Here is a 57,671-nt window from a genome sequence, read left to right as displayed (position 1 = left end):
AACGACAGCGTCCGGTGCGCACGACGGACCATGCGGGCGGGCGCGTCACCGTCGCGGGCATGTGCCTCGACGGTGCTGCGTTCCAGGGCGGTGAGGGAGAATTCGGCGGCGACGAACAATGCGGTGCCCGCGGTCAGCGCGACGAACCCGATGAGACTGAGCACGGTGAGCACGACGGACACTGTCAACACCACCTGCCGAGCGCGGTCGGGGACGACACGCGAGAACGGGCAGGGCCGGACGGGACTACTTGGACTGCTGCGGGATGGAGAGCGCCGGGTTTGTCACCCGGCTCGGTAGAGGAGCCCTCCTGTGCGGCGCCCTCGGACGCGGGTGACAACTTGTTCCTTTCGGCATGCGGAAGTTCCGGTGCCGGTCGATACCGGCAACCCCCATGCTACCGGCCGAGGCGAGGGCGCGCCTCGGCCGGTACGGGGTTCGACGGGTGTGTCGCGCGGGCCGATCCGCGTCGCCGGTCGGTGCGCAGGGGCGTCGACCGCCCGGCGCGGGGTCGTCCACCGTCGTGAGGCGGGGTCACCGATCGGCGGGCGGCCTGTTCCGACCCTCGGGGATGACGCCGACGGCCGAGTGAGTCCTGCTTCCGCCGCGCGGTGCCATCGGCGGCCCGGCGGCACGTGGTGGAGTTCGCGATCGTCGGTGTGTGGTGTCACCAACCGCCGGGCAGTGGCCGTCCTTCGGCGAAGCCTGCCGCCGACTGCACACCGAGCACCGCCTTGTCGTGGAATTCGGCCAGTGTGCGCGCGCCCGCGTAGGTGCATGCGCTGCGGACCCCCGAGCAGATGTGGTCGATGAGATCTTCGACACCGGGACGTTCCGGATCCAAGCGCATCCGGGAACTGGAGATGCCTTCCTCGAACAACGCTTTGCGCGCACGGTCGAAACCGCTGTCGGCGCTGGTGCGCGCGGCCACCGCGCGCTTGGAGGCCATGCCGAAGCTCTCCTTGTACGCGTTGCCGTCGCGGTCGACGCGCAGGTCGCCGGGTGATTCGTAAGTGCCCGCGAACCAGGAGCCGATCATCACGTTGGACGCGCCCGCCGCCAGCGCGAGCGCCACGTCGCGCGGATGCCGCACGCCGCCGTCGGCCCAGATGCCGACGCCGAGTTCCGCTGCCGCGGAAGCGCACTCGGCGACCGCCGAGAACTGGGGGCGGCCGACGCCGGTCATCATGCGGGTCGTGCACATGGCGCCGGGGCCGACGCCGACCTTGACGATGGTCGCGCCCGCCTCGGCCAGATCGCGCGTGCCCTGCGCCGAGACCACGTTGCCCGCCGCCAGCGGCACACCGAGACCGAGGTCGGCGACCGCGCGCAGCGCCTCGAGCATCTTGGCCTGGTGGCCGTGCGCGGTGTCGATGACGAGCAGGTCAGCGCCCGCGTCGACCAGCGCCTTGGATTTGGCCGCCACATCGCCGTTGATGCCGACCGCGGCCGCGATCCGCAACTGCCGCCGGTCGTCGACATTGGGCTGGTAGATGCCCGCACGGATGGCACCGGTGCGGGTCATCACACCGGCGAGGGCGCCGTCGTCGGCGGTCAGCACCGCGAGGTGGGCGTGCGCGGATTCCAGGAGGTCGAAGAGGTCGCGGGGGGATGTGGTGACCGGGGCCTGCACGAAACCGGTGACCGCGACATCGCTGAGCCGGGCGAAACGATCCACGTCGGCGCACGCCGATTCGGTGACGACGCCGACGGCCCGCCCCGCCTCGGTGACGATCACCGCGCCGTGCGCGCGCTTGTGCATCAGCGCGACGGCCTCCGACACCGAATGCTCCGGCTCGAGGGTGACCGGTGTGTCCGCGGTGAGCGAGCGGCTCTTCACGAAACCGATGGTCTCGGCCGCCGCGCTGATCGGAAGATCTTGCGGCAGAACGACTATGCCGCCGCGTCGCGCCACCGTCTCGGCCATGCGCCTGCCCGCGACCGCAGTCATGTTCGCGACGACGATCGGGATGGTCGTGCCCGAGCCGTCGGCGGTGGAAAGGTCGACGTCGAACCGGGACGCGACATCCGTGCGATTGGGCACGAGGAAGAGGTCGTCGTAGGTCAGGTCGTACGGCGGCTGATGTCCCGGAAGAAAGTGCACTCGACCGATAGTAGCCGGCCGTGCGCGCCGTCGCGCGCTACTTCGGCGATCCGAACGGCGGTCGACGCGCACCCGTGACCGAACGGCTCAGCTCCGTGCCTGCCCGCGGGAGAGCCGTATGGTGGTGGCGCACATCACGATCACCGACACCGCGACCACCGCGAGGCCGAGCGGGCCGGTGCGCAGCCGCTCGTCGAGCACCGTCGTGCCGATCAATGCCGCCGCCAGCGGTTCCGCGATGGTCACCGCGGGCAGCGACGCGGTCAACGGGCCGACCTGATACGCGCGCTGTTGCAGATAGAGGCCCGCCACCCCGGACGCGACCAGCGCCCACAGCTGCCAACTGCCCAGCGCCGCGCCGACCCCGCGTCCGAACAGGTCGGTGACACCGGTGGTGAGCGCGGCCGCGAGCCCGAACAGCGACCCGCCCGCCACCCCGAACAGCAACGCGCGCCGCGTCGGATCGGCCGAGCGCGCCCCCACCGCGACCACCGCCGCCAGCCCGGCGAGCAACGCGCCCAGCGGCACGGCCCATTCGGCGAACGGCGCCGTCGCGACCCCCTCGGACGGATCGCCGACGATCAGGAACACCGCGAGCGCGACCGTCAACGCCCCCGCCGTCGCCCACGTGCCCGCATCGATCCGCCGCCCGTTGAGCCGCGCCGAGAGCGGCAGCGCGAAGATCAGCGCACTCACCAGCAACGGCTGCACCAGCAACACCGACCCCAACGCCAACGCCGCGACCTGCATGGCGTAACCGCCCACATCCCCGGCGATCCCCGCCAACCACCGCGGATCCCGCACCAGCGCCCCGACGAATCCGACCCCCTCCGGCACCGTCGCCGCCGCCCGGTGCTGCGCCACCGCGGCCACCGCGAACAATGCCGCGGCCAGCAGCGCGCACACCACGGCGGCGATCGGATGCGAGGACACGCGCCCCAGTCTGCCCCGACGCCGCGACCGCGCCCGCGACCGCACCCGCCGTGTCGGCTCGCCTTCTCGGAGGACCAGCCCGCTTCGGTTCGCGCACCATCCCAGCGAGGATTGGTATGTCGGCGCGCTCGTGGTCACCCGACGAGCGCGGATGGCGATTGTGTCGGTACCCGTCGCAACCGCAGCCGCGTCTCGTCCTGCGTGGGATCATCACACCCGCGCGCCCGTAGACCGACCCGATCCGGCAACAGCCTGCGGGGCGCGGCAGCCGCTGCCTCCCAGCGGTATTCGTGCGATGCCGCGATGTTGCCGGGCGGTGTCGATCCGCCGACCCGTTCGATGGCTCGCGCTAGTTCGCTCGGCGGTTGCCGGTATTCGGAGAGCCTTGGGGGCGTCCGGCGCGGCGGCGGGATTGCCCCGGCGTGTCGGCGCGTGTCGGACGGCCTGACACGGGGGATCCCTTGCCGCGCGCGCCCGTTTGGGGAGCGCGTCCCGTGGGTGCGGCGGAACCGTCGGTGCGCACGGACGGTGTGGCGGCGGCCGAGCGGGGACGTGTGGTGCGGGACTGGGCGCGGTCCGAGGCGTGGTCGCGGGTTCCCGCCCGCGAAGCAGTACCCGACGACTGGGCCGACGACCGCGTGGGTGCGGTCGACGACTGCGCGGACGCGGGCGAGGATCGTGCGGACGCGGCGGGCCTGCGCGACGATGTCGTGGACGAGCGCGTCGAGGTTCCCGACGACCGTGCGGAACCGTCCGCACCGCGCCGGGACGGCCTGTCGTGACGTCCGCTCGCTTCGCCCGCGCCGGACGCCGGGCGACGCCGCCGTCCACCACGCGACGGACCTTCGCCCGCGTCGCCGGTCGCCCGTCGAGCCCCGCTTCGCGGCTCGCCCGCCGCGCGCGCGTCCGCCGCACCACCGGTTTCGACCTTCGCCGACGGTCCGGGTGGCCGCCGCGCACCGGTGATCTCGTTCAGCCTGCGATCCCCGGGACCCACCTCGATCCCGACCACGTCGACCCCGGCCTTGCGGGTCATCTTCTCGACGTCGGCGCGTTCCTCACCGGTGACCAGGGTCACCACAACCCCGTCCTCCCCGGCGCGCGCGGTCCGACCCGCACGATGCAGGTACGCCTTGGATTCGGCGGGCGGGTCGACGTGCACGACCAGCGAGATGCCGTCGACGTGAATGCCGCGCGCGGCGACGTCGGTGGTGACCAGCACCGGGGTGGCGCGTTCGGCGAAGGCCGCGAGGGTGCGGGTGCGGTTGTTCTGCGCTTTGCCGCCGTGCAGCGCGCCCGCCGCGATGCCGACTCCGCGCAGCTGCTTGGCGAGGCGGTCGGCGCCGTGTTTGGTGCGCACGAACATGATGGTCAGCCCGTCGCGCGCGGCGATCTCGGCGACCACGGCGCGTTTGACGAGCTTGTCGGAGACGAAGAGCAGGTGGTGCGACATGGTCGCGACCGAAGCGGAGGGCGGCGCGGTGGAATGGGTGACGGGAGAGCGCAGGTACCGCTTGACCAGTTTGTCGACCTCACCGTCGAGAGTGGCCGAGAACAGTAGTCGCTGACCGTCCTTGGGGGTGCGGTCGAGCAGTTTGACGACCTGGGGCAGGAAGCCCATGTCGGCCATGTGGTCGGCCTCGTCCAGCGCGGTGATCCGTACCTCGGACAGGTTCGCCGAACCCTGCGCGATGAGGTCTTCGAGCCTGCCCGGGGTGGCGATGAGCAGGTCGACGCCGCGCGCGAGGCGGTCGGCTTGGCGTTTGATCGGCGCGCCGCCGACCACCGAGGCGATGCGAAGGCCGAGGGCGAGCGCGGGCTCGTCGAGCGCGCGTTCGATCTGGGCGGCGAGTTCGCGGGTCGGAACGAGCACGAGGCCGCGCGGGCGTCCAGGGCGCGCGGCGGCGCCGACGAGTCCGGCCAGCATCGGAAGTCCGAAGGCCAGGGTCTTGCCCGATCCGGTGGGACCGCGGCCGAGCACGTCCTTGCCCGCCAGCGCGTCCGGGACGGTCGCGGCCTGGATCGGGAACGGAGCCTCGATGCCGTCGCGGCGCAACGCCTGCGTGAGCGCGACGGGTAGGCCCAGATCCGCGAAGGTCACGGCGGCAGGGGGCGAGGAGGTCAACGGGTGCCTTTCTGGTGCGGCGCGCGGGTCGGCGCCGAGCGTTTTCGTGGGGACCCGCCGCACGGTACGCGGGCGTGATCGGGACGGTCGGCCAGGAGAGCCGGTGTCGTCGGACCGCGGGTCGCCGAGATCAGCCGTTGAACAGCCGGCTGAGTTCGACCAGCCAGGGTACCGCGAACGCCAGCGTCGGGACCACCAGGATGGCCACGGACCCCAGATAGGCCGCCGAGGCGACCCGCATATCCCCGATACGCTCGTTGAGGCGCTGGATCCGGATCAGGGTGGTCGGCCCGCCCGCGGCGAGCGCGCCCTGCGGCGCGGTGGACTTCGCGCACGCCACCAACGCGCGGGCCAGCGGCGCGGGCCCGGTGACCTTCACCGCCGAATCGTCGGCGAGCAGTTCGATGAGCAGTTTCACCGATCCGAGCGCGGCCCTGCTGCGCACCACCCGCGGGAATGCCTCGTGCACGGCGGTGAACGCCTCGAGCACCAGGTCGTGCCTGGCTCGCAGGTGTGAGCGTTCGTGGCTGACGATCGCGGTGACCTCGGCGTCGTCGAGGCTGGTGAGCGTGCCTTCGCTGATCACCACGCGCTGGCGCAGGCCGGGCAGGCAGTAGGCGATGGGTTCGGTGGCGGCCAGCACCCTGATGTCGGCGGCGCGGCGCCGCGGCCCGCTCTGGTCGAGCAGGTCGACCAGCATGCGGTGGCGGGCGCGGCGGCGTCGGGTGTGCACGCCGACGCGCACGATCGAGAACATCAGTCGCGCGCCGACCAGCAGGGTGAGCGCGAAGACGAAGATGTAGGCGAGCCACAGCGGTAGACCGAGCGCGTCGATCTCACGGGTGGGTGAGGTGGTCGGGCGGCCGTCGGGGCCGGGGACCAACAGTTCCGCCGCGATCGCCAGGCCGGAGCCGAAGGCGCTGAGCACGGCGGCGAGCGCGATGGCCTGCCACAGGACCAACGCCGCGCGTGGTGTCCGGTGTGGCCACTTCGCTCGGCTCAACAGCGCTGGAGCAGGCCCCGCGAGAAGCAAAGCGAGACCGGCGAATACCGGCGCGGTTGCGTTCATCGACTCAGCTCACTGCGTTGTGGGGCCAGAACGCTCACGGCGTTGTGAGCGTCGCGCCGAAGGTATCAGGAACCTTCGGATGATTCGAGCTTAGCGAGTGCCTCACGCAGTGCGTCGGCCTCGTCGGGGCCGACCTGTTCGACGAAGTGCACGAGCGCGGCGGCGCGACTGCCCGCCTCCTCGGCCTGCTGCAACGCGTCCACCATGAGACTCGCGACCAATTCGTCGCGGGTGTGCACGGGCGCGTACCTATGGGCGCGATCGTCGCGCCGCTGTACCACCAGATTCTTCTTCGCGAGTCGTTGTAGCACCGTCATCACCGTGGTGTACGCGAGCTCACGACGTGCGGCCAATGCCTCGTGCACCTGCCGGACCGTCTGCGGTTCAGCACTGGACCACAGCTGGTCCATGACCGCCTTCTCGAGTTCACCAAGTCCTGCCATCCCACAAGTTTAGAGAACCAACGACGCGAACGCGTACTACACCTTGTCGTAACTGTTCGGTAGCTGTGTGGTATTGGTCATAGTCGGCGCGTCTTAGGGCCGAACGGACTCCAGCACTTGCCGCGCGCCGATCGGCACGATCATCGGTCGCCCCGACACCGGATCCTCGAGCACCTTCGCCCGCAGCCCGAAGACCTCGAGCAACAACTCCGCATCGATGATGTCGCCCGGTGCGCCCTGCGCGACGATGCGACCGGCGTGCATCACGATCAGCCGGTCGCTGTAGCGGATCGCCATGTTCAGGTCGTGCAGCACCATCACCACCGTGCGGCCCATCTCGGCGCGCAATTGGTCGACCAGGTCGAGGACCTCGAGCGAATGGGCCAGATCGAGATAGGTGGTGGGCTCGTCGAGCAGCAGGATGTCGGTGCCCTGGGCCAGCGCCATCGAGATCCAGGCCCGCTGGCGCTGACCGCCGGACAACTCGTCGAGGGAACGATCGGCCAGATCGGCGATGCCGGTCTGCGCCAGCGCCGCCATCACCTCGGCCTCGTCGGTGGCCGACCACTGCCGAATCCAGGACTGGTGCGGATGGCGTCCGCGCGCGACCAGATCGGCCACCGTCAGCCCCTCCGGCGCGACCGGGGTCTGCGGCAGCATGCCGACCACGCGGGCCACGTCCTTGGTCTTCATCGACGAGATCGCCTTGCCGTCCAGCACCACCCGGCCCTTGCTCGGGCGGAGCAGCCGCCCCAGCGAGCGCAGCAGAGTCGACTTGCCGCAGCCGTTCGGGCCGATCACGGTGGTCACGATGCCGGAGGCGATCTCGAGGGTGAGGCCGTCGATGATGACGCGCTCGCCGTAGCCGAGGGTGATGTCCTGCGCGACGAGCCGATGGGCGTCGGCCCCGGATGCGGTGGTCATGACAGGGTCGCCTTCCGATTCATACGAACGAGCAGATACAGCAGGAACGGTCCGCCGAAGGCCGCGGTCACGATGCCGACCGGCAGGTCGACCGGGAAGATCGTGCGCGAGGCCACATCCGCGCCGACCACGAGCACACCACCGCACAGCGCCGATCCGACGAGCGGTTCACCGGGCGTGCGGAACAGCATGCGCGCGATCTGCGGCGCGGCCAGCGCCACGAATCCCACCGGGCCGACCGCCGCGGTCGCCACCGAGGCCACCGTCACCGCCGTGCCGAGCAGTATCGCCTGCTGGGTCTGCACCCGCACGCCGAGCACCCGGACGCTCTCCGGACCGAGGCGCAGCGCCGCGAGCGTGCGCGCGGAGGCGACCGCGACCAGCAGCGCCGCGCCGAGGGTGAGCGCGGCGGGCACGAGGGTGGAGTTGTCGGCGGCGTTGAGCGAGCCGTTGATCCACAGTTGCGCGCGGGCCGCGGTCTCGAGCGAGCTGCGGGTCAGCGTCCAGCTGATGCCCGCGACCAGCACCGCGTTGACGCCGATGCCGATCAGTACGAGGCGCATGCCGGTGGCGCCGACCTCGCCGGTGGCGCTGCGGCCCCAGGCGAGCGAATAGATGGCGAGCGCGGTGAGCAGTCCGCCGAGCGTCGCGGCCAGCGGCGCGCCGACCGACGCCGCGGCGCCGGTGTTGCCGATGCCGGTCAGCACGAGGATCGCGCCGAGGCCCGCGCCGGAGGTGATGCCGAGCATGTCGGGGCTGGCCAGCGGATTGTGCAGGATCGACTGGGTGATCGCGCCCGCGAGGCCGAGGGCGGCGCCGACCACGACGGCGGTGAGCGCGCGCGGCATCCTCGACTCCCAGATGATGAATCGCTGGGCGCGCGTGCCGCCCCCGGACAGCACGTCGAGGACCCGGTCCAGCGGGATGTGCGTCTCGCCGGTCGCGATGTCGAGACAGAACAGGGCGAACAGCGCGGCCGCCAGCAGCAGCGCGAGCACCGCCATGCGCGGGCGCAGCACCAGCGACACCGGTCCGACGCGCAGGGCGGGCCGTAGTTCGCGCAGGGTCGCTGGGGCTTTCACGGTGGCGCTCACGCGGTCCCTACCTTGCGTTTGGTCGGACGGGGCGGCCGGATCACAGGCTGACCAACTTCCTGCGGCGGACGAACGCGATGAAGAACGGCGCGCCGATGACGGCGAGCATGACCCCGACCTGGAGTTCGTCGGGACGCGCCACCACCCGGCCCGCCACGTCGGCCGCGGTCAACAGCAGCGCGCCGAACAGGCCGGAATACGGGATGAGCCACCGGTAGTCGGGGCCGGTGAAGAAGCGCGCGATATGCGGCGCGACGAGTCCGAGGAAGGCGACGGGGCCGATGGCGGCCGTTGCGGCGCCGCACAGCAGCACCACGGCGGCCAGTCCGACCGCGCGGCTGCGTCCGACGTTCACGCCGAGTCCGCGCGCCACGTCGTCGCCGAGGCTGAGCAGGTTGAGTCCGGGCGCGGCGGCGACGGCCATCACGAGTCCGAGGCCGAGGAAGGGCAGCACCTGCCAGAACACCTCGGCGTCGCGTCCGGCGACGGTGCCGACCACCCAGAAGCGGTAGGTGTCCAGCGCGGACACGTCGAGGGTGACCACCGCGTTGGTCATGGCCTGCAGGAAGACGGTGACCGCCGCGCCCGCGAGCACCAGGCTCAGCGGACTCGCCTTGCCGCCGCCGATGGCGGCCGCGCCGAAGACCACGAGGCCCGCGAGCAGCGCGCCGAGGAAGGCGAACCAGATGTACTGCTCCGGTGCGGTGAGCCCGAACAGGTACATGCCGAGTGCGGCGAGGAAGGCCGCGCCCGCGTTCAGCCCGAGCAGTCCGGCGTCGGAGAGCGGGTTGCGGGTGTAGCCCTGGATGAGCGCGCCGGTCATGCCGAGTGCGATTCCGCACACCAGCGCCAATGCGGTGCGCGGCAGGCGGAGTCCGCGCACGATCTCGTCGGCGACCGATTCCGCCGGGCACTCGAACGGTCCGCCGGGGCAGGTGAGCGCGGTGTGCAGGGAATCGAGAACGGTGGCGGGAGAAAGGGACCGGGTGCCGATCGCGATACTCGCGACCACCGCGACGGCCAGCAGGGCGGCCAGGGTGAGAAGTCCGGTCAGGCGGCGTCGCCGTACGGAACCGAGGGGTGTCACGGCGAAGAACTTACTCCTGCCTAAAGGTGGTGCTGAGGTTGCTAGGTCTGGTAAGCCTAACCTATCTTCCGCATTCGACTCTACGACGGAGCCGACCCCGAGGAGGTTCGATGCTCGAGCCCGTGACAACCTGCACCGCCCGTCTCACCCCGGCGGTGTTCGGCCATTCCTGTAACCGGTTGCGCGCGCTGCAACCGGAGCATCCGCGCGTCTATGCCGTCGCCGCGATGTCCGATCAGGGAAAACGTCGGTGGTGGAAGCTCTCCGAAGGGTTGCGCGATGGCCGTATCGAACTCATGTACCGGCGCCACGCCGCGGAGATGATCAGCGCCGACACCGCCGCCGAAGTGGTCGCCACCGCGCTCATTCACGCCGTCATCGGGCGCGTCGCGGCGCTGCTGGTCGCCGAGGGCGCGGCCTGGGATCCGGGCCTGGAGAACCTGTGGGTGCACAACGACAACGACGGCGGCATCGACTGGGCAGGCCTGTCCGACACCACGATCCGGGTGCTCGCGGGCGACCGGCGCGCGGGCGATCCCGGCGTCGTCGTGTTGCCGTGCGCGCGGGCGATGTACGTGTGGCTCGCGCATCGGTGCTGCGCCTCGCTGTCGCTGATCCAGCACGGACTCGGGCGCTGCGCCGGACTCGGTCCGCGTCGATTCTGGTCGCTGGTGGGCGAATCCATCGTCGGCGCGGCCACCTACGTTCCCGATCTCGCGCGCACCGACGCGCTGGTCGGGGCGCGGCACGGTCAGGGCCTGTTGCTCGCGCTCGAGGAGCGCGGCCTGCCGGTGCGTCGAAGTGCTTGCTTAGTTAGGTAAGGCTGACCTATACTGAGCGCGGCGTTCGGATCGAGCGTGAGTCCCGAGGGCTGCGGCGACCCCCGATCCACTGCCGCGGCGGGCCTTCATTCCGGTGGAGGCCCGCCGCTTCGTCCTCCGGTGCGGCACCCTGCGCGGGCGTCGGGTCGCCGGGATGTCAAGGTGAACCCATGACACAACAGGAGCCATCGACACGGTCCTTGGCGGGCGTCACCCCCGAACAGTTGACGACCGCGAGCCAGGGCAGCTTCGCCGACCTGGTCGGGCTGCGCTACACCGAGATCACGCCGGATCGCGTGCGCGGCGAACTGATCGTGAAACCGCATCTGTTCCAGCCCATGGGCATCGTGAACGGCGGCGTCTACTGCACGGTCATCGAGACGATGGCCAGCATCGCGGCGGCGGTCTGGCTCGGCGACGGCGGCACCGTCGTCGGCGTCAACAACAACACCGACTTCCTGCGTGCGGTGCGCGAGGGCACCCTGTCGGCCGAGGCAACGCCGGTGCACCGCGGTCGCACCCAGCAACTGTGGCTGGTCGTGCTGACCGACGAACAGCAGCGTGTGGTGGCACGCGGTCAGGTGCGGTTGCAGAATCTGGTGAAGTCCGACTGAGGCTCGCCCCGCATCCGCGAAACGCGCGTGCCAGAATAGCCGTCACCCCTGTGACCGAACCGGTGAGGAGCCCGCATGCGACTGTCGCCGCACGAGCAGGAACGGTTGCTGCTGAGTTACGCGGCCGAACTGGCCCGCCGCAGGCAGGCGCGCGGACTCGCGCTCAACCATCCCGAGGCGGTTGCGATCATCACCGATCACGTGCTCGAGGGCGCCCGCGACGGCCGCTCGGTCGCCGAGTTGATGTCATCGGGGCGCACCGTGCTCACCCGCGCCGACGTGCTGGACGGCGTGCCGGAGATGATTCACGACGTGCAGGTCGAGGCCACCTTTCCGGACGGTACCAAACTCGTCACCGTGCACCACCCGATCGGCTAGGGGCGGGCCGTGATTCCGGGTGAATACCTCTGTGCCGAAGGCGTCATCGAGCTGAACGTGGGCGCGCCGCGCGTGGAACTCGACGTCGTCAACACCGGCGACCGGCCGGTGCAGATCGGCAGCCACGTGCACTTCCCGCAGGCCAACGCCGCACTCGACTTCGACCGCGCCGCCGCGCACGGGCACCGGCTCGACATCCCCGCGGGCACCGCCGTGCGCTTCGAACCCGGTCTGGCCCAGCGGGTCTCGCTGGTGCCGCTGGGCGGTTCGCGCGAGGTCCACGGCATCAGCCGCACCCCACCCGGCAGGCTCGATGCCTAGCTTCGTACGCGACAGCGTCCACCGTCGCGCACGCGACACTGACCAACTTCGCGCGCCCGCCGGTGCGCCGCACGGTATTTCGGGAGGTAGCCGATGAGCGAGTTGAGCCGGGCCCGTTACGCGGAACTGTTCGGGCCGACCACCGGTGATCGAATCCGGTTGGCCGACACCGATCTGCTGATCGAGATCACCGAGGACCGCTGCGGCGGACCGGGTCTCGCGGGTGAGGAGGCCGTCTTCGGTGGCGGCAAGGTGCTGCGCGAATCCATGGGCCAGTCCCGCGCCACCCGCGCCGAGGGCACACCCGACACCGTGATCACCGGCGTCGTGATCCTCGACCACTGGGGAATCATCAAGGCCGACCTCGGCATTCGCGACGGCCGCATCTGCGGCATCGGCAAAGCGGGCAATCCCGAGACCATGTCCGGCGTGCACCCGGATCTGGTGGTCGGGCCGTCCACCGAGATCATCGCGGGCAACGGGCGCATCGTCACCGCGGGCGCCATCGACTGCCACGTGCACTTCATCTGCCCGCAGCTCATGGACGAGGCGCTCGGCGGCGGCATCACCACCCTCATCGGCGGCGGCACCGGACCCGCCGAAGGCTCCAAGGCCACCACGGTGACCCCGGGCGCGTGGCATCTGGCCCGCATGCTCGAGGCCACCGACCACTGGCCGCTGAACATCGTGCTGCTCGGCAAGGGCAACACGGTCGGCGAAGAGGCCATGTGGGAGCAGTTGCGCGCGGGCGCTTCGGGTTTCAAACTCCACGAGGACTGGGGTTCGACGCCCGCCGCGATCGACGCCTGCCTGCGGGTGGCCGATGCCGCGGGCGTGCAGGTGGCCTTGCATTCCGACACCCTCAACGAGGCCGGATTCGTCGAGGACACCCTGGCCGCGATCGCGGGCCGCGGCATCCACGCCTATCACACCGAGGGCGCGGGCGGCGGGCACGCACCCGACATCATCACCGTCGCGGCATACCCCCACGTGCTGCCGAGTTCCACCAATCCGACGCGCCCGCACACCGTCAACACCCTCGACGAGCATCTGGACATGCTCATGGTGTGCCACCACCTGAGCGCGTCCATCCCGGAGGATCTGGCCTTCGCCGAGAGCCGCATCCGACCGTCGACCATCGCGGCCGAGGATCTGCTGCACGATCTGGGCGCGATCTCCATGATCGGCAGCGACTCCCAGGCCATGGGCCGCATCGGCGAGGTCGTGATGCGCACCTGGCAGACCGCGCACGTGATGAAGCGCCGCCGCGGCGCGCTGCCTGGCGACGGCGCGGCCGACAACCTCAGGGCGCGTCGCTACGTCGCGAAATACACCATCTGCCCGGCCGTCGCGCACGGACTCGACCACGAGATCGGCTCGGTCGAGGTCGGCAAACTCGCCGACCTCGTCCTGTGGGAGCCCGCGTTCTTCGGGGTGCGCCCGCACGCGGTGCTCAAGGGCGGCATGATCGCCTGGGCCGCCATGGGCGACGCCAACGCCTCGATCCCCACACCGCAGCCGGTGCTGCCGCGCCCGATGTTCGGCGCCGCCGCACCCGCGGCCGCCGCCACCGCACTGCACTTCGTCTCCGAGCAGGCGATCGAGGACGGACTCGCGAACCGACTGAACGTGCGCCGAAAACTGGTGCCCGTCAAGAACGTTCGCAAGGTCACCAAGTCCGACATGCCGGGCAACGACGCGATGCCGCGCATCGAGGTGGACCCGGACACCTTCACGGTACGAGTCGACGGCGAGGTATGGACCGAACAGCCCGCCACCGAACTGCCCATGGCCCAGCGCTATTTCCTGTTCTGACCTGTACCTCAGGGTCGCGTGGTGCCAGACAACCTCACCCTTATCGCCTATCCGAGCCGAGGCGCGATGTCGGCGGTGATCGGCGGCAGGTCGGCGTAGGTGACGATGCCGGGCCGAGCGGCGACCACCGCCGGAATGGCGTTGACGGCGGGCGCCGCGGTCAAGGTGGTGCCCATGGCGATCAGGTCATCGAAGGTGGCCGTCTCCATGTTGTCAGGCAGGAAGTCGACCCGCACGATCACCTTCGGGTCGGCGTTCACCTCGATCAGGTAACCCATGTTCGTCGTCCACGGCGGATCGATGGCGGTGCCGAGCGTCCACACCGCGTTCAGTTCGATGACGTCGGCGCCGTCCGCCACGCCGAACCAGCTGATGTCGATACCGGCAACGGTGCCCTCGTTCACCGTCCGACCCGCCACCTTCAGATCCTTGGTGGCGTGCGCGAAGCGGACTTCGTAGCGGATGTCGTCCAGGGTCAGGCCGAGCACGGTGGCCATCATCTCCGCGGCGTCGCGGAATTCGCCGACGCCCTCGGCGACGTCGTCGGCGTGCCCGGGATCGCCCGCGGGGCGTCCCCAGCCGAAATCGTCCTGGTTGCCGTCGGCCGACAGGATCGTCAGGTCGAACGATTCGGCGATCTTGACCGACTTCAGGTTCCTGGCCACACCCGAGGCGACCGCGCCGAGGTATTCGATCCAGCCGGGATTGACCCCGCTGCCGAAGATACTCGAATCGCCCTTCACCGCAGCCTCTTCCAGACGTCGGCGGGCATCGGCGCCGACGGCCGCGCCGGTGATGAACTCCGAGGTGGTGACGACGTTGATGCCCGCGGCCAGCAGCCGGGTCAGGTCGTCGACATCGGGGAACAGCGGCATGTAGGAGACGCAGTCGGGCCGAAGCGCGAGGATCGCGTCGATGTCGTCGGTGGCGGTGACGCCGACCTGCCTGTCGAGCCCGGCCAGTTCACCCGCGTCGCGGCCGACCTTGTCCGGACCGTGCGCGTAGACGCCGACCAGTTCCAGGTCTGCGCGTTCGATGATCGATTTCAGTGCCGCCCGCCCGACATTGCCGGTGGTCCATTGCACGATCCGCAGTGTCACGAGTACTCCCTTTCCGAATTCACCCGTTCATAGATACTGTAACGTCTACAGTAGTAAATATGGCAGACAATGTTGAACAATCTCGATATCGTGTGGTCCAGTGGACCACCGGTAATGTCGGCAAACAATCGGTATCGGCTGTCGTGGCCCATCCGGAACTGGAACTGGTGGGTTGCTACGCCTGGTCTCCGGACAAGGTCGGCCGCGATGCCGGTGAATTGAGCGATATCGAACCGGTCGGCGTGCTCGCCACCGACGATGTGGCCGCGCTGCTGGCTCTGAAGCCGGATTGCGTGGTCTACAACCCGATGTGGATCGACGTCGACGAATTGGTGCGCATTCTGGAATCCGGCGTGAACGTGGTGACCACGGCGGCCTTCGTCACCGGGCATTCCCTCGGCGCGGACAAGCGGGCGCGCATCGTCGACGCGTGCGAGCGCGGCGGCTCGACGATCTTCGGCTCCGGCATCAATCCCGGATTCGTGGATCTGCTCGCCATCGTCGCGGCAGGCGCCGTCGACCGGATCGACAAGATCACGGTCGTCGAAGAGGCCGACATCAGCGGCTACGACTCACCTGCCACCGAGCTACCGGTCGGCTTCGCCCGCCCGATCGACGATCCCGAACTCCCCGCGATGACCGCATCGGCCACCGAGGTGTTCATCGACGCGGTGCACCTGATCGGCGCCGCGATCGGCGTCGAATTCGACGAGGTCGTCTGCGAACCCGAGTACGCGCGAACCACCCACGACGTGGATCTGGGTTCGTGGCGCATCGACGCGGGCTGCGTGGCAGGCATCAGGACGAGCTGGCACGGAAAAGTCGACGGGCGCAGTGTCGTGGAATTGCGCACGGTGTGGAGAAAAGGCCAGACATTGGAGCCGGATTGGCCGATCGACACCGGCCACCGCGTCATTGTCGATGGTTGCCCGAATATCACTCTGCGCATGGACGTCACCCCGCCGCCGGATTTTGTCGGCACCACGCTCAGTGATTTCATGCGGCTCCCGATGATTCTCACCGCGATGCCCGCGATCACCGCGATTCCCAATGTGGTCGCCGCCGCGCCGGGAATTCTCACCTACGCGGATACGCTACCGCTGCCCAAGGCGCGAATTACCCGCTGACCGGTCGAGCCGGTGCGCATTCTCGTGCGCACCGGCTCCGCTTCACCGGTCCGCGTCGGTGAAACAGATCACGCCGCGGATATTGCGTCCTTCCAGCATGTCGCGATAGCCGTCGTTGACCTGGTCGAGTCGGTAGCGGCGCGTCACCATGGCGTCGAGGTCGAGTCTGCCCGCCCGATACAGCGCCAGCAGCCGCGGAATGTCGGCCTGCGGATTGCCCGCCCCGAAGATCGTGCCCTGAAGGTTCTTCTGGAACAGGGTGAGCATCGAAAGGTTCAGTGTCACTTCGGTGTCCAGCACTCCGCCCATGGCGGTGACCACACAGGTGCCCGCCTTGGCCGTCAACGCCAGATACTGGTCGATGTCGCGCCCGTCCATCCGGCCGACGGTGACGATCACCTTCGTCGCCATCGCGCCGAATGTCACCTCGGGCACCTCGGCGAATGCGGCCGCGAGATCGGGATAGACGTGCGTCGCGCCGAAACGCAACGCCTGCTCCCGTTTCCACGGCACCGGATCGATGGCGAACACGTGCCGCGCGCCCGCGAGCACCGCGCCCTGCAACGCCGCAACGCCGACGCCGCCGATCCCGACGACCGCGACGTCGTCACCCGGTTCGACCCGCGCCGACCTAGTCGCCGAGCCGAATCCGGTGGTGACGCCGCAACTCAGCAGGCACGCCACCTCGAACGGAATGTCCTGGTCGATCTTGACCACCGAACTGCGGTGCACCACCAGATACGGCGCGAAGGTGCCGAGCAACGACATCGGATACACCTCGCGCCCGCGCGCCGTGACCCGGAACGACCCGTCCGACACCGACGCGCCCGCCAGCAGCCCGGCGCCGAGGTCGCAGAGGTTCGTGCGACCGGCCCGACACGACGGGCACCGTCCGCACGCGGGGATGAACGAGACCGCGACGTGGTCGCCCACCGCGATGTCGTCCACCCCATCGCCGACCTCGATCACCACGCCCGCGCCCTCGTGTCCGCCGAGGATCGGGAACGACGCCATGGGGATGTCGCCGGTGACCAGGTGGTGGTCGGAATGGCACAGCCCCGCGGCCTCCATCCTGACCTTGACCTCGCCCCGGCGCGGGTCGCCGATCTCGATCTCCTCGACGACCCACGGCTGGTGGAAGTCCCAGATCAGCGCGCCTTTGGTCCGCATCGACCACCTCCTGTCACGCGGGCCGTCCGCTGTTCGTACGCGGCGCGGCCGATGCTCGTGGCCGGGTGGCCACCGGGTACGGCACAGCTGCCGTCGCCGGACCGATGGTATTACGGTTGGGGTTTCAGTAAAGTATTTTCGAGAAGATTTCTCGAAACTGCGCCCACCGGCTGTCGGGCACGGGCCGGAACGCCGGAAACCGCCGAGGCGATCTCGGCGGTTTCCGGACGGCGGGACCCGGCGCTAGTTGCGCTTGCCCCCGTTCTCGTCGGCGTCGGTCGCGTAGGCGCCGTTCGAGTACGGGTTGAACTCGTTGGTGAACAGTCGCTTCACGTCGATGCCGGGTTCGAGGAGTCCGAGCCGGACACCCTCGTCGGTCCACAGCACGAACTCCTGCTCGGCGATGACGCCGCCGGGGATCGGGATCCCGGTGCTCTTGAAGTGCCGCACGAAATCGGTGTTGCCCGCGCGACCGCGCCGCTCGATGATCTCGGTGAACTTCGCCACCACCTCCTCGCGGCTGTGCAGTTGCGCCCAGCGCAGCGCTCGCGCCGTGCCCTGTACGAAGTCGGCGACCGCCTCGCGGTTCTTCGCGATGAAATCGTCGCGCAGCACTGTGGTGCCGATGGCGAGGTCGCCGATCAGGCCGGTGTCGCGGAAGATCTCGTGCAGGCCGCCGTTGAGCAGCGCCGCGTCCTTGATGATGGTGCCGAGATTGCCGACATCGATCTGCTTCTCCCGCAGCGCCCGCTCGGTGTTGATGGGCGGCACCACCACGAATTCGATGCTGCCGATCTCCTGGTCGGTGAGCCCCTTGCGGTGCAGCCACTCCTTGATCGTGTACTCGTGGTATGCCCCGAGGGTGTTGATCCCGACCTTCTTGCCGATCAGATGGCGCGGCTCGGTGATGCCGCTGCCCTCCAGCGAGTAGTAGCCGTGGAAGGTCTGCTCGTCCGAGCCGTACACCGAGATCACCGAGGTGATCGGCGCTCCCGCGGCCCGCAGTTTGGCCACCGAGCCGTTGAACGCCGAACCGAAATCGGCCTGGTTCGTGGCGACGGACTGGATGTCCTGCGGGCCGGAGGTGGTGTCGCCGATCCACTGCAGGCGTACCTTCTCGAAATAGCCGAGCCCCTCGGCGAGTTCGGGCCACAGCACCTGACTCGGCGAGCCCTGATAGCGCAGTACGACGCGCCCGTCGGCATCGGTGGTCGCCGATTCACCGCAGCCCGCCAGCACGGGCAGCGCCAGTATCGAGAGCAGCAGCGCCAGCAGGCGCGCCGTCCCACGTCCGATCGTCATGTCCTTCGTTCCCCTGGTGTCGTGGTCGAGGTTGCGCCGTGCCCCGGTGAGCGCGGCGAACCGCCCACCCGCCGAGTACGGCGGGTGGGCGGTCGAAGCGGCCCGTGCAGTCGCCTGCGCCGGGCCGAGGACACCAGGTCGAGACGCCGCCCACCGGCCGGACAGGTGCCGGTGGCGCGTCGGTCTCGAAACGGGGGAGTGCGCTCACCTCAGGGTCGGTTCGCGAGCGTCTCGTCGGAATAGAACGGCTCGCCGGAGACCGGGCGCGACGGCTTCCCGTCGACGCCGACCGGGATCTCGCCCTCGACGGTGGTGCGGTGCAGCACCCGCACCACGTCGAGATGGTCGAGGTCGGTCGGGGCGAGATGGGCGACCGCGCGGTTGTCCCAGATACCGAGAGAGTCAGGCGTCCAACGGATTCGGACGGTGTAGGCCGGGTTGGTGATCTCCTCGAAAAGCAGATCGAGCACCCGGTCGCTCTGGCGCGGCGACAGGCCGACTATGCGGCTGGTGAAGCCCGGATTCACGTGCAGGATGCGCTCGCCCGTGATCGGATGTAGCCGCACCACAGGGTGTTCGGAGATGATCGGCGTCTGCTTGACGAGTCCGTCGGACTCCGACCCCTCCGCCCACTTCGGCGCCCGTCCGCCGAAACGGTTCTCCGCGTACAGCCCGTCGAGGAACGCCTTCAGCGATTCCGGCAGGTTGGCGTAGGCGGCGACCAGATCGGTCCAGGTGGTGTCGCCCCCGACCGCCGGGACGATTTCCGCGCGCAGCGCCGTCACCGCGGGCGGATTGATCAGCGCCGTCACATCCTGATGCCAGAACGAGGCATAACTGTACTGCGGCGTACCGAAACGCTTCGCATAGATCCGGCTGTCGACCTCGAGGATTTCCGGGAACCCTTCCGGGGATTTATCGGTGTACCGGTGCGGATGTGCCGGAGTCACCGGGCCGAATATCCGGGTGAAAGCGATCTGCTGGGCGTGGTCGATCGGCTGGTCGCGGAAGAACAGCACCCGGAACCGGTAGAGGGCGGACCGAAGCCGCTCGGCCGTCTCCGCCGAAATACCCTCGCGCAGATCGATTCCCGACACCTCCGCACCCAGGTACCCCGCGATCGGCGCGATGGACAGTTCGTGCGTCTTCGCTACTTCGACAGTGGTCATCGCAATTCTCTTCATCCGTGGAACAAGGATAGTCGGACCGTAAGGCAGACGACTCGGGAATGATTCCCCGTCGGCCAGAGTATGGGACCGGTTTACGTTGAGCAACGGCGGTTTTCACAATGTGGAAAAACATTGTGCGGCCAGCGCTTAAATATAATCGCGCCGATTCGATCGACGTGCGCGCAATTATTGTGCCGATGCGTCGAACGAGTACTGCTCGGAGGACGCGGCGACGACCGAGGTGAGGATTCGGCATGTCGAACGTGCCGTGCCGGTGGACCGTACCGCAACCGCGGGGCGGTGTCCGCGACCACTCCGGCATCGAGCAGCTACCATGCGGGTGAAAGACGCTGCCCGGCCTGGCATTTGCCCTCCGGAAGGGTGAACGCCGCGTGTCCGTGTCCGAAACATTACTTCTCGCAACATATTCGGCGATAGCAGGTTAGTATTGTCCTCCGGTGCTCGGGATCCGATGAATACAGCTCTGTGATTGAGGACGACGAATGGGCGATTTCGCTCAGCTTCTGCAACTACTCCGCGCTCTGATCGTTCCCGGGTGGCAACCTCGGTTCCTGCGAATATTGTTCCGCAGAGTGCGGCAACCATCCCTGCCCATGCTGTGCTTGGTCGGACCCGCGGGGGCGAGCGAGGTCCGCGACGGAATCTTCGTGTGGTTGGATCATCCGGTCGGTCGCCTCAAGATACCCCGTGCGCACGTGGTGATTCCGCCCGCGAATCCGGCGCCGGACGCGGACTCGCCGATCGGCGCGATTCTGGAGCAGATGCGCGCCGGGTTGACGATGAACAAGAGTGTGCTCGGCACTATCGGCTTCCCCCGCTTCCGCGCCGCCTACTTGCTGTCCGAAGCGCGGGTGAGCGACGAGAACGATCTGCGTGATCGGCTGCCGGAACTACTCAGGACGCGCCACCGGTTCGATCGCGCCGCCGGACAACAGTTCTTGAGTCCGCTCAACTGGTTGGTGCAATGGATCGGGATATTGGTCATGCAGCTGGGGCCGATCCTGCGGGTCTGGGTATGGCTCGGAGGTCTTCCCGGCGTGGGACGCGAGGCGAAGTGGTTCATGGATCAGCCCTTCTTGTCCGAGGGCTCGGAGAACTTCGCCAAGTTCGCCTTCAGGTTGACTCGAACCGCGAACGGACACCGCAGGGCGCCCGAGGGCGAAGTAGAACACCTGTTGGTCAACGCCTTCCTGTCCGATCTGCGGGAAGCCTACCGATACCGGCTGTGGCTCCCGAAGACTCTGCGGCACACCGCCTTTCCTACGGTGATTCTCGACGGCGAACCGGATTCGAGCGTGGTCGCGAAACTGCTCGAGCGGATCAATACCGTGCGCAATACGGTTCGTGACGCCGATCCCCTGCTCGTGGTCGCGGTCGTCCACACGGACCCGCGACCCGGATCGCCGACCCTTCCCGTATTGGGGGGCGCCGACCTGGTGCAGAATTGGCGCGACACTCTCGGGCGCACGAGGCGTCTCGCTGATCCATTCGCGTGGTACCTGTTCGTGCCCACCGTCCCGCCGCCGGGCAATCAGGCGGCGGCCTCGACGGCGGCGCGCGCTCCTGCCCCGTTCTTCTTCTTCGCTCGTCGCTGGGTGATTCCGGTGTCCGCGACCATCATGAGCGGCGTGCTGCTCGCGGGTCTGCTCGTCTGGTACGTGCTGCCGCACATGGAGGCGGACTGTGAGCTGTCGCCACTGGCATCGGGTATCGGCGTATCCGTGCGGGACGGGCAGTGCGTCGGCTACTCCGACAATGCCGGGCAAATGTTCTCCAGCGATCCCGCATTGCGGGATGCGCAGCGAGAAATTTTCGCGCAGAACGAGATCGCCCAGACCGCGCACGATAAGAACCCGAATCGGGCGATGGTCACTCTCGTCTACTTCTCCGGTTTGACTTGGCGCACCGACAATCTGGCGTATCCGAGGGCACATGTGGATGAACTCGTCGGCCTACTCCTCCACCAGCGGCGTGCCAACAAACAGAAGCCGGATGCGGAACCACTGCTGCGTGTCGTCGTCGCCAATGGGGGCGAGAACATGGAGTACGCGGAGTGGGTGGTGAACAATCCGCTCGCGGACCTGGTGCGTAAGGACGCGAGCGTGCTCGGCGTCATCGGACTCGACCGTAGCAACGAGTTCACCGAGAAGGCGATCACCGCTCTCGGCAACCGAGGTGTGCCGACCTTCGCGACCTCCTTGTCGGCGAACGACCTGGAGAAGCGCTCGCCGCTGTACTTCCAAGCGATACCGAGCAACGCCACGCAGGCCACCCTCATCGCGGATTACGCGCGCGGGGCCGTGTCGCACGCGAACCCTGATGTGACGCTGTACGACAGCGTCGAGATCTTTCACCCGAAAGCGCAGGACATCTATGTGAAGTCCTTGGTCGACTCGCTGGAGAAGGAATTCACGGGCGGGTCGATGCACGCGTCGACCGTCTCGTGGAGCACCCAGCAGGAACTCGACAACATCAAGGCTCCTTGTGCCGGTTCGGACTCCTACGAGCGGAAATTGTTGGTCTACGCCGGTCGCGGTCAAGACTTCAGCACCTTCCTCCGCGTCGCGTTCAAGAACTGCGACGACGACCGGCAACCGCCCGTGCTCGCCAACGATGCCTCGATGCGATTCGTGACCGACCTGTCCAACCAGCCCTTGGTGCCAAGGAACAGGCGGATCCACTTCATCGCATCGGGTGTTCCGGTGATCCTGGCGGGAGAGCAGTGCGTCTCGGGCGGAGGACGCTACGAGCCCTGGGTGAGCAGCCGCCTCGGTGAGATGTGCGACGACCTCACCGGATTGATCAAGGACTCGCTGAAGTCGTACCAGCCCGGTGTGCCCGGTGATCGAACCGGCCTCGCGTACGACGTGGCGGCGATGTTTCTCGATGCCGCACGCGGAATAGGGACGCCGAGTCGTGCGGCGGTGGCGGTGCGACTTCGGGCTTATGGAGGCGATGGGGTCACCGGCCGGTTCGACTTCATCGAGCAGAGCCGGATCGGCGAGGACAAGGTCGCCAAGGGTCGGATCGCCGAAGGGGCCACCGCAGGCATCGTGGTCACCGAAGGCGACGGCGACACCGCCGGACGTGGCGGCGCAGGCGCGGAACCCCCTCGACTGCGTTGCGTGCTGATGTACAGCGGGCTCGGCGTCAACCGTCAGAAGTCCTGCCCCGCCGGGACGACAAGTCGAATCGAGCAGTGGCGAGAACCGCGCTGAGGTCCCCGCGCGGACACCCGACCGGTCAGGATCACCTTCCGATCGCGGTGTTCGCGCGGGTCCGGTCACCGTCGTAGTGCGCGAGCACGCGGTGGTCCATCACCCGACGCCACAGCGGCGGGAGCGCGGCCAGCACGATCATGGTCGCGTATCCGGCCGGTAGTTGCGGGGATTCGGGTGTGGTGCGCAGGGTCTGGTAGCGGCGGCCGGGGTTGGCATGGTGGTCGCTGTGGCGTTGCAGGTGGAACAGCAGGATGTTGGTGACGAGTCGGTCGCTGTTCCAGCTGTCGCGGGGGGAGCACCGGGCCCAGCGGCCGTCGGGTCGGCGTTCGCGCAACAGTCCGTAGTGTTCGATGTAGTTGACCGTTTCCAGCAGCAGTACGCCGATCACGGCTTGCAGCAGCAGCCACGGCACGATGGCGAGTCCGAAGACGGCGGTGAGTGTTCCGAACAGGGCGGCGGTCATCGCCCATGCCTGGAGCAAGTGGTTGTGCGGGCTCGACCACGGCAGCCGCCTTCTGGCCAGACGGTCGCGTTCGAGTCGGACGGCGGAGGCGAATCCGCCTGCGACACTGCGGGGTAGGAATGCGTAGAGGGTTTCGCCGAGTCGCGCGCTCGCGGGGTCGAGCGGTGTGGCGACGCGGACGTGGTGGCCGCGGTTGTGTTCGACGAAGAAGTGTCCGTAGCCGGATTGGGCGAGGGCGATCTTGGCCAACCACCGCTCCATGTGTTCGACGCGGTGCCCGAGTTCGTGCGCGGCGTTGATGCCGATGCCGCTGACGACGCCGAGGGTGCTCGCGAGCCCGAATTTGTCCAGCGCGCTCAACTCGTCACCGGCCCAGAGGTAGCAGGCGATGATCAGGCCGATCAGCTGGATCGGCAGGAAAAGGTATGTGCACCAACGGTAATAGCGGTCCGCGGACAGTCGGTCGTAGTCCTGTTCTCGCGGATTTCGGCCGTCCTCGCCGACCATCCAGTCCAGTGCGGGCACCACGATCAGCACGATGATCGGCGCGATCCACCAGAACACCTCGGCTCCGGTCCACAGCACCAGCTGCGACGGCAGCAGCGCGCAGCTCGGCGCGATGAGGCCGAGAACCCACAGATACCGCTTCGGATCGCGTTCGGAACTCGCCTCGCGTGCCGCTCGCACGGAATCCCCTCCTCAGCAACAGGCGCGCACCATCCCTGTGCGCGCAATCGGTCTCGATCGACTGTGATGCGCACAGCCGCAGTGGAATTCGGCGTGCTGCCGTTGTTGGTCACTCCGGCAGCGGCGGGGGTTGGGCCGGGTCGGTGGCGCCAACGCCGCTCGATTGCGGTGCGGGGACTCGCGCCCAGGCCGCGATCGCGCTCGCCGCCCTGACCATCGCGTCCACCGGGAGTGCGCCGATGCCCGCGGCCGAGGGGATGTCGTCGGAGGATCTGCGCCGGGGCAATGTCGGGCGGGCGACGGCGTCGCCGGGTTCGATGCCAAGAGCATGGTTGTAGTGCATGGCGCGACCTCGGTGCTGGATGGATGGTGTCGACGGTCGAATGTCGACCGGGGTGGGGGAGTGGTCCGGAAGGTGCGCGCACCGCCGTTGGTATCGACCGACCGGACCGCCGCCGACGATAGACCAACCGCGTCCTGCCTGGGCGGTTGACCAGTTAACCAATTCGCCGGGAGCGTTCGCTGAACCTCAAGCGTGTCAAGAGATTTGGAGATGACCCTCACATTGTGGAGTGCGGGTTGTGGAATAACATGTGCATGCGGCAGGGTGGTCATGTCCGGATGGAATCAATTCCTCGGCATCTGGAGTGGCGAAGATCACTGCTGTGCGCGGTGAAATTCCGTAACGGATGGTGGTTCGAAGCCGATAGATAGCGCTTGTTTTCACTCCGCGATCCGGACGGGAGCGTCCGCCGGAATCGACCGATCGGTCGGTCGGATCGTTCACTCCGAGTGGCACGAATTCGAAGCGAAGTCGTGCCAGAATGTCGGGCAATGTGACGGACGTGGGATCGATGGGATTGGACGTGGTGAGCCGAGCGAGAACCGTGCCGCCGGTGATCGGCGTATGAGCGCGCGGGAGTGGGAGTTCTCCCCACTGGCGTTCAAGGTGTTGTGGCGCGCCGCCGAGCGGGACACGCTGCCGTACCCGCTCCAGTACCGATCGACCTTCGCGACGGTGAGCGAATACGAAGCGGCGTGGAAGGCCGAGGCCGACGATCTGCACCGGATCTTCGACGAAGAGCTGTACGGAGCCATGCGGGTGCTGGCCGAGCCGGAGGCGCGGATCGAGGTCGCGGGCGAGGTGGGCGGCGACCGCCTGCGCGCGCACGCCGCGGTGCACAACCGGCACGCGGTCCTGCTGGTGCAGGAACCGACGGGGTCGCCGTATCGCGGCGGCGCCGTGCGCATGACGATGTTCGACGCCGAATACCTGCCGCGCAGACTCGTCACCGTGTTTCCGGACGCGCCGCGGGGGAGCGGGGCCGGGCTGCGGGTCTCGCGGCGCGAGGTGGAGATCGCGGAGGCGAACGGCGCGAGCGCGACCAACCAACTCGGCGCGGTCTCCGGCAACGGCAACGGCGACGGCGGACGATCTGCGCACGCGCTCGCGGCGCAGTTCTTCGACCGTCCGCGTGACCTGGTCGTGCACGTCGCCGTCTATCCGGGGCCGTCCTGGGATCAGCGGCCCGCGCCCGCGCGCGGGTTCCACGTCATGGACTACCCCGACGGGCGCTATCTGGTGCGCTCCGACGGTGACCTGCTGGAAGCGGAGCCGGTGGACCGTTCGGGACTCGGTTTCGACTTGGAGCGCGTGATCCGGTTCGCGGTCGCGGGCCATCGCGAGGAACACGACCCCAGCTATCACTGACCTTCCGGGGTGGCATGGTCGCCCTGCACGCGACTTCGCTTGTCGATATGTAGATATATGCAGTAACGCATGTAATGGAGCATGGATCGACCACCTTGAATCGGTGGCCGACGGATTACTACGGCTTTCAGGCCAAGGCGATCCCTTCGAGGATCGCATTCCTCGAAGGGCGACGACCGCGAGAACCCATCGGCGCAGCGTGACGCGAATCGCTGGGCGCCCGGAAAATCCGACGGAGACCGCCGTATCGGGGGTTTGGGCAGTCACCGGGCGACGAACGCGCGGCCGGATGGGTCGGAGGCGGTGGCAGACTGCGACTATGACAACACCTGACTGGGCGGATGTGGACGAGTACATCGTGAACAGCGTCGCGCGCGACCCGGAGGCGGAGTCGGCGCTGCGGGCGAACGCGGCGGCCGGGCTGCCCGCCATCGACGTATCGGCGGCGCAGGGCAAGTTCCTGCATCTGCTGGCGCGGTCGATCGGCGCGAAGCGGGTGCTCGAGATCGGGACGCTCGGCGGGTTCAGCACGATCTGGCTGGCGAAGGCGGTCGGCCCGGACGGCCGGGTGCTCACCTTGGAGTTCGAGCGTAAGCACGCCACGGTGGCGCGGTCGAACCTGGACGCGGCCGGGGTGGGCGAGCGGGTGGAGATCCGGGTCGGCGCGGCGCTGGAGAGTCTGGACGCGGTGGCGCAAGAGCGCCCGGAGCCCTTCGACCTGGTCTTCATCGACGCCGACAAGGTGAACAACACCGAATACGTGCGCTGGGCGCTGCGACTGACCCGGCCGGGTTCGGTGATCATCGTCGACAATGTGGTGCGCCACGGCAAGGTGCTCGAGCGGGATTCCGACGACGCCGCGGTGCGCGCGAGTCGCGAACTCCTCGAATTCCTGTCCACCGAGAAGCGATTGGACGCCACGGTCTTGCAGACGGTCGGAGCGAAGGGCTGGGATGGATTCGTCTACGCGGTGGTGGCGCAGGAGTAGCGCGGGTCAGGTCGGCAGGTCCGATTCCAGTAGTGGTGTGCGGGAGCGGATTCGGGCTTCGATGCCATCGCAGAGGGTGGCCAGGCCCGCGTAGAGGAGTTCCTCGGAGGTGAGCTCGCTCACGCCCGCGCCGACCAGGTCGGTGAGTGCGGGGGGTGGGGTCCACATCGGTTCGCCGACCAGTAGGGCGCGCAGGCCGTTGGTGGCGTCGGCCTCGATGCTCTTACGGGTGACGAGCGCCGAACTGATCTGCGGCAGCGTCGCGCCGGAGATGTAGTTCCACACCGAGAACGACATCTGCATGGCCTCGCGCGGGGTGAGGTCGAGTTCGCGGAACCCTTCGACCAGCCAGGCCAGGCACGCGAGTCCGGCGGGGCCGAAGCTGTAGCGGGGGGTGGCGAAGGCCAGGATGACCCAGGGATGTCGCTGGTAGAGGGCCCAGTCGATTTCGGCGGCGATGCGCACCCGGTCGCGCCAGGTCCACGAGGTTCCCGCGGCGTCGGGGTAGGGGTTGCGTCGGGAGACCTCGTCGGTCATGGCGGCGAGCAGTTCGTCCTTGTTGCCCACGTGCCGGTACAGCGACATCGCCCCGACGCCGAGGCGTTCGGCGATGCGGCGCATGGACAGCGCGTCGAGGCCCGCCTCGTCGGCGAGGTCGATGGCGGTGTCGATGATCGTCGCGCGGGTCAGCTTGTGTTCAGGCATCGCGCGACCGCCCGCGTGCGGTCCTGCGACAACCCGCTTCCGTTATGTCGTCCAGCATGCGTACACTGTACCCGAGAGCTGCGTACGGTGTACGCGAGATCGAGAGGATCCGGTGATGACACAGGTCGAGGCGGTACGGTCGGAGGCGGTCGGGCCCATCGGCGCGGGCCGCGCCCGGCTCGGTCTCGCGGTACTGCTGCTGCCGGTGCTGCTGGTCTCGATGGACATCTCGGTGCTGTTCCTCGCGATGCCGACGCTCACCGCCGACCTCGACCCGTCCGCCGCCCAGCAACTGTGGATCCTCGACATCTACGGCTTCCTCATCGCCGGCCTGCTCATCACCATGGGCAACCTCGGCGACCGCATCGGCAGGCGCAACATCCTGCTCGCGGGCGCGAGCGTCTTCGGCATCGCCTCGGTGATCGCGGCCTTCGCACCCAGCGCCGGTGTGCTCATCGCGGCGCGCGCCCTCATGGGCATCGGCGGCGCCACCCTGCTGCCGTCGAGCCTGTCGCTGATCTCCGGCCTGTTCCCCGACGCCCGCGCGCGGGCCACGGCCATCGGCGTGTGGACGGCCTTCTTCGCGGGCGGTTCGGCGGTCGGGCCCATCATCGGCGGGCTGCTGCTGCACCACTTCTGGTGGGGTGCGGTGTTCCTGATCAACATCCCGGTACTGCTGATCCTGCTCGCGGTCGGCCCGTTCGTGCTGCCAGAGCACCGCTCGGACCTGCTCGGCCCGCTCGACCTACCCAGCGTCGCACTCTCGATCGGTGGCATCCTGCCGGTGGTCTACGCCGTCAAACACGCCGCCGCCGAGGGTGTCGACGCGCCGAGCGCGGTGATCCTGATCGTCGGCGTCACCGTGCTCACCCTGTTCGTCCGCCGCCAGCGGCACCTCGAAGAACCGCTGCTCGACCTGCGGCTGTTCGGTCGCGCGCAGTTCTCGGTCGCCATCGGGTCGAGTCTGGTCGGCATGATGTCACTGGCCGCGCTGAGCTATCTGACCAGCGTGTATCTCCAGTCGGTCACCGGCCGCGATCCGTTGGACGCGGCGCTGCTCGGCATTCCGATGGCCGCGGCGGTGTTCGTGTTCTCGATGGGCGGCGCGCGCGTGGGGCAGCGCATCGGCGTGCGCGCGAGCTTCGTGCTCGCCCTGTTCGCCTCCGGCGTCGGGAATCTGCTGCTGCTCGGCATCGGCGTCGACGGCGGGTTGGCCTGGTACATAGCGGGTTCCACCATCGCGGGCGTCGGCTACGGTCTCGCCTTCCCCCTGGTCTCGGATGTCGCGGTGTCCTCGGTGCCGCCCGAACGCGCGGGCTCGGCGGTCGGCATCTCCGAGACCAGCTTCGAACTCGGCAACGCGCTCGGCCTGGCCCTACTCGGATCCGTCGCCGCGCTGGTCTTCCGTTCGGGTGGCGACTACGCCTCGACCCTCGGCGAGACCATCGAGCGTCACGCCGACGATCCGGCGTTGCTGGAGCGGGCGAGCGAATCGTTCGTGACGGGTCTGCACGTCGCGACTTCGGTGGGGGCGGTCTTACTGCTTGGCATGGCGGTAATCGCGCTGGTCGCCACCCGGCGGCCCAACGCCACCACATCGGACTGACCGGCTCATCGTCCGAACACGCCGGTGACGATCTCGGAAGCCCATCGGTTCATCGGCGTCACGACGTGCACGTAGGTCCAGCGAACCGGGCGCGCGACGAGGACGTTCCACACGACGGCCAGCGCCGCGAACACGGGTGCGAGCACTCGGCGGTAGACGAACACGCACGGCGTCACGATCAGCACGCCGACCAGAACCGTCGCGACCCGCCACCCGAACCGCAACGTGACGCGCAGCGCCCGCCACAGCGGCCGCAACACCCACCGCCACAGCGCCCGCACCGGCCGAACCAGCAACCAATCGACCGCGAGCACGCACACCCCGAGCACGATCTTGCCGAGCGGCCGCAGCACCCACCGCCACAGCCACGCCGCCATCGGCCGCACCACGCGCCGCCACAGCCACGCGCCCGCGGGAACCAGAATCCGCCGCCACAGCCAGTCCTCGACGGCGCGGCGCAACGGCCGCAAGACGAAGTCGAGGAGGAAAGCGAGCACGGGGGTGAGCACCAGCCCCCACAACACCTGCTGGAGCAGCCAACCCCAGAGCCCGTCCTTCAACAGATGCCAGGCAGGTTTGATCACCCAGTTCCACACGATCACGCACAGCGGAACCAGCAGATGTTCCAGGAAGTACGTCACGACCGCGATGCTCACGCGGACGGACAGTTTGACGCCCTCCCAGAGCAGACGCACCGGCACGAGGATCAGCACGGCGACGGCCCGCGCGATCCACTGCCCGACAGTAGCGGGGCCCGAGGATTCCCCCTGATTCGACATCGGACCATCCTCACCCGAACCGCGTCGCGCCGCGAGTGCCTTTCTACGTGCGTGGCCGCGTAGAAGTACTCGGTCGGCGGCCTCGGCTTAGGATCGTCGGATGCGGGAAAGCGACGCCGGTCCTCGGGCGATACTCATGGCCCTGGCCGACTCGCGCCTGCCGATCGGCGGGCACGTGCATTCCGGCGGCGTCGAGGAGGCGGTCGCCTCGGGTCTGGTGCGCGACATCGCGACGGTCGAGCAGTACCTGCGCAGGCGAATCGGCACCTCCGGGCTGGTGGCGGCGTCGCTGGCCGCTGCCGTGTGCGCGGGGGAGCTCGGGATCGCCCGCGCCGAGGCGGAGGCCGATGCCCGCACACCGTCGCCCGCGGCGCGCGCGGCCTCGCGGGCGCAGGGACGCGGGCTGTTGCGACTGGCCAAACAGCTATGGCCGCAACGGGATTGGCGCGATATGGGGACGCGGCCGCACCTGTCGACGGTATTCGGCGCGGTGGGCGCGGCCGCGCGGGTCACGCCGGTCGAGATCGCGGGCGTGGTCGTCTACACCACCCTGACCGGCGCGGCGACGGCCGCGCAGCGCCTGCTCGCCCTCGACCCCGCCGCCATCGCCGCGTGCACACTGCGGATGTCGGAGCTGTGCGACCGGATCGCGGTCGAGGCCGCCGCCGAGCTCGCCGCGCTGTCCGATCCGCTGCAGGACGAACTCGCCGAACGGCATCGCCATCGCGAGATGCCGCTGTTCGCCAGCTGACGCCCCACCGAAACGACCGAGGGAGAACACCATGCCGCCGCATTTCATCGATGGTGCACCGCACGATCATTCGCACGACCGCCCCCGCCGCGAGCGCACACCGGGGGAGGCGCTGCGCATCGGGATCGGCGGCCCGGTCGGCTCGGGCAAGACCGCGCTGGTGGCGGCGCTGTGCAGGCAGTTGCGCGCGGAACTGTCGCTGGCGGTGCTGACCAACGACATCTACACCACCGAGGACGCCGACTTCCTGCGCAGGCACGCGGTGCTGCCGGACGAGCGGATCACCGCCGTGCAGACCGGCGGCTGCCCGCACACCGCCATCCGCGACGACATCACCGCCAACCTCGACGCCATCGACGACCTGATCGCGGCGAATCCACCGCTGGATCTGATCCTGGTGGAATCCGGCGGCGACAATCTGACCGCGACCTTCTCTTCGGGCCTGATCGACGTGCAGATCTTCGTCATCGACGTGGCGGGCGGCGACAAGGTGCCGCGCAAGGGCGGTCCAGGCGTGACGTTCTCGGATCTGTTGGTGGTGAACAAGACCGACCTCGCCCCGCTGGTCGGCGCCGACCTCGCGGTCATGGAACGAGATGCCGCCAAGGTGCGCGACGGCAGGCCGACCGCGCTGATCTCGCTGACCGACGACCCGGCCGCGACCCCGGTGCTCGCCTGGGTGCGCGAGCAGTTGCGCCGGGTCGATGACACCGCGGATTCCGCTGTTGCGCACTGAGTTACGGATTTCCGTGCGGGCGGGCGAGTCGGCCCGCGTGCACGCGAGCGGCGGGCTGGCGGCTCGGCGGACCGGTCCCGACGCCGTGCACCTGATCGGCACCGCGGCGACCCCGCTCGGCGGCGACGAACTCGACATCACGGTCGAGGTCGGGCCGGGTGCTCGGCTGGTGTTGCGGTCGGTGGCCGCGTCGATCGCGCTGCCCGGCGCCGCGACGGTGTCGTCCTCGGCGCGTTGGCATTTCGAGGTCGGCGCGGGCGGTTTCCTCGATGTCGACCTCGAGCCGATGGTTGTGGCGGGCGGTGCGCGGCACCGGGTCCGCAGCACGGTGGCGTTCGCGGGCGACGCCGCGATCCGGCTGCGCGAGCGGGTGCAGATCGGGCGCGCCGGGGAGCGTGACGGCGGCTGGCGCGGTGACCTGATCGCCGATGTCGACGGCGTGCCGCTGCTGCGGCACCGGCTGGAACTCGGGGCGGGCGGCGTCACCGACGACGCGCTCGCGAGCGCGCGGGCATTGGACAGCGAACTGGTGTATCCGGACGATCGCCCCGCCGCGGTCCTCGGGGCGGGTGCGGTCCGGGTTCCGTTGGCGGCCGGTGGTTCGCTGTTCACCGGCGTCGCGGGCGCGCTCCCGGTACCGGGTCGGGCGGGGACGTGGTCGGGCGCCGGGCGTTCGACGGCGGTGTCGGTGGGTTGAGGCGCGAACTCGCTGTTACCGCGCTTGTCCGTTCCCTTGAATTCCCGGCGGTCTCGGGCGGGTGTGGCGCGGGGGCGCAGCATCGGGCGTGGCTTCTCGAACAAGAGGTCGCACTATTGCGAATGCACTTTTACATAGATGTCTCTATGGTCGGTGATTGATCGTTCGATAAATTTGCGGAATATGAATCAAGACCTGGTCGTGAAACTTATTCCAGCGATGCGGCATATTTCGTTCAGATAAAGCCGATTCGATAATGGGGGTTGTTTCACGCGGTTGTTCCCATGGCTGATATGCGCTGGACAGGGGCTCGCGGATGTGGTGTGCGCCACTGCGGCATGAATGTTCGCGCCGGTGTCCGTCGAGTTTCGGTCGATGCGATCGGACGTCGATTCGAAGGGGCGGGACGGCGGAAGCCCGCTGTTCGCGCTCGGGTGCCGCCGTGGCGTCTTTCGGGTCGGCGTCGCGGTGCGCGGAGGCCGGGCGCCGTGGTCGCTCGGGCGCTTTCCTCGAATTATGTTGTGCTGTACTGAATGCCTTTGTCGCGGTCGGGTGCGTGATGTCTGGATCGTTGCTCGTCGCGGCGCTCGCGCGTCGCCCCCGGTGGACGCCGGAGGGTGGCGGTGGGCCGGTTGTCGGGGGTCGGGTCGGTCTTCGGGTCGCGGAGCGGGCGGTGTGCCGGTCGGGTCGGGGCGGGGTGGGTGTGCCTGACGATCGTTTGGTGCGCACTTCATAGACCGAAAGGTTTTGTTACCGGCTGGTATTCGAACCTGTGGTCGCCTCGGGTGGCGAAAACAATTGATACCGAGAGGTATTCTTCGGCCATTTGCTGGGAAAATGCTTCGGGGGCCGACAATTCTCTGTGGATTCCTTTACACGGCTCGCGGGCACTGTGTAGCGTCTCGAACCCTGAAACCCTTACAGAACAAGGGCGGGGCGTGGTGATCGGTATAGACGGCTGCCTGCAACGCATCATGGAGATTCCCGGTGCGCGCAGTGTCACGTTGGTCGACGGCGCGAGCGGTCTTGCGATCGCCGCGGCGGGTAGGCACGAGCTGGTGGACGAACACGAGGACGCGGCGGCCACCACCGACGTGATCCGCGCGGTGGTCGGCTGTCCGGCATTGACCACCGCGCGCGAAGGCGACGACATCACCGAGCTGATCGTCTGCGGAACCCTCGGCTACCACCTGCTCAATCCGGTGCCGGGCGATTTCGACGGCAGGCTGTTCGTGCACGTGGTCTTCGACGGCGACACCGGCAATCTCGCTATGGCGCGATTCCGCTTGCGCGGCATACTCGCCGAGTTCGCCGAGGTCGGACATGGGCGCTGAACTGGCCGTCGAACTGAGACGGCTGGAACAGGAAGGACGGACCGGAATGTTGTGCGCGGGCGACGGCGCGTTCCACCTCGCGGGCGGCGCCATCGCCTCCGTGGAATGCCGCCGCACCGCTGGACTCGACCGGCTCGCGGTGGAGGCGGGCGTCGTCTCGGCGCGCGAATGGGACCTCGCAGGCGGCGGCGACGCGGGCAGCCTGCTCGGCCGTCCTCGACTGGAGGCGCTGGCCATGCTGTCGGTCTACGACGCGGGCTACTTCCTGCTCGCCTCCGCGGCGGTCGCCGAATTCCTTCCCGCACCGGCACATTGGCTCGCCCCGGTCTGTCGGGTGCCACCGCGGGCGCTGGTGCGCGAATGCGAGCGGCGCGGCGGCGGCGAAACCGGGCCGTGGACCGCGGATCTGGTCGATCGCGCGGCGGTCGTCCCGATCCGCGGCAGACATCGGCGGCGCCCGCCGCTACCCGGCGGTCAGGCCGAAGTGCTCGCCGCCGCCGACTCCGAACGCACGGTCGCCGCGATCGCGCGCGATCTCGGTCGCACCACCTACGGCTGCCTGGTCGCGGTGCGCGACCTGACCGAGGCGGGTCTGATCGAGCACCCGCGCATCGTGCGGCGGGTACGTCGGTCGTCGTCACCGTCGTTGCCGCCGTCATCGCCTTCGCTGCCGTCGTCGGACGCGCCGATGTCGGCGACGACGCCTTCGCTGCCGTTGCCGCGGCGCAATCGTGATGCGGTGGAGCGGATCCCGGACCGATGGGAGCCCGTCGACCGGGGAATGCTCGTGCGCGTTCTCGCGGCCTTGGAGGAACTGCGGTGACCGCGCGGAGAAAACTGCTCGGCGAATGGATGGGAAGGTTGACCAAGGTGGCGGTGGTGTCGGACCCCGACCCGAACGCGGTCGTGCTGGCCGAACTGAAGGCACTACGCGACCGGGTGCCCCAAATGACCGGTGCGCTGGTGGCTTCGAGCGACGGGCTGCTCATCGCCCACGACCTGCCCGCTCACATCGAACCCAACGGCATGGCCGCGCTGTCGGCCTCGCAGCTCTCGTTGTCCTACCGACTGGCGACCACCGCGCACGGCGGTGGATTCCACGAGGTCGTGGTGCGCGGCACCGAAGGGCACGTCGTCGTCTACGCGGCGGGCTGGACCTCGCTGACGGTGCTCGCCGGACCCGAGGCGAATGTGGGCAGGCTGCACCTGGAGTCACGTCCGGTGGCGCGCACCATCGCCGAACACCTGTCGGCGGTGGCCGACGGCAAAGACCAGATATCCGACACCGATGGATAGAAAGGAACCGGCATGTCCAATATGGATCTGTCTCTGAAGAACATGATGGTGATCGACGGGGCGCTCGGCGCGGCGGTCGTCGACTACAACAGCGGTATGGCGCTGGGGACCCTCGGCAGCTCGAAGGCCCTCGATCTCCAGGTGGCCAGCGCGGGCAATACCGAGGTGGTGCGCGCGAAGATGCGCACCATCGAACAACTCGGCCTCAACGAGGACATCGAGGACATGCTCATCACGCTGTCCGCCCAGTACCACATCATCCGGCCGATGACCGGCCGCAAGTCCAAGGGCCTTTTCCTGTATCTGGCGCTGGACCGCAGCCGGGCCAACCTCGCCCTGGCCCGCCACCGCCTCAAGGGCATCGAGGAGGAGCTCGAGGTCTGATCCGCGCGCTCCACGGACACGCGGGGCGACGGTGGTGCGCGAAGAGCACAGGGTGGGGACCGCTGCGGACCCCACCCTGTCACGCGGGTGACCTGGCACTACCTCATCCGGCGCGACGATCGGCCGCGGCGGCCTTCTCGGCGGCGGTGCGTCCGTTGTCGGCGGGCGGCGCGCCGAGGGCGGCGGCGAGCTCGTCGGCCTCTTCCTGGTCCGCCTGAACCGCTTCGACCGCGAGCCGGGCGAAGATCCACTGCTCGGTGGCGGCCATCTGCCCGCGGCTGCGGCCGAGGAAGGTGACGAACCATTGGATGACCGTCACGATACGGCTGCGATAGCCGACCAGGTAGTACAGGTGCAGGGCCAGCCAGGCCAGCCAGGCGATGAATCCGCCGAACTCCAGCTTGCCGACCTGGCAGACCGCGCTGAACCGCGACACCGTGGCCATACTGCCCTTGTTGAAGTAGGCGAACGGCTTACGATCCTGTGGCGCTTGGCCTTTCAGGCCGGCTTTGATCTGCTTCGCGGCGTAGGTCGCGCCCTGGATGGCGCCTTGGGCCTGCCCGGGCACATTCGGCACCGACATCAGGTCGCCGACCACGAAGACGTTCGGGTGCCCCTTGATCGTCAGATCCGGTTCGACGACGACCCGGCCCGCGCGATCGGTCTCGGTGCCATCGGACCGCTCGGCCAGCATCTTGCCCAGCGGGCTGCCCTGCACGCCCGCCGACCACACCTTGCACGAGGACTCGATGCGCCGGACGGTGCCGTCGGCGTCCTTCACCGTGACGCCTTGCGCGTCGATATCGGTGACCATGGCGTTGAGCTGGATCTCCACGCCCATCTTCTCCAGCCTGCGCTGCGCCTTGCCACCGAGTTTGGGTCCCATCGGCCCGAGCACCGCGCCCGCGCCCTCGAGCAGGATCACTCGCGCGTCGCGCGGATCGATGTTGTGGAAGGTGCCGTCGAGGGTGCGGTCGGACAACTCGGCGATCTGGCCCGCCAACTCGACGCCGGTCGGGCCTGCGCCGATCACGATGAAGGTCAGCAACCGGTCGCGGGCCTCCTGGGTGGTGGCCAGTTCGGCGCCCTCGAACGCGCCGAGGATGCGCGCCCGCAACTCCAGCGCGTCATCGATGGTCTTCATGCCGGGGGCGTAGGTGGCGAAGCGGTCGTTGCCGAAATACGACTGCTGGGCGCCGGTGGCCACGATGAGACTGTCGAATTCGGTGACGGTGTTCTGGTTGAGCAGCCGTGAGGTGACGGTCTTGGACTCCAGGTCGATATCGATGACCTCGCCGAGCAGGACCTTCGCGTTCTTCTGTTTGCGCAGCACCAGCCTGGTCGCGGGCGCGATCTCGCCGACCGAGAGGATACCGGTCGCGACCTGGTAGAGCAGCGGCTGGAACAGGTGGGTCGAAGTCTTGGAGATGAGGGTGACGTCGACATCGGCGCGCTTGAGGTGCTTGGTGCCGAACAAGCCACCGAAGCCCGAGCCGATCACCACCACCCGGTGGCGATTGGTCTCGACATCCTGAGTGCTCATCGTCGTGCTCCTCGACAGGCAGGGTTGCTTGTGACCCGACCAACGGTAGTCGGCGCACGACCCAGCGTCGCGGCGAGACCCCGGTTCGTGATCTTCGCCCGCCGCGGCGACTCACCGCGGCGGGGCGAATACGGTGAACCGGGTCAGCGACCCGCCAGCAGCATCTCGGCGACCTTGGTGTCGGTGTCGGCGCCCTCGGTGTAGCCGCCTTCGGCGCCGAGCGTGGTCATGATCGCCAGGGTGTAGCGCTCGCCGGGGCCCGCGAAGCCGACCGAGTTCACGACCCAGCCGCCCTGCTCGGCCGACCAGCCGTTCTTGAGGCCGGGACGCATCCGCGAACCGGCGCCCCACACGCCCCAGTGCTGGTTGAAATCGACGGCCCGCATCCGGTCGACCAGGTAGTTGCGGTCGTCGGGGTGCATCCGGTTCAAGGCGAAGTCCATCAGCCGGTCCAGGTCGGCGGCGGTGCACTTCTGGAACGACCAGTCCGGGAACAGGGCGGTGTTGGTCGGCTGCGGGACCAGGCCCGACATGCCGTTGGCGCGGAAGGCGTTGTTGTAGGCCATCCGGTCGAGGCCCGCGTACTTGTTCCACAGCAGGTCGGCGGCCTGGTCGTTCGAGGTGGCCAGCATCGATTCCATGAGCCCGCGATCCTCGGGACCGAGGGTGATCGCGCCGACCCTGGCGCGGTTGAGCAGGTCGACCGCGATGGCGAGTTTGATCGTGGAGGCGGTCCAGATGGGCAGTTCGGCGTTCTCGTTGGCGTACACGCCGCCGCCGACCCGGTCGCGCAGCACGTAGCCGGTGACGCCGGGGCGGCCGCGCAGGTAGCTGTCGACGGCTTCGACGCGCTGGCTCATGTCGCAGTCCAAGCCGGGCAGGCAGCCGCGCACCGGCGCGGCGGAGGCGGCGGGTAAGCCGCCCGGCACCAGCGTGGGCGCGCTCGACAGCAGGATCGCCGCGGTAGCGAGGACACAGGCGGATGTGGCCACGCGGGAAGAAGTCCGGGTGGCAGCCGAGGGGTAACGCACGAGGGTTGACAATGGCACACCGGAGCGCGCGACGCACGTCTTGAGGTCACGGCCGCACTGTGTTATCGGCGCCGTCGCACGGCGAAATCCGTTGCGTACCTGTAATGAATGGTAGGTCAGCGGAAGGCGGCGCGCAGTTCCTCGACGGTGCGTCCGTTGAGGCGATAGCAATGCGCGAAGGCTTCGGAGTGCCGTTCGCGCGGCCAGGCGTGTAGGACCACGCCGCGGCCGTAGAAGGTCGAGTTGACCAACTCCCAGCGCTCGCCGATCCGTCGAACCGTGAATCCGCCCTTCGGTACCAGGGGAATCACCGAAGCGTTCATGAACGCGAAACCAGCCTTTCGATCCAGCTCACCGTTCCTCCCCCGGAGGCAGCACTGTCGCACACACCCCGCGCCCGGCTCGCGTGACACACCCACAGCCGCGCCGGTGCTGTGGTCCAATTCACTCCCGGTGCGCGCCGGCGGGGGTGGGGGCGGATCGTTTGCGCCGCGGTCGCCGGCGTATAAACGTCCAATGCCGCTGCACATCCACCGGGCCGAGCGCGCCGACGCCCTGGCGGACGGACTGGCGGCGCTGCTGGCGACTCCGCTCGCCGATCCGTTCGCCGCCGAGGTGGTCGCGGTGCCCGCCAGGGGCGTGGAACGCTGGCTGACGCAACGTCTTTCGGGTGCCTTGGGCGCGAGTAGAACCGACCGGTCGGTGCGAAATGATGGCATTGCCGCGAATATCGCCTTCCCGTCGCCGTCCGCGCTGGTCGCGACGACGCTGTCGGCGGCATGCGGACTCACGCCCGGTGAGGACCCGTGGGCGCGCGAACGCATGGTCTGGTCCATGCTCCGGGTGATCGACACCGCCCTCGACCAACCGTGGGCCGCGATGCTGGCCCGCCACCTCGGGTCCGGCCGCGACGACCACCGCCTTGGTCGCCGCTACGCGACCGCGGCGCACCTGTGCGAACTGTTCGACAGCTACGCGACCCAGCGGCCCGCGCTGATCACCGCGTGGGCCGCCCGCGCGGACGGCGGCCACCGGGCCCGCGACATCTCGGGCGGTGATCACGCGCATGGTGCCGACTCGGATCGTCGGGGTCGCCGTGGCGCGGATCGCGATGCGCCGAATCGCGGTGGCGCGGAGCGCGATGCCCCGAATCGCGGTGGTGCGGAGCGCGATGTCGCGCATCGTGGTGGCGCGGAATACGGTGCCGCGCATCGTGATGGCACGGATTACGGTGCCGCGCATCGTGATGGCGCGAACGGTGACGCGCCGGACCTCGACGGTGCCCGCGTCGGCGGACCCGGCCGCGACGGCACGAGCGATGGCGGCCAGGACGGTGACGGTGTCGGCGGCGCGATTCCGGAGGATCTGGCCTGGCAGCCGCGACTGTGGCGACTCCTGCGCGCCGAGATCGGAACGCCGAGCCCGGCGGAACGCCTCGAAATCGGTTGCGCCGCACTGCGCGACCGCCCCGACCTGGTCGACCTGCCCGCACGGCTCTCGTTGTTCGGCGTGCACCGGCTGCCCGCCGACCAACTCGCCGTCCTCACCGCCCTCGGCGCGTCCCGCGAGATACACCTCTGGTTGACGCACCCGAGTCCGGCGATGTGGTCGGCGCTCTCGGACATACCGGCCTCCACCCGCCGCGCCACTGATCGCACCGCCCACACCGTCGCCCACCCGCTCCTGACCGGCCTCGCCCGCGACGCACGCGAACTGCAACAACGACTCACGAGCGCAGCCGCGTCCGACGAACGCCTCGGTCCTGTCGCATCGGGGCGAGCAGCCGAATTCACCTCGGGGGTAACGACGAGATCCGCGCCGGGAGCAGCGTCCGAGCAGGCGCTGTCGGTAGGGGCCGAGTTCGCGCCCGCGGCGGCCGAGCGTGCGTCGGGCGTGACTACGCCCGCGTCGGGGGATACGACCGGGCTCGGTTCAGCGGCGGGAGCTGACCTCGCACCGAGGCGGACGACTGTGCCGGGGCCGACGACCGAGCCCGTGCGTGGTCTACCCACGACGACGTCCGAGTCGGAGCGTACGACCGGGCTCGTGTCGGAGACGGAGCGGACGACGCTGCTCGGTGCGATGGTCGCCGGTATCCGGGACGATCGGTGGCCGCCTCGGGAGCGGGTGCGGGCCGACGGCAGTGTGCGGGTGCACGCCTGTCATGGTGCGGCGCGGCAGGTCGAGGTGTTGCGCGATGCGCTCTTGGGGTTGTTCGCGCGGGATCCGACGCTCGAACCGCGCGATGTGGTGATCATGTGCCCCGAGGTCGAGGCGTACGCGCCGCTGATCCTGGCCGCTTTCGGGGTGCGGACGGTCGGTGAGCCGGTCGAGGCGGGGGCGCATCCGGCTCGGCAGTTGCGGGTGCGGCTCGCCGATCGCGGGCGCGCGACGACCAATCCGTTGCTCGCGGTCGTGGCGACGCTGCTCGAGCTGGCCGACGGGCGCGTCACCGTTACCCAGGTGCTGGATCTGGCTGCCGCCGAAACCGTGCGCAGGCGTTGCGGATTCGATGACGACGCGATCGAGCGGCTGCGCGAGTGGGCCGCGGAATCGGGCGCGCGGTGGGGGATCGGGCAGCGGCAGCGGCAGGCGTTCGGGCTCGCCGACTTCGGGCAGAACACGCTGAACGGAGCGGTGGACCGCATCCTGCTCGGCGTGGCTGCCGACGACACCGCCCGCGACTGGCTCGACCTCGCGCTGCCGCTCGACGATGTGGACAGCAACGACGTCGACCTGGCTGGTCGGTTCGCGGAATTCATCGACCGGCTCGCGGTGTGCCTGCGCGATCTGCGCGGTCCCGCGCCCGCTCGCGAGTGGGCCGCGGTGCTGGCCCGCGCGCTCGACCTGCTCACCGATGTGCCCGAAGCGCAGGCGTGGGTGCGCGCGGAAGCCAAGCGCGAGCTGGCGGCGGCGTTGGATCACGCGGGTGATACCGCGCTGCGCCTCGCCGATGTCGACGTGCTGCTGGCCGGTCGGCTCGCGGCCGCGCCGCCGCGCGCCAACTTCCGCACCGGGGAGCTGACCGTGTGCGCCCTGGCGCCGATGCGTTCGGTGCCGCACCGCGTGGTCGTGCTGCTCGGTCTCGACGACGAGGTCTTCCCACGCCCGGGCGGCGCGGACGGCGACGATGTGCTCGCCCGCGACCCGCTGCCGGGCGAACGCGATCCGCGCGCCGAGGACCGGCAGATCCTGCTGGACTGCGTGCTCGCCGCGCGCGAGCGGCTGCTGGTGTTCTACTCCGGCGCCGACCCGGTGAGCGGCGCCGAGCGTCCGCCCGCGATCCCGGTGGCCGAATTGCTCGACGTGGTGCGCGGTTACGTCGGCGACGACCTGACCGGAGTGTTGGTGCGGCACCCGCTGCAGAGTTTCGACGGCAGGAACTTCCGCGCCGACGACCCGTTCAGCTTCGACACCGTCGCGCTCGCGGGCGCGGTGGCCGCCGCCGCACCCGCCTGTCCGCGACCGGCGTTCCTGCGCGGTCCGCTGCCGACCCCCGACCTGGGCGATGTGGCGCTCGCGGATCTGCTGTCGTTCGTGGAACATCCGGTGCGCGCGTTCCTGTGGCAGCGACTCGGCCTGCGAGTGCCCGAATACGACGACGATATCGCCGACCGGATTCCCATCGAACTCGACGGGCTCGCCAAATGGGAACTGGGCGAACGCATGTTGACCGCGCGGCTCACCGGCGCCGACGGCGCGGAGTTGCGCGCCGCGGAATGGCGGCGCGGCACGCTGCCGCCGTTCGGGCTCGGCGCCGCGGTGCTCGACGAGATCGAGTACACCGTCGATACTCTCGTGCGCGCCTGCGAAGGCCACTACCGCGTGCAGGCTCGCGCGGTGGACATCGCGATCGATCTCGGCAACGGCCGCAGGCTCACCGGCACCGTGCCCGAGGTGCGCGGCGAGCAGTTGGTGCGTACCACCTATTCGAAGCTCGCGCCCAAACACCGTCTCGCCGCGTGGGTTTCGGTGCTCGCGCTGTCCGCCACCGAGGACCGCGGCTGGCAGGCGGTCACCACAGGCCGCGGCCAGTTCCGGCGGCCCGCTTGGCGTTCGGAGCTCACCGCCCCCGCCGCGCCCGAGGCCGTGACGATCCTGCGCGAACTGGTCAAGCTGCGCGACGCCGGACTGGCCGAACCCCTGCCGATCGCCCCGACCGCGACCGCCGCCTACGCCGAGCGCCGATTCCGCGGCGGCAGCGCCGACGAGGCGTTCGCCGCCGCCGAGCGCGAATTCGACGGCGGGCCGAACGGACCCGGCAAGTACGGCGACCACACCGACCGGCACCTGCGCTACATCTGGGGCGCGGCCCCGCGCCTGGACGACCTCACCGCCGTCGCCGCGCAGGCGGGCGAGCGCGGGGAGAACACCCGTTTCGGCGCCATCGCCCGCAGGCTCTGGGCGCCGCTGCTGGCCGCCGAGACACAGGGGCAGCCGTGACCGGTCCCGGCGACGCGCGCACGAGGTCCCCGATTCGGCGCACCGGCCGCAGTAGGCTGTTCGCCACCGCGAGGCGGGGACCGGTATACGGAAGTCGAGGTCCGGCATGATGATTCAGGACGCGGACCTGTCGGTTCCGGCACTCCGGTCGGCCGACCCCTTCGATCCGTTCGGGCCGCTGCCGCGCGGCACCACGGTGCTCGAGGCCAGCGCGGGCACCGGGAAGACGCACGCGATCGTCGGGCTCGCGGTCCGGTACGTGGCCGAGGCGGGCATCGACATCTCGCAGTTGCTGCTGGTGACCTTCAGCCGCGCCGCCACGCGGGAACTGCGCGAACGCGCCCGCGACCGCTTCGTGGCGGTGGCTGCGGCACTGGCCGAGCCCGATTCGGCGCGCCACCCCGACGAGTTGGTCCGCCACCTCGCGCGCGGCGACGCCGAACACGTGAGCCGCGCCCGCGCCAGGCTGCTCGCGGCGCTGTCGGATTTCGACGCGGGCACCATCGTCACCACGCACAGCTTCTGTCAGCGCATGCTCGACGAACTCGGGCTCGCCGGTGAACACGATCCCGGCGTGCGGCTGGTCGAATCCGTGGACGAACTCGTCCGCACCGTCGCCGACGACCTGTATCTGCACCGCTACGCCAAGTCCGGGCCGCCCTTCGACCTCAGAGCGGCTCACGCCCTCGCGCTGGCCGCCGTGGCCGACCCGCACGCGCGGCTCGTGCCAGCAGGTGATGGACCGGAGGGCGAGCGGGTCGCGTTCGCGGCGGCGGCGCGCGCGGAGACGTTGCGGCGCAAGCGGTTGGCGGGTCTGCGCGATTTCGACGACCTGCTGGTCCTGTTGCACGACGTGCTCGCGGATCCGGTGCACGGCGAAGCCGCCTGCGCGCGGATCAGGGACCGATACCGGGTCGCGCTGGTCGACGAGTTCCAGGACACCGACCCGCTGCAATGGGACATCCTGCGCCGCGCCTTCCACGGCCACACCACCACGGTGCTGGTCGGCGACCCGAAGCAGGCCGTCTACGCATTTCGCGGCGCCGAAGTACTCAGCTACCTCGATGCCGTCGCCCATTCCGACAGCCGCCGCGAGCTCACCGACAACTGGCGCAGCGACGCCGGACTGCTCGCCGCGCTCGACCATCTTCAGGGCGGCGCGGCGCTCGGCCACCCCGACATCGTGGTGCACCCGGTGACGGCGACCCGCCCGTGGAGCAGGCTGTCCGGTCCCGAGGAGCTGATCACGCCGCTGCGACTGCGATGCCTCGGTCGCACCGGCGCCGGGCCGCTCAACCGGTCCGGCTTTCCCACGGTGGGGCGCTTGCGGGCGAAAGTGGCCGAAGACCTCGCCGCCGATATCGCCGCGCTGCTCGAGTCCGGCGCCCGCATCGACTCCGCCGACGAGCCGCGTCCGATCGGGCCGGGGGATATCGCCGTGCTGGTCCGGCGGCGGTCCCAGATCGATGTGGTGCGTGCGGCATTGGACCGGGTCGGCGTGCCTTCGGTGCTCGCGGGCGGCACCAGCGTCTTCGAGACCGACAGCGCCACCGACTGGCTGTGGGTGTTGCGCGCGCTGGAACAGCCGCACCGCTCCGACCGGGTCCGGCTGGCCGCGAGCACGCCCGTACTCGGCGTCGGCGCGGCCGAACTCGACAGCGGCGGAGCGGATCTGGTCGGTCGGGTCAGCGCGCAGCTGCGCGAGGCGGCCCGCCTGTTCGCCCGCGCCGGATTCGCGGCCGTGTTCGAGAAGCTCAGCGCGGAAACCGATCTCGCGGGACGACTGCTCACCGTCGAGAACGGTGAACGGCAGCTCACCGACGTGCGCCATATCGCGCAACTGCTCGATCACGCCGCGCTGGTCGAGGGTTTCGGGCTCACCGCGCTCACCCGGTGGCTGGCGGACCGGATCCGCGAACCCGCCTCCGGCAGCGTCGCCGACCGCAGCCGACGCCTCGACCGCGACGCCGCGGCCGTCCAGATCGCGACCGTGCACGCCAGCAAGGGACTCGAATTCCCGGTCGTCTACCTGCCTTTCGCGTGGGACAACGCCAAACCCGAACCGAGCACGCTGCTGTTCCACGACGAGGACGGCGCGCGGGTGCTCGACGTGGGCGGCCAGGAGGCCAGGGGTTTCGCCGAACGCAGGACACGCGCCGAGGCCGAGGAGGCCGGTGAGGAACTGCGGCTGCTGTATGTCGCGTTGACCAGGGCGAAATGCCAGATCGTCGCCTGGTGGGCGCCCGCGTTCACCACCGCGACCGCGCCGCTGCACCGGCTTATCCTCGGTCGGAACGGCGGTGGGCCGCAGGTGCCCGCGCGCGCGTCGGTGCCCGCGGACGCCGTCGCGGTCGCGAACCTCACGGCGTGGGCGGCCGGGCATCCGCGCGCGATCTCGGTGACCGCGGTGCGAGACACCGAGACCGCCGCGATCCGCCGCCCGCGCGCCGAGAACGGTTCCGGCGCACCGGCCGCCGCCCGCTTCACCCGCGTCGTCGACCAATACTGGCGCCGCACTTCCTATTCGGCGCTGACCGCGGACGCGCACGAGTACGTCACCGACGCCGAACCCGAGGACCAGCGCGACCTCGGCGACGAGCCCTCCGACACACCCGCCTCGCCGGACGAACCGACCGAGGGCGCGCCCTCGCCGATGAACGGCCTGCCCTACGGAGCGGAATTCGGTACCCTCGTGCACGGCATCCTCGAACGGGTGGACCGCGAGTCCGCCGACCTCGCCGAAGAACTACGCGACCGCTGCGCCGAGGCGGTCGCGGAGGCTCTCGCAGACATCGACGTCGAGCATCTGGCGCGCGCGCTGCTCGCGGTGCTGTACACCCCGCTCGGCTTCGGCCGCCTCGCCGACATCCGGATGCGCGACCAGCTCAACGAATTGGAATTCGAACTGCCACTCGCGGGCGGTGACGCGCCGACCGAGGCATCGGCCACGCTGCGCGCCGTCGCCGAACTACTGCACACCCACCTCGACCCCGACGACCCTTTCCGCGACTACGCCGACCAGGTCGCCGCACTCGGTGAAACCCCGCTGCGCGGCTACCTCACCGGCAGCATCGACGCCGTGCTGCGGATCACCGACTCCGACACCGGCACACCATGTTTCGTGATCGTGGACTACAAGACCAACCGCCTCGGCGTCGGCGACCTGACCGTGGCCCACTACACCCCCGACCGCATGACCGCGGAGATGACCCGCTCGCACTACCCGCTCCAGGCGCTACTGTATTCCGTTGCCCTGCACCGCTACCTACGCTGGCGGATGCCCGACTACGATCCCCGCCTGCACCTCGGCGGCTGCGCATACCTGTTCGTGCGCGGCATGATCGGCGCGGAGACACCGCCCGGCTGCGGTGTGTTCCGTTGGCAGCCGCCGCATACGCTGATCACCGCGATCTCGGATCTGCTGGCTGGGGAGACTCGATGACCTCGGTCCGCTACGGTCCGTGCTTGCGCCTCGGTGGCTGCGCGTGCCTGTTCGTGCGCGGCATGATCGCCGCGGGCACGCCGTCGGTATGTGGTGTGTCGCGATGGCGGGCGCTGGACACGCTGATGGCTGCGGATCTACCCGAAGGGGCGGCACGGTGACTTCGATCCAACTGGCGCAGCGTGCCACCGGTGCGTTGCGGATATTCAACGAGGCGGGTGTGCTGTCCGCCGCCGACGTGCACGTCGCGTTGCGTCTGGGCCGACTCGGCGGGGAGGACAGCCAGGAGGTGCTGTTCGCGGCGGCGCTGGCGGTGCGCGCGGTGCGGTCGGGGTCGGTGTGTCTCGAGGTGGCTCGGCTGCGTGAGATCGGCGTGGACGCCGACGAAGGTCGCGAGGACGGGATCGGCGTCGACCCCGCGACCCTGCCGTGGCCCGATATCGACGCCGTCGTCGCGGCGCTGCGGGTGAGTCCGCTGGTGCGCGGCGGCAAGGCCGGTCCGCTGACGCCGCTGCGGCTGGTGGAGGCCGAGCCGGGGACCGACGGCGGACCGCTGCTGTACCTGGACCGGTATTTCCGGCAGGAACAGACGATTCGGCGGGTGCTCACCGAACGCGCGGCCCACCACCCGGTGGTCGTCCCCGCGGTGGTGCGCCGCGAACTCGACCGCCTCTTCGACACCGACGCGCACGGCGCCATGGCGGATCGCCAGCGGGTCGCCGCCGCACTGGCCGCCACCCACTGGACCACCGTGGTCGCGGGCGGACCCGGCACCGGGAAAACCCACACCATCGCCCGCATCCTGGCGCTGCTCGAAGCGCACCGCAAGGCCGACCCGAAGGCGCAAGCGCTGCGGATCGCGCTGGCCGCGCCGACCGGCAAGGCCGCGGCCCGACTCCAGGAGGCGGTCCGCGAACAGGCGGCAGCCCTCGGCCTCCCCGAACTGACCGCGGCCACCCTGCACCGTCTACTCGGCTGGCAGCGCGGCCGCGGCACCCGTTTCCGCTATCACGAGTTCAACCGCCTGCCCTACGACGTGATCGTGGTCGACGAAACCTCCATGGTGTCGCTGACCATGATGAGCAGCCTCCTGGAAGCCCTCCGTCCCGACACCCGCCTGGTACTCGCAGGCGACCCGGACCAACTGGCCTCGGTGGACGCGGGCGCGGTCCTCGCCGACCTGGTCGCTGGCCCGGTAGCGGGCGCGCCGAACCCAGCTCTGTACGAAATCCTCGGCAGTGCAACACTTTCCGTCGCGACGCCGATAGCGGGCGCGACTCCGACGGCAGGCCCGACGTCGATACCAGGTGCACCGCCGTCTGACGGCGTGGCTCGGTCTGACGGCGTGGCTCGGTCCGACGATGTGGCTCGGTCCGACGATGTGGCTCGGTCCGACGATGTGGCTTCGTCTGACGGCGTGGCTTCGTCTGACGGCGTGGCTTCGTCTGACGGTGCGGCTGTGCCCGGCGGTGCGACTTCGCCGGGAAGTGCGGTTCCGATCGTGGGCACGACCTCGACCGGCGGCACGACACCGGTTGCGGGCTCACCTCCGATCGATGGCTCGACACAGTCGGAAGTCGTCGGTGTCGAGGAGTTCTCGGAGCTGGAACGCGCGAGGATGCGCGGCGGTATCGTGCGGCTGACCCGCGGTCGCCGCTTCGGCGGCAAAATCGCCGAACTCGCGGTCGCGGTGCGCGCGGGCGATGCCGACACCGCCGTCGCACTGCTGCGCGAAGGCGGGACCGAACTGTCGTTGTTCCCGCCGGACCGGACCGCCGCGGTGCGTGCGGACGTCGTCGCGGCGGCGCTCGCGGTCACCGCCGCCGCGCTCGACGGCGACGCCGCGGGCGCGCTCACCGCCCTCGAATCGCACCGTCTGCTGTGCGCGCACCGGCAGGGCCCCTTCGGCGTGGAACGCTGGGACCGCATGGCCGCCGAATGGGCCGCCGCTGGTGGCGCGGGCCCCGAATCACCGCACGCGCCATGGTATCCGGGCCAGCCGCTGCTGGTGACCGCCAACGACCACGAGGCCCGCATCTACAACGGTGACACCGGTGTGATCGTGCGCCGCCCCGACGGCTCACTGCGCGCGGCCCTGCAACGCGGCAGCGCACCCTACCTGGTGCATCCCACCCAGTTCCCGGCCGTGGCGACGGTTTTCGCGATGACCATCCACCGCAGTCAGGGCAGCCAGTACGACACCGTGTCGGTGGTGCTGCCCGAACCCGAATCGACCCTGCTCACCCGAGAACTGCTCTACACCGCGATCACCAGGGCCCGGCGCAACGTGCGGATCATCGGCGGCGAGGACGCCATTCGCGCCGCCATCGCCCGCCGGGTGCTCCGCGCGAGCGGGTTGTCTCGCCGTGCGCAGGGCTGAATCCAGAACTCGATACCGGACATTCGCGGTCCCATCGGCCCCGGTGCAGCGTGCCTACGGGCGGTCTCGCCGTGCGTGGACGCTGAAACCAGGTATTGCTACCGAGCTTCGCGCGGTCGTCGGTTGTCGGGCAGCTGCGTCCCGGCGGGCCGCTTCGCCGCGTGCAGGGCTGAATCCAGAATTCGATACCGAGCGTTCGCGCCGTCATCGGCAGCCGGATGCTGCGTCCCGGCGGGCTGTGTCGCCGCGCGTGGGAGTTGAAACCAAGTGTCGATACCAAATATTCGCGCTGTCGTCGGTTGTCGGGTGGCGCCAAGCGAGTTGTCCCGCCGCGCACAGACGCTGAAACTAGGTGTCGATAGCGAACATTCGCGCGGCATTGCCGTAGCAGACGCCGCGCAGCCATTCCGTGCCCAGCTCGAGCCGTTCCAGTGCGAACAGTGAATGTCCGTACGGGTAGGGGATGTTCGGGAAGTCGCTGCCGAACAGGATGCGGTCGCCGAGGTCGAGCAGGCGTGGTCGTTCGTTCGGGGGGTAAGGCGCGTCGGCTTCGGTGAAATCGGTCCACACCATGGTGGTGTCGAGGTGTACGCCGTCGTATTCCGTCGCGAGATCGAGGAATTCGGAGTATTCGGGGGTGCCCATGTGCGCGATGATCAGCCGCAGGCGCGGATGGCGGCGCAGCAGTTCGGTGATCGGCTCGGGACCGGTGTGGTTGCCCGGTATCGGACCTGAACCGCAGTGCACGAGGGCGGGCACGCCGCTGTCCTCGAGTAGCCCCCACACCGGGCGCAGGTGCGGGGCGCGCGGGTCGAAATCACCGACTTGGATGTGCACCTTGAAGATTCGCGCGCCCGCCGCGATCGCCTCGGCCACGTAGGTCTCGGCGCCCGGTTCGGGATAGAAGGTTGCGGTGTGCAGGCAGTCGGGGGTGTTCGCGGCGAATTCGGCGGTCCACGTGTTGAGCCAGGCCGCCATCTCGGGCTTGTGCGGGTACACCAACGAGGTGAAAGCGCGAACGCCGAAGTCGCGCAGGATCTTCAACCGCACCGGTTCGTCCTCGCGATAGGTGATCGGCCACGGCCGACCGGCCATCTCACCGGCCGCGTCGAAGTACGCCCACACCTTGCGTAACACGCTGTGCGGCATGAAATGGGTGTGCATGTCGATGATGCCCGGTAGGTCCAGACGCTCGCACAGCCGCGCGATGTAGTCGGCGTCGTTCACGAGATCTCCTGTGGCACCAGCGGATGCACCGCACGCGCGAAGTCGCCGACGCGTGCGATCAGCCGGTCGAAGAAGGCGGCGGGATCGGTGGCGACCACGATGTCGGCATTGGGTTCGCGCCCCCACATCCCCGACCAGTCCGCGACCGTGGTCGCCCTGGTGATGGTCCCGGCCAACTCCACGTCCACCGTCGCGGGCCGCAGGATCGCCAGACTCGGGTCGAGCGCGACGGCGGCGGCGAACGGGTCGTGCATGTGCGCGAGATAGCCCTGATCGTAGCGGCGATGGAATTCGAAGTAGAACCGCACCGCGTCCTCGACGTGGCGCACCACCGGGTTGGGCGCTGACGAGCGGGTGCCTTCGGGGTCGGATTCGCGCGCCGGATCGCGTGGCGGGCATCCGGCGCGTTCGGCGAGCCTGCGCAGATGCTCGGGGTGCATCTCGATGGTTTCGGTGATGTCGAGGGCGCAGACGATGGGACGGCGATCGGCGGGCGCCGCGGCGAAGGCGTCGAAGACCTCCTTGGCGGCTTCGGGGTCGACGTGGATGTTCCACTCGTTGGTCGGCGTGGTGTTGCCGGGGTGGTTGAACGCCCCGCCCATGATCACCAGCCGCCGCAGCAGTCGCGGCAGTTCGGGTTCAAGGCGCAGCGCCAGCGCCAGGTTGGTCAGCGGCCCGGTGCACAGCCCGACGACCTCGCCGGGGCGTTCCCGCACGGTCTCCACCCACATCCGCGCCGCCGAGCGCCGCGACAGGTGCCGGGTTGGCGCGGGGAGTTCGGCGTAGCCGATGCCCTGCGGACCGTGGGTGTCCTCGGTGGTGCGCAGCGGCACCGCGAGCGGTTCGGCGGCGCCGAGCGCGACCTCGATCGCGGGCGCGCGGCACACGTCGAGCCAGGCCAGGTTGTTCACCGCGACCTGCGCGGCGGCGACATTGCCCGCGGTCGCGGCGATTCCGACGATCTCGGCCTCGGGGGAGGCGAGCAGGTAGAGCAGGGCCAGTGAATCGTCGATGCCGGTATCGACGTCCATGATGATCGGCTGCGGCACGCTACGAGCCTAGCGACCACGTGGCATACCACGATCGCCGGTGCTGGTACAGATGTCTGGCACGTATGTCTCAGACACTGTTGTAGGCTGGCCGGATGGGAAACCGGGAAGACCTGCTGGCGGGTGCGCGCAAGGTCATCATGGAGCGCGGGGTCGCCAAGGCCACCGCCCGCGATATCGCCGCCGCGGCCGGGGTGAGCCTGGCCGCCATCGGTTACCACTTCGGCTCCAAGGAACGCCTCGTCGCCGAGGCGCTCACCGAAGCGCTCGGCACCGGCATCGGCGACGGAATGGACGCGCTGGTGCGCGGCACCGACGGCATGCCGCTGGCGCAGGCATTCGCCACGATGATCGACGGACTGCCCGCCCTGTTCGCCGCCAACCGCGAGAGCATGCTCGCCAGCGTGGAGAACATGCTGCGCGCCGCACGCGCCGACCAGCCCGTCACCTACCTCGCCGACGGACTCGCCGGCGCCTACGCCGATCTGGCGACCGCACTGCGCGATACCCACCCCGTCCTCACCGCCGACGCGGCCCTGGCCATAGCCGAACTGTATTTCGGCTTGACCCAAGGACTTTCGGTGCTGTGGCTGATCGCCCCGGACACCGGCGTCCCGGACGGACAGCGCTTTGCAGCAGCTTGCCTCGCCGTGGCAGGCGCGGGCTGATCGTGACCGGCGCCGACTGATGTGCCGGACGTGTACCGACCGTGGCGGACGCGGACCGACCGTGGCGGGTGCGGGCTGATCGTGACCGGCGCCGACTGATTGCGCCGGACATGTACCGACCGGAGCGAACGCGGCCCGACCGTCAGCGCGTGCGCACCGGCCACGCCGGATAGTTACTGCCGTAACCGGGCGCGGGCCACGCGTAGTCCGGGTATTCGGCCAGCGCTGGCGCGGCCGTCACCAGGGACCCGTGTGCCACGGCGGCATCGGGATGCGGCGGCGTCGCCTGCGGGTGCCCGACCGTGCGTCCGGGCGCGGCCAGCAGCCAGGACGCGGTGCGCGCCAACGACACTCGCACATCGCGGCCGACGCCGTCGTAGGTGCGCGCCGCCAGCGCGTCGATGACACCCGCGGCCAGCAGGTACCCCGAGGCGTGGTCGAGCGCCTGCGCGGGCAGCGCCCCGGGCACCGACGGCGCGCCCTCGACGATCGAGATGCCGGTCGCGGCCTGGACGATGCTGTCGAAGCCGCGGCGCGCGCCCCACGGCCCGCTCTCGCCCCACGCGCTCACCCGCCCGTGCACCAGACCGGGACGGCGCGCGACGTCGAGTCCGGCGTATTCCAAGCAACCGGGCCGATAGCCGGTGACGAGGACGTCCGCCGAGGTCAGCAGTTCGTCGAAGGCGGGTTCCCGCAGATCGACCCGCGTGGAGAACTTGCCCTGGCAGGTGTCGAGATACTGCCAGGAGATCTCGGGCAGGAACGGCGGATCCACCCGGAGCACCTCCGCACCGAGCAGCGCGAGCGTGCGGGTCGCCACCGGACCTGCGATCACCCGCGTCAGATCGAGCACCCGTACGCCGCGTAACGGCTGGAACGGCGTGGCGTCGGAGCGGAACTGGCTGCTCGCGCGATCCGCACGCGCCTCGACCGCGACGAGCGGACCCGACGCCGCGGCCACCGCCTCCGGAGTTCCGAGCCATTCCTCCTCGCTGCGCACCCGCACCGCGATCGCGCCGTAGGCCGCAGCGGCTTCTTCCACGTCACAGGCCCGGCTCATCGCCAACTGCGCGACCGCCAGATCCATGGGCGCGTTCTCCGACAGTCCGAGGCAGGCCAGCAATCGCGCGCGGTGGTGCGGATAGTTGGCGTGGGTGCGCACCCAGCCGTCGAAGGTCGGGAAGAAGCCCGACAGATCCGCGAAGATGGCGGGCGGGCGACCCTCGGACCGGAGTAGTCGCTCGCTGGAGAACGACGCGGCGATCCGCTGCGGATCGATGCGATGCGTCACCGGCGCCAGTCCGTGCGCGTCGCGCATCCGGTTGGCCGCCGCCGCCAACGCCGCGATCGATCCGGCCGCCAACGCCCAGACAGGCAGTGTGGCAGCGAGATTCCCGCCGGGGTCGGGGACGCGATCGATGGCCGAGAGCGGAGCTCCGATGCCGAATTCGTAATCGTGGACCAGCCGTGCGTGATCGTTCACCCGAACGACAGTAATAGTTCCGTGCGAGGCATGTTGTACCGAAGTCACAGGGCGCTGGCCGGCAACCCCGGTGCAATGTGCTCGGCTCCTGCGGGGCGCGCCGCACCGGCGCAACCGCTCACGAGGCCGCCGGACTCCGGTCGCGTCCGGCGCGACGGCGCAGCAGCGCGAACCCGACCCATGACGCCACCACGCACACCGCGACCAGCGCCCGGACCAGCCCGAGCGCGCTCTCCGGATAGATCACCCCGGTCAGATAGTGGTCGATGAATCCGCTCGACGGCAGCCCGGCCTCGCCGGCGCGGCGCCGCGCCCAGTCCTCGAGGTGGGTCAGCGGGCAGTCGTAGCCGGCGACGATGGTGCCGAATCCCCATCCGACGGCGACCAGATGCGCCCAGATGGTGCGCGGCCACCGCCAGGCGAGAAAACCGCCGACCACCACGTAGGCGATGAAGGCGAAGTGCGCGGCGGCCGTGAGGTCGGCCGCGAGCCGGAACAGCACACATCCAGCATAGGCATTATCCGGCTTGACCGCGGCCGCCGGAATCGGCTGTGCTCGGCGCTCACCACGGCGACGGGCGATAGTCCTTGAGGAAGCAGCCGTAGACGTCGTCGCCCCGCTCGCCGCGCACGATCGGGTCGTAGACGCGAGCCGCGCCGTCGACCAGGTCCAGCGGGGCGTGGAAACCCTCGTCCGCCAGGCGCATCTTCGTGTAGTGCGGGCGTTCGTCGGTGATCCAGCCGGTGTCGACGGCGGTCATCAGGATCGAGTCCTGTTCGAACATCTCACCGGCGCTGGTGCGGGTCAACATGTTCAGCGCGGCCTTGGCCATATTGGTGTGCGGATGCCCCGGACCTTTGTAGGCGCGGGAGAACTGACCTTCCATGGCCGAGACGTTCACGATGTACTTGCGCCGCGCGGACGCCGCGGCCATGGCGGGGCGCAGCCGCGAGATCAGGATGAACGGGGCCACCGAATTGCACAGCTGCACTTCGAGCAGTTCGGTCGGATCCACCTCGGCGACGGTCTGCACCCAGCTGTTGGTGTGCGCGAGATCGGGGACGAGGCCGCCCGCATCGATCGCGATGCCGCGCGAGATGCGTTCGGGCGTAGCCGATCCCGCGACCAACGCGAGTTCGGCGACCTCGGCCGCGGTCAGTGTCGGCGCCAGCGACGCGGTGAGCGCGGTGGGATGGGCCTGCATGGTCTTGCCGAAGGTCACCACATCCGGCAGGGCGCCCGCGGGCAGCGGCGCGGATTCGGCGTCGACGAGCGCGCTGTAGGCGCCGGGGGAGCGGCGCACGGTCTGGGCGGCGTTGTTGACGAGGATGTCGAGCGGGCCGCGCGCGGCCACGTCGTCGGCGAGGGCGACCACCTGGGCCGGATCGCGCAGGTCGATGCCGACCACGCGCAGCCGGTGCAGCCAGTCGGCGCTGTCGTCCATGGCGGCGAAGCGGCGGATGGCGTCGTTGGGGAACCGGGTGGTGATGGTGGTGTGCGCGCCGTCGCGCAGCAGCCGCAGCGCGATGTACATGCCGATCTTGGCGCGGCCGCCGGTGAGCAGCGCCCGGCGGCCGCGCAGGTCGGCGCGGGCGTCGCGGCGGGCGTGGCTGTCGGCGGCGCAGTCGGGGCACAGTTGGTGGTAGAACGCGTCCACCCTGGTGTAGCGCTGTTTGCAGATGTAGCACGGGCGTGGGCGCAGCAGCGTGCCCGCGCTGGCGCCTTCGGTCGCGGAACTGATCGGGATGCCCGCGGTCTCGTCGTCGATGCGGTTCGGCGAGCCGGTGGCCGTGGCCGCCACCACCGCGCGGTCGGCATCGGACACCGCGGCCCTCGCCTCGCGCCGCTTGCGCTGCTTGAGCTTCTTGAACATGTGGCCGACGGCCCGCTGCACCGCGATCGAATCCGGGTGGTCCTTGTCCAAGCCGCCCGCCCGGTCCAGTACCCGAAGGCATACGGCCAGGTCATCGGGGTCGATGGCTGGGTCGGTCATGGTCGGCGACGGAATGTGAGCGGCCATCGGAATGCGGGGCGATCCTTCGTGAACGGGGGCGGGTGTGCCAGGCCATTGTCGCATTCGGTCGACGCGTCCCGGCTCGAGGGCTCGTCGGGCCGACGGTTCTGTTGACAGCTCGCCAATAGTGCGGGAATCTGATGGCGCGGGCCGGTCGGGCCGCGCGCGGACGAAACCAGGTAGTGAGACGAGGATCGGCGATGGCACGTGCGGCGTGGAGTGACGACGAGGTGGAGGCGGTGCGCGAACTCGCGCGCGGCTTCTTCGTGAAGGAGGTCGTCCCGCACGAAGAGAAGTACGTGAAACAGGGCCACCCGGATCGCCACCTCTACAACCGGGCGGGCGAACTGGGCCTGCTGTGCCCGTCGGCGCCCGCCGAATACGGCGGTGGCGGCGGCCACTTCGCCCACGAGGCCGCGATCATCGAGGAGCAGGCGCGGGCGGGCGACGGCTCGATGGGCCTGCCCGTGCACAGCACGATCGTCGCGCCCTACCTGCAGCACTTCGGCTCCGACGACCTCAAACGGCGGGTGCTGCCCAAGGCGGCGAGCGGCGAGATCGTGCTCTCCATCGGAATGACGGAACCCGGCACCGGATCCGACCTGCAGAACATCAAGACCAGGGCGGTGCGCGAGGGTGACGAATACGTCATCACCGGGTCGAAGATCTTCATCACCAACGGCTGGCTGTGCGACGGCATCATCATCGCCGCCAAGACCGATCCAAGCAAAGGCGCCGCGGGCGTCTCGCTCATCTTCGCCGAGGTCTCCGACGACACCCCCGGCTTCAAACGTGGCCGCATCCTCGACAAGATCGGCGGCAAGGCCCAGGACACCGCCGAACTGTTCTTCGACGGACTGCGGGTGCCCGCGGGCAATCTGCTCGGCGAGGCCGAGGGCCAGGGCTTCTACCAGATGATGCAGATGCTGGCGCAGGAGCGACTGGTCACCGCCATCATCGCGGTCGCCATGATGGAGAAGGCGGTCGCGCTGACCGTCGAGTACACCAAGGGCCGCGAGGCGTTCGGCAAACCGCTGTACGCGATGCAGAACACCAAATTCGAATTGGCCGAATGCGCGACCATCGCGAAGGTGAGCCGGACCTTCCTCGACGACTGTATCGGCAAGCATGTGCGCGGCGAACTGGACATCCCCACCGCCGCCATGTCCAAGTACTGGCTCACCGACCAGCTCGGTATCGTTGTCGATCGCTGCCTGCAACTGTTCGGCGGCTACGGCTATATGACGGAGTATCCGATTTCCCAGCTCTACACCGGCGCCCGCGTGCTGCGCATCCTCGCGGGCAGCAACGAGGTGATGAAGGATCTCATTGCCCGGTCTCTCTGAACCCGAGTCCGGCTCGTCCGAATACGCCGCGTCGGCGGCCGATGCCGCCGCCGACGATTCACCGCGGCGGCGCAGGCTGGAACCCGACGAGCGGCGCGCCCAGATCCTGGCCTGCGCCATCGACATGTTCGGCGAGCGGCCCTACGCGGCCGTCTCGACCGCCGAACTCGCGCAGCGCGCCGGGGTGGCGCGCGGGCTGATCAACCACTACTTCGGCAACAAGCGCGACCTCTACCTCGCGGTCGTGCGCCGCATGGTGACCCTGCCGCGCATCGACGACATGGTGGTTCCCGAGGGCGACCACCGCGCGCGGGTACACGCCAGCGTGGACTGGTTGCTCGACACGATCGTCGAACACGGCAACACCTGGGTGAAGGTGACCAGCCTCGAGGGCGTCGGCGACGATCCAGAAGTGCAGCAGATTCTCGACCAGGCCGACGACGCGGCCGCCGAACGCATGTTGCTGATGGTCGGCATGGCCGATTCCACGCACGGTGTGCAATTGCGCGCACTGGTGCGCGCGTACGGCGGATTGGTGAAGGTCGCGGGCCGGGAATGGATCGTGCGCGGTACATTGCGCCGCGAACAGGTCCACACGCTGCTGGTCGACATGCTGACCACGCTGGTCACCGAGACGATGCCCAAGATCGACCTCGGACGATGAAGCGCGGTTCGGCATCGAATGCATCGACGCGTCCGATGCCGAACCACGGGAGCTGCGGCGATGCGGTTCTCCCGAGGCGGATCCGCCGCTCCCGCCCGCCGGGAAATCGCGCTGGAAGAATTGTTTGCCGGTTCGTTACGGCACCGCGAATTCATGCGCTGACGGTGGGAATCGAATGGCAAGTCCGGGAGCAGGTGGGTGACCGATCGAACATTCCAGCCATATGTTTGCTTTCTGCCCCTATTCTGTGTCGTTATCGGGGGCGGATTCGGGCAGTACGAGGTTCCTGCGCGAATGGTGTTACGCGAGAGGGACTGTGAATGGCACGTATGCAACAGTGGGAGGAACGCGAGCGCTGGCAGGAGCCGGAGGAGGAGCGCTGGCCGGAAGCTCGCGGTGAACAGCGCTGGCCGCAGCGCGCCGACGATCGCGACGGCGGTGACGACCTGCTCCCGATCGTGAACCCCTACGCGGTGGTCGCCCTCGTCGCGGCGCTGCTGCTGCTGTTCCCGGTCGCGCTGGTCTTCGGACTCATCTCCTTCGGCTACCCGCGCGGGCGCGCCATCGCGACCTTCGCCCTGCTGCTCGGCGCCGCCGAAGCCACCGCCGTCGTGGCCTTCTTCGTCCTCGACCCCGGCTCGCTCACCGACAACTTCTCGCGCGCCGAGACCTCCGTCGCGGCCCAGACCGTGGCGCCCACCCCGATACCGACCATCGCGACCATCCCGCCAACCACCGCGGCGCCGACCGTCTCGGCGAGCCCGACCACGGCCGCCGCGACCACCCTGCTCACCGCGCGCAAGGGCGCCTCGTGCACCGAGGCGCAGCTCGGCGCGATCGGCCAGGGCTCCGACGGCGGCACCCTGCTGTGCCTGGGGATCAACGGCGCGAGCGGCGGCTACCTGTGGTCGGGTCCGTACAACGTCGGCACCGGCGAGTACGAGAGCGGCGCGAAATGCGACCCGACCATCTCCAAGTCCGGCCGCACCGCCGACGGGCGCGCCCTGGTGTGCGAGGGCAGCGGACGCACCGGCGCCTGGGTGCGCTGGACGACCGAGTAGTCACTCACCCTTCTTGGCTCGGCTCGGCTGCACGCGCGGCGGTTCGTTGGGCATCTTCGGATATTGCGGCGGCCATGGCGCGTCCATCAGTCCCGAGGCCATGTCGCGTTCCGACATCGCGAGCAGCGGCTCGATCGACTGCGGCGCGCGATCGGCCCACGGATCGCCGCGCTCGGCCAGCAGCGCGGGCACGGTCGCGATGGTCAGCTCGTCGGGGCCTGACTTCGGACAGATGTTGATCTTGGGAGTGTTCGCGGCCGGGTGATCAGCGGGTTCGCTGTCGCCGGGGGCCTGAGTTTGCGCACTAACTCGATCTTCGTAGGGTGGGCCGGGTGGCCTACGTG

General features: G+C 69.4%; 50 protein-coding genes and 1 pseudogene (1 of these 51 running past the window's edge). 25 read left to right on the top strand and 26 right to left on the bottom strand.

The features are described 5' to 3' along the window. The 9 genes from IT779_RS08300 to IT779_RS08260 all read right to left on the bottom strand — a co-directional run. Window positions 1–182, bottom strand: partial view of a hemolysin family protein gene (locus tag IT779_RS08300; protein WP_196149140.1) — the 5' end (the start) only. It extends 1,264 nt beyond the left edge of the window; the window shows 182 of its 1,446 coding nt (coding positions 1–182); the start codon lies at window positions 180–182; its stop codon lies beyond the left edge, outside the window. A gap of 485 nt (window positions 183–667) precedes the next feature. After that, window positions 668–2,104, bottom strand: a complete 1,437-nt coding sequence (locus tag IT779_RS08295; RefSeq protein WP_196148634.1) for a GuaB1 family IMP dehydrogenase-related protein — start codon at window positions 2,102–2,104, stop codon at window positions 668–670. A gap of 87 nt (window positions 2,105–2,191) precedes the next feature. Then, window positions 2,192–3,037 carry a DMT family transporter gene (locus IT779_RS08290; protein ID WP_196148633.1) on the bottom strand — a complete coding sequence of 282 codons (846 nt, stop codon included), beginning with the start codon at window positions 3,035–3,037 and terminating at the stop codon, window positions 2,192–2,194. Between the two features lie 349 nt (window positions 3,038–3,386). After that, window positions 3,387–5,138: a DEAD/DEAH box helicase gene (locus IT779_RS08285; RefSeq protein WP_408637744.1), complete on the bottom strand. Its 1,752-nt coding sequence runs from the start codon at window positions 5,136–5,138 to the stop codon at window positions 3,387–3,389. 154 nt (window positions 5,139–5,292) lie between these two features. Then, entirely contained in the window at window positions 5,293–6,231 is a 939-nt protein-coding gene (locus IT779_RS08280) for a M56 family metallopeptidase (RefSeq protein WP_196148631.1), read from the bottom strand. 65 nt (window positions 6,232–6,296) lie between these two features. Then, window positions 6,297–6,674, bottom strand: a complete 378-nt coding sequence (locus tag IT779_RS08275; RefSeq protein ID WP_196148630.1) for a BlaI/MecI/CopY family transcriptional regulator — start codon at window positions 6,672–6,674, stop codon at window positions 6,297–6,299. Between the two features lie 93 nt (window positions 6,675–6,767). Further along, window positions 6,768–7,598, bottom strand: coding sequence for an ABC transporter ATP-binding protein (locus IT779_RS08270; protein ID WP_196148629.1), 831 nt, complete (start codon window positions 7,596–7,598; stop codon window positions 6,768–6,770). Further along, on the bottom strand, window positions 7,595–8,692 hold the full coding sequence (locus IT779_RS08265) for a FecCD family ABC transporter permease (protein WP_332838717.1): 1,098 nt from the start codon (window positions 8,690–8,692) through the stop codon (window positions 7,595–7,597). The genes IT779_RS08270 and IT779_RS08265 overlap by 4 nt, the downstream gene beginning before the upstream one ends. A gap of 40 nt (window positions 8,693–8,732) precedes the next feature. Continuing rightward, on the bottom strand, window positions 8,733–9,779 hold the full coding sequence (locus IT779_RS08260; protein WP_196148628.1) for a FecCD family ABC transporter permease: 1,047 nt from the start codon (window positions 9,777–9,779) through the stop codon (window positions 8,733–8,735). Window positions 9,780–9,889: 110 nt separating this feature from the next. Between IT779_RS08260 and IT779_RS08255 the strand changes: the two genes are divergently transcribed. The 5 genes from IT779_RS08255 (at window position 9,890) to IT779_RS08235 (ending at window position 13,728) form a co-directional block, all read left to right on the top strand. Then, window positions 9,890–10,600 carry a hypothetical protein gene (locus IT779_RS08255; RefSeq protein ID WP_196148627.1) on the top strand — a complete coding sequence of 237 codons (711 nt, stop codon included), beginning with the start codon at window positions 9,890–9,892 and terminating at the stop codon, window positions 10,598–10,600. A gap of 170 nt (window positions 10,601–10,770) precedes the next feature. Next, entirely contained in the window at window positions 10,771–11,214 is a 444-nt protein-coding gene (locus tag IT779_RS08250) for a PaaI family thioesterase (RefSeq protein WP_196148626.1), read from the top strand. 75 nt (window positions 11,215–11,289) lie between these two features. Then, window positions 11,290–11,592: an urease subunit gamma gene (locus IT779_RS08245; protein ID WP_196148625.1), complete on the top strand. Its 303-nt coding sequence runs from the start codon at window positions 11,290–11,292 to the stop codon at window positions 11,590–11,592. Window positions 11,593–11,601: 9 nt separating this feature from the next. Then, window positions 11,602–11,913 carry an urease subunit beta gene (locus IT779_RS08240; RefSeq protein WP_196148624.1) on the top strand — a complete coding sequence of 104 codons (312 nt, stop codon included), beginning with the start codon at window positions 11,602–11,604 and terminating at the stop codon, window positions 11,911–11,913. Window positions 11,914–12,006: 93 nt separating this feature from the next. Further along, complete coding sequence (locus tag IT779_RS08235) at window positions 12,007–13,728, top strand: urease subunit alpha (protein ID WP_196148623.1); 1,722 nt, start codon at window positions 12,007–12,009, stop codon at window positions 13,726–13,728. A 47-nt stretch (window positions 13,729–13,775) separates the two neighbouring features. Here IT779_RS08235 and IT779_RS08230 read toward each other — a convergent pair whose 3' ends face one another. Then, window positions 13,776–14,828 carry an NAD(P)H-dependent amine dehydrogenase family protein gene (locus IT779_RS08230; RefSeq protein WP_196148622.1) on the bottom strand — a complete coding sequence of 351 codons (1,053 nt, stop codon included), beginning with the start codon at window positions 14,826–14,828 and terminating at the stop codon, window positions 13,776–13,778. A gap of 59 nt (window positions 14,829–14,887) precedes the next feature. Here IT779_RS08230 and IT779_RS08225 point away from each other — a divergent pair, with 59 nt between their 5' ends. Further along, a complete protein-coding gene (locus IT779_RS08225) occupies window positions 14,888–15,955 on the top strand; it encodes an NAD(P)H-dependent amine dehydrogenase family protein (RefSeq protein WP_196148621.1) in 1,068 nt (355 codons plus the stop codon). A gap of 42 nt (window positions 15,956–15,997) precedes the next feature. Here IT779_RS08225 and IT779_RS08220 read toward each other — a convergent pair whose 3' ends face one another. The 3 genes from IT779_RS08220 to IT779_RS08210 all read right to left on the bottom strand — a co-directional run bounded on the left by IT779_RS08220 (window position 15,998) and on the right by IT779_RS08210 (window position 19,596). Next, window positions 15,998–17,125 carry an NDMA-dependent alcohol dehydrogenase gene (locus IT779_RS08220; RefSeq protein WP_196148620.1) on the bottom strand — a complete coding sequence of 376 codons (1,128 nt, stop codon included), beginning with the start codon at window positions 17,123–17,125 and terminating at the stop codon, window positions 15,998–16,000. 243 nt (window positions 17,126–17,368) lie between these two features. After that, window positions 17,369–18,427, bottom strand: a complete 1,059-nt coding sequence (locus IT779_RS08215; protein WP_196148619.1) for an ABC transporter substrate-binding protein — start codon at window positions 18,425–18,427, stop codon at window positions 17,369–17,371. Between the two features lie 209 nt (window positions 18,428–18,636). Then, on the bottom strand, window positions 18,637–19,596 hold the full coding sequence (locus IT779_RS08210) for a TauD/TfdA dioxygenase family protein (protein ID WP_196148618.1): 960 nt from the start codon (window positions 19,594–19,596) through the stop codon (window positions 18,637–18,639). Between the two features lie 593 nt (window positions 19,597–20,189). Here IT779_RS08210 and IT779_RS08205 point away from each other — a divergent pair. Then, entirely contained in the window at window positions 20,190–22,835 is a 2,646-nt protein-coding gene (locus tag IT779_RS08205; RefSeq protein ID WP_196148617.1) for an ABC transporter substrate-binding protein, read from the top strand. Window positions 22,836–22,866: 31 nt separating this feature from the next. Here IT779_RS08205 and IT779_RS08200 read toward each other — a convergent pair whose 3' ends face one another. Further along, the gene (locus IT779_RS08200) at window positions 22,867–23,988 is read right to left on the bottom strand and encodes an alkane 1-monooxygenase (RefSeq protein ID WP_196148616.1); all 1,122 of its coding nucleotides are present in this window, start codon (window positions 23,986–23,988) and stop codon (window positions 22,867–22,869) included. Between the two features lie 109 nt (window positions 23,989–24,097). After that, window positions 24,098–24,331 (bottom strand): hypothetical protein, encoded by a 234-nt coding sequence (locus tag IT779_RS08195; protein WP_196148615.1) that lies wholly within the window; start codon window positions 24,329–24,331, stop codon window positions 24,098–24,100. Window positions 24,332–24,895: 564 nt separating this feature from the next. Here IT779_RS08195 and IT779_RS08190 point away from each other — a divergent pair. Next, window positions 24,896–25,699, top strand: a complete 804-nt coding sequence (locus IT779_RS08190) for an ESX secretion-associated protein EspG (RefSeq protein ID WP_196148614.1) — start codon at window positions 24,896–24,898, stop codon at window positions 25,697–25,699. A 319-nt stretch (window positions 25,700–26,018) separates the two neighbouring features. Beyond that, window positions 26,019–26,687: an O-methyltransferase gene (locus IT779_RS08185; protein WP_196148613.1), complete on the top strand. Its 669-nt coding sequence runs from the start codon at window positions 26,019–26,021 to the stop codon at window positions 26,685–26,687. 6 nt (window positions 26,688–26,693) lie between these two features. Here IT779_RS08185 and IT779_RS08180 read toward each other — a convergent pair whose 3' ends face one another. Then, the gene (locus IT779_RS08180) at window positions 26,694–27,392 is read right to left on the bottom strand and encodes a TetR/AcrR family transcriptional regulator (protein WP_196148612.1); all 699 of its coding nucleotides are present in this window, start codon (window positions 27,390–27,392) and stop codon (window positions 26,694–26,696) included. A gap of 115 nt (window positions 27,393–27,507) precedes the next feature. On the opposite strand from IT779_RS08180, the gene IT779_RS08175 reads away from it, so the two are divergent. Continuing rightward, window positions 27,508–28,998, top strand: a complete 1,491-nt coding sequence (locus IT779_RS08175) for an MFS transporter (RefSeq protein ID WP_196148611.1) — start codon at window positions 27,508–27,510, stop codon at window positions 28,996–28,998. A 5-nt stretch (window positions 28,999–29,003) separates the two neighbouring features. Here the strand turns inward: IT779_RS08175 and IT779_RS08170 are convergent, their stop codons facing one another. After that, window positions 29,004–29,777, bottom strand: a complete 774-nt coding sequence (locus IT779_RS08170) for a hypothetical protein (protein ID WP_196148610.1) — start codon at window positions 29,775–29,777, stop codon at window positions 29,004–29,006. A 100-nt stretch (window positions 29,778–29,877) separates the two neighbouring features. Between IT779_RS08170 and IT779_RS08165 the strand changes: the two genes are divergently transcribed. The 7 genes from IT779_RS08165 (at window position 29,878) to IT779_RS08135 (ending at window position 34,975) form a co-directional block, all read left to right on the top strand. Continuing rightward, window positions 29,878–30,528 (top strand): urease accessory protein UreF, encoded by a 651-nt coding sequence (locus IT779_RS08165; protein ID WP_196148609.1) that lies wholly within the window; start codon window positions 29,878–29,880, stop codon window positions 30,526–30,528. 31 nt (window positions 30,529–30,559) lie between these two features. Then, the gene (ureG, locus tag IT779_RS08160) at window positions 30,560–31,264 is read left to right on the top strand and encodes an urease accessory protein UreG (RefSeq protein ID WP_196148608.1); all 705 of its coding nucleotides are present in this window, start codon (window positions 30,560–30,562) and stop codon (window positions 31,262–31,264) included. Beyond that, window positions 31,254–31,961 carry an urease accessory protein UreD gene (locus IT779_RS08155; RefSeq protein WP_232541567.1) on the top strand — a complete coding sequence of 236 codons (708 nt, stop codon included), beginning with the start codon at window positions 31,254–31,256 and terminating at the stop codon, window positions 31,959–31,961. The genes ureG and IT779_RS08155 overlap by 11 nt, the downstream gene beginning before the upstream one ends. Before the next feature lie 938 nt (window positions 31,962–32,899). Further along, on the top strand, window positions 32,900–33,295 hold the full coding sequence (locus tag IT779_RS08150) for a hypothetical protein (RefSeq protein ID WP_332838716.1): 396 nt from the start codon (window positions 32,900–32,902) through the stop codon (window positions 33,293–33,295). Further along, complete coding sequence (locus IT779_RS08145; RefSeq protein WP_196148606.1) at window positions 33,285–34,118, top strand: hypothetical protein; 834 nt, start codon at window positions 33,285–33,287, stop codon at window positions 34,116–34,118. The genes IT779_RS08150 and IT779_RS08145 overlap by 11 nt, the downstream gene beginning before the upstream one ends. After that, window positions 34,115–34,591 carry a roadblock/LC7 domain-containing protein gene (locus IT779_RS08140; RefSeq protein ID WP_332838715.1) on the top strand — a complete coding sequence of 159 codons (477 nt, stop codon included), beginning with the start codon at window positions 34,115–34,117 and terminating at the stop codon, window positions 34,589–34,591. The genes IT779_RS08145 and IT779_RS08140 overlap by 4 nt, the downstream gene beginning before the upstream one ends. Before the next feature lie 12 nt (window positions 34,592–34,603). Next, window positions 34,604–34,975 (top strand): hypothetical protein, encoded by a 372-nt coding sequence (locus tag IT779_RS08135; protein ID WP_196148605.1) that lies wholly within the window; start codon window positions 34,604–34,606, stop codon window positions 34,973–34,975. A gap of 103 nt (window positions 34,976–35,078) precedes the next feature. On the opposite strand, the gene IT779_RS08130 is transcribed toward IT779_RS08135, so the two are convergent. The 3 genes from IT779_RS08130 to IT779_RS08120 all read right to left on the bottom strand — a co-directional run bounded on the left by IT779_RS08130 (window position 35,079) and on the right by IT779_RS08120 (window position 37,872). Beyond that, window positions 35,079–36,518 (bottom strand): NAD(P)/FAD-dependent oxidoreductase, encoded by a 1,440-nt coding sequence (locus IT779_RS08130; RefSeq protein WP_196148604.1) that lies wholly within the window; start codon window positions 36,516–36,518, stop codon window positions 35,079–35,081. 143 nt (window positions 36,519–36,661) lie between these two features. Then, window positions 36,662–37,510 (bottom strand): serine hydrolase, encoded by an 849-nt coding sequence (locus tag IT779_RS08125; RefSeq protein ID WP_332838714.1) that lies wholly within the window; start codon window positions 37,508–37,510, stop codon window positions 36,662–36,664. Between the two features lie 155 nt (window positions 37,511–37,665). After that, a complete protein-coding gene (locus tag IT779_RS08120) occupies window positions 37,666–37,872 on the bottom strand; it encodes a hypothetical protein (protein WP_196148602.1) in 207 nt (68 codons plus the stop codon). Window positions 37,873–38,065: 193 nt separating this feature from the next. Between IT779_RS08120 and recC the strand changes: the two genes are divergently transcribed. From recC to IT779_RS37555, 4 genes are all read left to right on the top strand, one after another. Next, window positions 38,066–41,992 carry an exodeoxyribonuclease V subunit gamma gene (recC, locus tag IT779_RS08115; RefSeq protein ID WP_232541566.1) on the top strand — a complete coding sequence of 1,309 codons (3,927 nt, stop codon included), beginning with the start codon at window positions 38,066–38,068 and terminating at the stop codon, window positions 41,990–41,992. 106 nt (window positions 41,993–42,098) lie between these two features. Beyond that, entirely contained in the window at window positions 42,099–45,434 is a 3,336-nt protein-coding gene (locus tag IT779_RS08110; protein ID WP_232541565.1) for a UvrD-helicase domain-containing protein, read from the top strand. Continuing rightward, a complete protein-coding gene (locus IT779_RS08105) occupies window positions 45,431–45,595 on the top strand; it encodes a hypothetical protein (protein WP_196148601.1) in 165 nt (54 codons plus the stop codon). Before IT779_RS08110 ends, IT779_RS08105 begins: the two co-directional genes overlap by 4 nt. Next, window positions 45,592–47,814, top strand: a complete 2,223-nt coding sequence (locus tag IT779_RS37555; protein ID WP_332838713.1) for an AAA family ATPase — start codon at window positions 45,592–45,594, stop codon at window positions 47,812–47,814. Before IT779_RS08105 ends, IT779_RS37555 begins: the two co-directional genes overlap by 4 nt. A 348-nt stretch (window positions 47,815–48,162) precedes the next feature. Here IT779_RS37555 and IT779_RS08090 read toward each other — a convergent pair whose 3' ends face one another. Both IT779_RS08090 and IT779_RS08085 read right to left on the bottom strand, forming a co-directional pair. Beyond that, the gene (locus IT779_RS08090; protein WP_332838712.1) at window positions 48,163–49,041 is read right to left on the bottom strand and encodes an amidohydrolase family protein; all 879 of its coding nucleotides are present in this window, start codon (window positions 49,039–49,041) and stop codon (window positions 48,163–48,165) included. Beyond that, on the bottom strand, window positions 49,038–50,072 hold the full coding sequence (locus IT779_RS08085) for a nucleoside hydrolase (protein WP_196149133.1): 1,035 nt from the start codon (window positions 50,070–50,072) through the stop codon (window positions 49,038–49,040). Before IT779_RS08085 ends, IT779_RS08090 begins: the two co-directional genes overlap by 4 nt. A 113-nt stretch (window positions 50,073–50,185) precedes the next feature. On the opposite strand from IT779_RS08085, the gene IT779_RS38450 reads away from it, so the two are divergent. After that, window positions 50,186–50,758, top strand: coding sequence for a TetR family transcriptional regulator (locus tag IT779_RS38450; protein WP_196148600.1), 573 nt, complete (start codon window positions 50,186–50,188; stop codon window positions 50,756–50,758). A gap of 142 nt (window positions 50,759–50,900) precedes the next feature. Here IT779_RS38450 and IT779_RS08075 read toward each other — a convergent pair whose 3' ends face one another. From IT779_RS08075 to IT779_RS08065, 3 genes are all read right to left on the bottom strand, one after another. Beyond that, on the bottom strand, window positions 50,901–52,241 hold the full coding sequence (locus tag IT779_RS08075; protein WP_196148599.1) for a CoA transferase: 1,341 nt from the start codon (window positions 52,239–52,241) through the stop codon (window positions 50,901–50,903). A gap of 118 nt (window positions 52,242–52,359) precedes the next feature. After that, a complete protein-coding gene (locus IT779_RS08070) occupies window positions 52,360–52,743 on the bottom strand; it encodes a DUF2784 domain-containing protein (RefSeq protein ID WP_196148598.1) in 384 nt (127 codons plus the stop codon). A gap of 61 nt (window positions 52,744–52,804) precedes the next feature. Continuing rightward, window positions 52,805–54,235 carry an SDR family NAD(P)-dependent oxidoreductase gene (locus IT779_RS08065; RefSeq protein WP_196148597.1) on the bottom strand — a complete coding sequence of 477 codons (1,431 nt, stop codon included), beginning with the start codon at window positions 54,233–54,235 and terminating at the stop codon, window positions 52,805–52,807. A gap of 221 nt (window positions 54,236–54,456) precedes the next feature. Between IT779_RS08065 and IT779_RS08060 the strand changes: the two genes are divergently transcribed. The 3 genes from IT779_RS08060 to IT779_RS08050 all read left to right on the top strand — a co-directional run bounded on the left by IT779_RS08060 (window position 54,457) and on the right by IT779_RS08050 (window position 57,327). Beyond that, entirely contained in the window at window positions 54,457–55,602 is a 1,146-nt protein-coding gene (locus IT779_RS08060; RefSeq protein ID WP_196148596.1) for an acyl-CoA dehydrogenase family protein, read from the top strand. Further along, on the top strand, window positions 55,586–56,266 hold the full coding sequence (locus IT779_RS08055; RefSeq protein WP_196148595.1) for a TetR/AcrR family transcriptional regulator: 681 nt from the start codon (window positions 55,586–55,588) through the stop codon (window positions 56,264–56,266). The genes IT779_RS08060 and IT779_RS08055 overlap by 17 nt, the downstream gene beginning before the upstream one ends. A 320-nt stretch (window positions 56,267–56,586) precedes the next feature. Continuing rightward, window positions 56,587–57,327 (top strand): hypothetical protein, encoded by a 741-nt coding sequence (locus IT779_RS08050; RefSeq protein ID WP_196148594.1) that lies wholly within the window; start codon window positions 56,587–56,589, stop codon window positions 57,325–57,327. On the opposite strand, the pseudogene IT779_RS37545 reads toward IT779_RS08050, so the two are convergent. Continuing rightward, window positions 57,328–57,671 (bottom strand): annotated as a pseudogene (locus tag IT779_RS37545) (hypothetical protein); the annotation flags it as partial.

Origin of the sequence: Nocardia bovistercoris (assembly GCF_015674855.1) — a bacterium.
Lineage (GTDB): Bacteria > Actinomycetota > Actinomycetes > Mycobacteriales > Mycobacteriaceae > Nocardia > Nocardia bovistercoris.
This window is presented reverse-complemented; position numbering and strand designations above follow the sequence as displayed.

Bases quoted from the DNA above. Each gene is read 5' to 3' on its own strand.
- IT779_RS08280 (WP_196148631.1), bottom strand. From the start codon at position 6,231: ATGAACGCAACCGCGCCGGTATTCGCCGGTCTCGCTTTGCTTCTCGCG.
- IT779_RS08275 (WP_196148630.1), bottom strand. From the start codon at position 6,674: ATGGCAGGACTTGGTGAACTCGAGAAGGCGGTCATGGACCAGCTGTGG.
- IT779_RS08270 (WP_196148629.1), bottom strand. From the start codon at position 7,598: ATGACCACCGCATCCGGGGCCGACGCCCATCGGCTCGTCGCGCAGGAC.
- IT779_RS08255 (WP_196148627.1), top strand. From the start codon at position 9,890: ATGCTCGAGCCCGTGACAACCTGCACCGCCCGTCTCACCCCGGCGGTG.
- IT779_RS08250 (WP_196148626.1), top strand. From the start codon at position 10,771: ATGACACAACAGGAGCCATCGACACGGTCCTTGGCGGGCGTCACCCCC.
- IT779_RS08245 (WP_196148625.1), top strand. From the start codon at position 11,290: ATGCGACTGTCGCCGCACGAGCAGGAACGGTTGCTGCTGAGTTACGCG.
- IT779_RS08235 (WP_196148623.1), top strand. From the start codon at position 12,007: ATGAGCGAGTTGAGCCGGGCCCGTTACGCGGAACTGTTCGGGCCGACC.
- IT779_RS08225 (WP_196148621.1), top strand. From the start codon at position 14,888: ATGGCAGACAATGTTGAACAATCTCGATATCGTGTGGTCCAGTGGACC.
- IT779_RS08220 (WP_196148620.1), bottom strand. From the start codon at position 17,125: ATGCGGACCAAAGGCGCGCTGATCTGGGACTTCCACCAGCCGTGGGTC.
- IT779_RS08215 (WP_196148619.1), bottom strand. From the start codon at position 18,427: ATGACGATCGGACGTGGGACGGCGCGCCTGCTGGCGCTGCTGCTCTCG.
- IT779_RS08210 (WP_196148618.1), bottom strand. From the start codon at position 19,596: ATGACCACTGTCGAAGTAGCGAAGACGCACGAACTGTCCATCGCGCCG.
- IT779_RS08195 (WP_196148615.1), bottom strand. From the start codon at position 24,331: ATGCACTACAACCATGCTCTTGGCATCGAACCCGGCGACGCCGTCGCC.
- IT779_RS08190 (WP_196148614.1), top strand. From the start codon at position 24,896: ATGAGCGCGCGGGAGTGGGAGTTCTCCCCACTGGCGTTCAAGGTGTTG.
- IT779_RS08185 (WP_196148613.1), top strand. From the start codon at position 26,019: ATGACAACACCTGACTGGGCGGATGTGGACGAGTACATCGTGAACAGC.
- IT779_RS08180 (WP_196148612.1), bottom strand. From the start codon at position 27,392: ATGCCTGAACACAAGCTGACCCGCGCGACGATCATCGACACCGCCATC.
- IT779_RS08175 (WP_196148611.1), top strand. From the start codon at position 27,508: ATGACACAGGTCGAGGCGGTACGGTCGGAGGCGGTCGGGCCCATCGGC.
- IT779_RS08170 (WP_196148610.1), bottom strand. From the start codon at position 29,777: ATGTCGAATCAGGGGGAATCCTCGGGCCCCGCTACTGTCGGGCAGTGG.
- IT779_RS08165 (WP_196148609.1), top strand. From the start codon at position 29,878: ATGCGGGAAAGCGACGCCGGTCCTCGGGCGATACTCATGGCCCTGGCC.
- ureG (WP_196148608.1), top strand. From the start codon at position 30,560: ATGCCGCCGCATTTCATCGATGGTGCACCGCACGATCATTCGCACGAC.
- IT779_RS08145 (WP_196148606.1), top strand. From the start codon at position 33,285: ATGGGCGCTGAACTGGCCGTCGAACTGAGACGGCTGGAACAGGAAGGA.
- IT779_RS08135 (WP_196148605.1), top strand. From the start codon at position 34,604: ATGTCCAATATGGATCTGTCTCTGAAGAACATGATGGTGATCGACGGG.
- IT779_RS08130 (WP_196148604.1), bottom strand. From the start codon at position 36,518: ATGAGCACTCAGGATGTCGAGACCAATCGCCACCGGGTGGTGGTGATC.
- IT779_RS08120 (WP_196148602.1), bottom strand. From the start codon at position 37,872: ATGAACGCTTCGGTGATTCCCCTGGTACCGAAGGGCGGATTCACGGTT.
- recC (WP_232541566.1), top strand. From the start codon at position 38,066: ATGCCGCTGCACATCCACCGGGCCGAGCGCGCCGACGCCCTGGCGGAC.
- IT779_RS08110 (WP_232541565.1), top strand. From the start codon at position 42,099: ATGATGATTCAGGACGCGGACCTGTCGGTTCCGGCACTCCGGTCGGCC.
- IT779_RS08105 (WP_196148601.1), top strand. From the start codon at position 45,431: ATGACCTCGGTCCGCTACGGTCCGTGCTTGCGCCTCGGTGGCTGCGCG.
- IT779_RS08085 (WP_196149133.1), bottom strand. From the start codon at position 50,072: ATGGACGTCGATACCGGCATCGACGATTCACTGGCCCTGCTCTACCTG.
- IT779_RS38450 (WP_196148600.1), top strand. From the start codon at position 50,186: ATGGGAAACCGGGAAGACCTGCTGGCGGGTGCGCGCAAGGTCATCATG.
- IT779_RS08065 (WP_196148597.1), bottom strand. From the start codon at position 54,235: ATGACCGACCCAGCCATCGACCCCGATGACCTGGCCGTATGCCTTCGG.
- IT779_RS08060 (WP_196148596.1), top strand. From the start codon at position 54,457: ATGGCACGTGCGGCGTGGAGTGACGACGAGGTGGAGGCGGTGCGCGAA.
- IT779_RS08050 (WP_196148594.1), top strand. From the start codon at position 56,587: ATGGCACGTATGCAACAGTGGGAGGAACGCGAGCGCTGGCAGGAGCCG.